The sequence below is a fragment of the Candidatus Microbacterium colombiense genome, from assembly GCA_029203165.1.
GTDB lineage: Bacteria > Actinomycetota > Actinomycetes > Actinomycetales > Microbacteriaceae > Microbacterium > Microbacterium colombiense.
The window spans coordinates 1,479,363-1,537,033 of record CP119308.1 but is presented as its reverse complement, the minus strand read 5'-3'; the positions used below and the strand labels follow the sequence as shown (position 1 = coordinate 1,537,033).

General features: G+C 68.7%; 47 protein-coding genes (1 of these 47 only partly in view). 20 read left to right on the top strand and 27 right to left on the bottom strand.

The window, feature by feature from the left end; all coding sequences use genetic code 11:
• Positions 1-15 precede the first annotated feature (15 nt).
• On the top strand, positions 16-1,383 hold the full coding sequence (gene gdhA / locus P0Y60_07395) for an NADP-specific glutamate dehydrogenase (protein WEK62558.1): 1,368 nt from the start codon (positions 16-18) through the stop codon (positions 1,381-1,383).
• An 89-nt stretch (positions 1,384-1,472) separates the two neighbouring features.
• Here the strand turns inward: gdhA and P0Y60_07390 are convergent, their stop codons facing one another.
• The 4 genes from P0Y60_07390 to mfd form a co-directional block, all read right to left on the bottom strand.
• A complete protein-coding gene (locus P0Y60_07390) occupies positions 1,473-2,900 on the bottom strand; it encodes an APC family permease (GenBank protein WEK62557.1) in 1,428 nt (475 codons plus the stop codon).
• 158 nt (positions 2,901-3,058) lie between these two features.
• Positions 3,059-6,025: an aminotransferase gene (locus tag P0Y60_07385; protein ID WEK62556.1), complete on the bottom strand. Its 2,967-nt coding sequence runs from the start codon at positions 6,023-6,025 to the stop codon at positions 3,059-3,061.
• Positions 6,026-6,032: 7 nt separating this feature from the next.
• Positions 6,033-6,647, bottom strand: a complete 615-nt coding sequence (locus P0Y60_07380; GenBank protein ID WEK62555.1) for a gamma carbonic anhydrase family protein — start codon at positions 6,645-6,647, stop codon at positions 6,033-6,035.
• A gap of 83 nt (positions 6,648-6,730) precedes the next feature.
• Positions 6,731-10,306, bottom strand: coding sequence for a transcription-repair coupling factor (gene mfd / locus P0Y60_07375; GenBank protein WEK62554.1), 3,576 nt, complete (start codon positions 10,304-10,306; stop codon positions 6,731-6,733).
• 100 nt (positions 10,307-10,406) lie between these two features.
• On the opposite strand from mfd, the gene P0Y60_07370 reads away from it, so the two are divergent.
• Positions 10,407-10,976 carry a GNAT family protein gene (locus P0Y60_07370; protein ID WEK62553.1) on the top strand — a complete coding sequence of 190 codons (570 nt, stop codon included), beginning with the start codon at positions 10,407-10,409 and terminating at the stop codon, positions 10,974-10,976.
• A 12-nt stretch (positions 10,977-10,988) separates the two neighbouring features.
• Here the strand turns inward: P0Y60_07370 and P0Y60_07365 are convergent, their stop codons facing one another.
• Genes P0Y60_07365 through P0Y60_07350 form a run of 4 tightly spaced genes read right to left on the bottom strand, consistent with a single transcriptional unit; the run spans position 10,989 to position 15,612 of the window.
• Positions 10,989-12,176: a lipid-transfer protein gene (locus P0Y60_07365; protein WEK62552.1), complete on the bottom strand. Its 1,188-nt coding sequence runs from the start codon at positions 12,174-12,176 to the stop codon at positions 10,989-10,991.
• Entirely contained in the window at positions 12,173-13,627 is a 1,455-nt protein-coding gene (locus P0Y60_07360; GenBank protein ID WEK62551.1) for an AMP-binding protein, read from the bottom strand. The genes P0Y60_07365 and P0Y60_07360 overlap by 4 nt, the downstream gene beginning before the upstream one ends.
• A 58-nt stretch (positions 13,628-13,685) precedes the next feature.
• Positions 13,686-14,804, bottom strand: coding sequence for a DUF5938 domain-containing protein (locus P0Y60_07355; protein WEK62550.1), 1,119 nt, complete (start codon positions 14,802-14,804; stop codon positions 13,686-13,688).
• Positions 14,805-14,811: 7 nt separating this feature from the next.
• Positions 14,812-15,612, bottom strand: a complete 801-nt coding sequence (locus P0Y60_07350) for an SDR family NAD(P)-dependent oxidoreductase (GenBank protein WEK62549.1) — start codon at positions 15,610-15,612, stop codon at positions 14,812-14,814.
• 153 nt (positions 15,613-15,765) lie between these two features.
• Between P0Y60_07350 and P0Y60_07345 the strand changes: the two genes are divergently transcribed.
• The 7 genes from P0Y60_07345 (at position 15,766) to P0Y60_07315 (ending at position 21,378) form a co-directional block, all read left to right on the top strand.
• Positions 15,766-16,380: a TetR/AcrR family transcriptional regulator gene (locus P0Y60_07345; GenBank protein ID WEK62548.1), complete on the top strand. Its 615-nt coding sequence runs from the start codon at positions 15,766-15,768 to the stop codon at positions 16,378-16,380.
• Between the two features lie 45 nt (positions 16,381-16,425).
• A complete protein-coding gene (locus P0Y60_07340) occupies positions 16,426-17,289 on the top strand; it encodes an Fpg/Nei family DNA glycosylase (protein WEK62547.1) in 864 nt (287 codons plus the stop codon).
• Between the two features lie 254 nt (positions 17,290-17,543).
• The gene (gene ribD, locus P0Y60_07335; GenBank protein WEK62546.1) at positions 17,544-18,575 is read left to right on the top strand and encodes a bifunctional diaminohydroxyphosphoribosylaminopyrimidine deaminase/5-amino-6-(5-phosphoribosylamino)uracil reductase RibD; all 1,032 of its coding nucleotides are present in this window, start codon (positions 17,544-17,546) and stop codon (positions 18,573-18,575) included.
• Positions 18,575-19,204, top strand: coding sequence for a riboflavin synthase (locus P0Y60_07330; GenBank protein WEK62545.1), 630 nt, complete (start codon positions 18,575-18,577; stop codon positions 19,202-19,204). Before ribD ends, P0Y60_07330 begins: the two co-directional genes overlap by 1 nt.
• Positions 19,201-20,463, top strand: coding sequence for a GTP cyclohydrolase II (gene ribA / locus P0Y60_07325; GenBank protein WEK62544.1), 1,263 nt, complete (start codon positions 19,201-19,203; stop codon positions 20,461-20,463). Before P0Y60_07330 ends, ribA begins: the two co-directional genes overlap by 4 nt.
• A complete protein-coding gene (gene ribH, locus P0Y60_07320) occupies positions 20,460-20,933 on the top strand; it encodes a 6,7-dimethyl-8-ribityllumazine synthase (protein ID WEK62543.1) in 474 nt (157 codons plus the stop codon). The genes ribA and ribH overlap by 4 nt, the downstream gene beginning before the upstream one ends.
• A gap of 91 nt (positions 20,934-21,024) precedes the next feature.
• Entirely contained in the window at positions 21,025-21,378 is a 354-nt protein-coding gene (locus tag P0Y60_07315) for a Fe-S protein (protein ID WEK62542.1), read from the top strand.
• Positions 21,379-21,510: 132 nt separating this feature from the next.
• On the opposite strand, the gene P0Y60_07310 is transcribed toward P0Y60_07315, so the two are convergent.
• The 10 genes from P0Y60_07310 to P0Y60_07265 all read right to left on the bottom strand — a co-directional run bounded on the left by P0Y60_07310 (position 21,511) and on the right by P0Y60_07265 (position 31,719).
• Positions 21,511-22,914 (bottom strand): FGGY family carbohydrate kinase, encoded by a 1,404-nt coding sequence (locus P0Y60_07310; protein WEK62541.1) that lies wholly within the window; start codon positions 22,912-22,914, stop codon positions 21,511-21,513.
• Positions 22,911-24,395 carry an FAD-binding oxidoreductase gene (locus P0Y60_07305; GenBank protein WEK62540.1) on the bottom strand — a complete coding sequence of 495 codons (1,485 nt, stop codon included), beginning with the start codon at positions 24,393-24,395 and terminating at the stop codon, positions 22,911-22,913. Before P0Y60_07305 ends, P0Y60_07310 begins: the two co-directional genes overlap by 4 nt.
• Positions 24,396-24,437: 42 nt before the next feature.
• The gene (locus tag P0Y60_07300; GenBank protein ID WEK62539.1) at positions 24,438-25,214 is read right to left on the bottom strand and encodes an SDR family oxidoreductase; all 777 of its coding nucleotides are present in this window, start codon (positions 25,212-25,214) and stop codon (positions 24,438-24,440) included.
• A gap of 30 nt (positions 25,215-25,244) precedes the next feature.
• Positions 25,245-26,717 (bottom strand): NAD-dependent succinate-semialdehyde dehydrogenase, encoded by a 1,473-nt coding sequence (locus P0Y60_07295; GenBank protein ID WEK62538.1) that lies wholly within the window; start codon positions 26,715-26,717, stop codon positions 25,245-25,247.
• The gene (locus P0Y60_07290) at positions 26,714-27,655 is read right to left on the bottom strand and encodes an NAD(P)-dependent oxidoreductase (protein WEK62537.1); all 942 of its coding nucleotides are present in this window, start codon (positions 27,653-27,655) and stop codon (positions 26,714-26,716) included. Before P0Y60_07290 ends, P0Y60_07295 begins: the two co-directional genes overlap by 4 nt.
• Positions 27,652-28,197: a formaldehyde-activating enzyme gene (gene fae, locus P0Y60_07285; protein WEK62536.1), complete on the bottom strand. Its 546-nt coding sequence runs from the start codon at positions 28,195-28,197 to the stop codon at positions 27,652-27,654. Before fae ends, P0Y60_07290 begins: the two co-directional genes overlap by 4 nt.
• Positions 28,197-29,138 (bottom strand): glycine betaine ABC transporter substrate-binding protein, encoded by a 942-nt coding sequence (locus tag P0Y60_07280; GenBank protein WEK62535.1) that lies wholly within the window; start codon positions 29,136-29,138, stop codon positions 28,197-28,199. The genes fae and P0Y60_07280 overlap by 1 nt, the downstream gene beginning before the upstream one ends.
• 91 nt (positions 29,139-29,229) lie before the next feature.
• Entirely contained in the window at positions 29,230-30,021 is a 792-nt protein-coding gene (locus P0Y60_07275) for an ABC transporter permease (GenBank protein WEK62534.1), read from the bottom strand.
• Positions 30,022-30,023: 2 nt separating this feature from the next.
• Positions 30,024-31,061 carry an ABC transporter ATP-binding protein gene (locus tag P0Y60_07270; protein WEK62533.1) on the bottom strand — a complete coding sequence of 346 codons (1,038 nt, stop codon included), beginning with the start codon at positions 31,059-31,061 and terminating at the stop codon, positions 30,024-30,026.
• Positions 31,054-31,719, bottom strand: a complete 666-nt coding sequence (locus tag P0Y60_07265) for an ABC transporter permease (protein ID WEK62532.1) — start codon at positions 31,717-31,719, stop codon at positions 31,054-31,056. The genes P0Y60_07270 and P0Y60_07265 overlap by 8 nt, the downstream gene beginning before the upstream one ends.
• Before the next feature lie 117 nt (positions 31,720-31,836).
• Between P0Y60_07265 and P0Y60_07260 the strand changes: the two genes are divergently transcribed.
• Positions 31,837-32,712, top strand: coding sequence for an IclR family transcriptional regulator (locus P0Y60_07260; GenBank protein WEK62531.1), 876 nt, complete (start codon positions 31,837-31,839; stop codon positions 32,710-32,712).
• A gap of 9 nt (positions 32,713-32,721) precedes the next feature.
• On the opposite strand, the gene P0Y60_07255 is transcribed toward P0Y60_07260, so the two are convergent.
• Positions 32,722-33,705, bottom strand: a complete 984-nt coding sequence (locus tag P0Y60_07255) for a LacI family DNA-binding transcriptional regulator (GenBank protein ID WEK62870.1) — start codon at positions 33,703-33,705, stop codon at positions 32,722-32,724.
• 159 nt (positions 33,706-33,864) lie between these two features.
• Between P0Y60_07255 and P0Y60_07250 the strand changes: the two genes are divergently transcribed.
• The 7 genes from P0Y60_07250 to P0Y60_07220 all read left to right on the top strand — a co-directional run bounded on the left by P0Y60_07250 (position 33,865) and on the right by P0Y60_07220 (position 42,726).
• Positions 33,865-34,782: a sugar ABC transporter permease gene (locus P0Y60_07250; GenBank protein WEK62530.1), complete on the top strand. Its 918-nt coding sequence runs from the start codon at positions 33,865-33,867 to the stop codon at positions 34,780-34,782.
• A gap of 46 nt (positions 34,783-34,828) precedes the next feature.
• Entirely contained in the window at positions 34,829-35,674 is an 846-nt protein-coding gene (locus P0Y60_07245; GenBank protein WEK62869.1) for a carbohydrate ABC transporter permease, read from the top strand.
• Between the two features lie 58 nt (positions 35,675-35,732).
• Positions 35,733-37,094, top strand: a complete 1,362-nt coding sequence (locus P0Y60_07240; protein WEK62529.1) for a sugar ABC transporter substrate-binding protein — start codon at positions 35,733-35,735, stop codon at positions 37,092-37,094.
• A 110-nt stretch (positions 37,095-37,204) separates the two neighbouring features.
• A complete protein-coding gene (locus P0Y60_07235) occupies positions 37,205-38,944 on the top strand; it encodes a beta-galactosidase (GenBank protein ID WEK62528.1) in 1,740 nt (579 codons plus the stop codon).
• Positions 38,945-39,022: 78 nt separating this feature from the next.
• Positions 39,023-40,483, top strand: coding sequence for an MFS transporter (locus P0Y60_07230; GenBank protein ID WEK62527.1), 1,461 nt, complete (start codon positions 39,023-39,025; stop codon positions 40,481-40,483).
• A gap of 72 nt (positions 40,484-40,555) precedes the next feature.
• Positions 40,556-40,762 (top strand): AsnC family protein, encoded by a 207-nt coding sequence (locus P0Y60_07225; GenBank protein WEK62526.1) that lies wholly within the window; start codon positions 40,556-40,558, stop codon positions 40,760-40,762.
• Positions 40,763-40,836: 74 nt separating this feature from the next.
• Positions 40,837-42,726, top strand: coding sequence for an ABC transporter ATP-binding protein (locus tag P0Y60_07220; GenBank protein ID WEK62525.1), 1,890 nt, complete (start codon positions 40,837-40,839; stop codon positions 42,724-42,726).
• A gap of 4 nt (positions 42,727-42,730) precedes the next feature.
• On the opposite strand, the gene P0Y60_07215 is transcribed toward P0Y60_07220, so the two are convergent.
• Together P0Y60_07215 and P0Y60_07210 are read right to left on the bottom strand one after the other, a co-directional pair.
• Positions 42,731-43,885 carry a DUF4232 domain-containing protein gene (locus P0Y60_07215; GenBank protein ID WEK62524.1) on the bottom strand — a complete coding sequence of 385 codons (1,155 nt, stop codon included), beginning with the start codon at positions 43,883-43,885 and terminating at the stop codon, positions 42,731-42,733.
• A 185-nt stretch (positions 43,886-44,070) separates the two neighbouring features.
• Complete coding sequence (locus tag P0Y60_07210; protein ID WEK62523.1) at positions 44,071-45,933, bottom strand: phosphoenolpyruvate carboxykinase (GTP); 1,863 nt, start codon at positions 45,931-45,933, stop codon at positions 44,071-44,073.
• Between the two features lie 109 nt (positions 45,934-46,042).
• On the opposite strand from P0Y60_07210, the gene P0Y60_07205 reads away from it, so the two are divergent.
• The 3 genes from P0Y60_07205 to P0Y60_07195 are packed head-to-tail and all read left to right on the top strand — an operon-like array spanning position 46,043 to position 50,427.
• On the top strand, positions 46,043-47,485 hold the full coding sequence (locus tag P0Y60_07205) for a helix-turn-helix domain-containing protein (protein ID WEK62522.1): 1,443 nt from the start codon (positions 46,043-46,045) through the stop codon (positions 47,483-47,485).
• Between the two features lie 43 nt (positions 47,486-47,528).
• A complete protein-coding gene (locus P0Y60_07200; GenBank protein ID WEK62521.1) occupies positions 47,529-49,007 on the top strand; it encodes a hypothetical protein in 1,479 nt (492 codons plus the stop codon).
• Positions 49,008-49,017: 10 nt separating this feature from the next.
• Positions 49,018-50,427: a hypothetical protein gene (locus P0Y60_07195; GenBank protein WEK62520.1), complete on the top strand. Its 1,410-nt coding sequence runs from the start codon at positions 49,018-49,020 to the stop codon at positions 50,425-50,427.
• A gap of 28 nt (positions 50,428-50,455) precedes the next feature.
• Here P0Y60_07195 and P0Y60_07190 read toward each other — a convergent pair whose 3' ends face one another.
• The 6 genes from P0Y60_07190 to P0Y60_07165 form a co-directional block, all read right to left on the bottom strand.
• Complete coding sequence (locus P0Y60_07190; protein WEK62519.1) at positions 50,456-51,640, bottom strand: M20 family metallopeptidase; 1,185 nt, start codon at positions 51,638-51,640, stop codon at positions 50,456-50,458.
• Entirely contained in the window at positions 51,641-52,444 is an 804-nt protein-coding gene (locus P0Y60_07185; GenBank protein ID WEK62518.1) for an ATP-binding cassette domain-containing protein, read from the bottom strand.
• On the bottom strand, positions 52,441-54,366 hold the full coding sequence (locus tag P0Y60_07180; protein ID WEK62517.1) for a dipeptide/oligopeptide/nickel ABC transporter permease/ATP-binding protein: 1,926 nt from the start codon (positions 54,364-54,366) through the stop codon (positions 52,441-52,443). Before P0Y60_07180 ends, P0Y60_07185 begins: the two co-directional genes overlap by 4 nt.
• The gene (locus P0Y60_07175) at positions 54,363-55,385 is read right to left on the bottom strand and encodes an ABC transporter permease (GenBank protein ID WEK62516.1); all 1,023 of its coding nucleotides are present in this window, start codon (positions 55,383-55,385) and stop codon (positions 54,363-54,365) included. The genes P0Y60_07180 and P0Y60_07175 overlap by 4 nt, the downstream gene beginning before the upstream one ends.
• Before the next feature lie 4 nt (positions 55,386-55,389).
• A complete protein-coding gene (locus P0Y60_07170) occupies positions 55,390-56,964 on the bottom strand; it encodes an ABC transporter substrate-binding protein (GenBank protein ID WEK62515.1) in 1,575 nt (524 codons plus the stop codon).
• A 103-nt stretch (positions 56,965-57,067) separates the two neighbouring features.
• On the bottom strand, positions 57,068-57,671 hold the 3' end of the coding sequence (locus P0Y60_07165) for an aldehyde dehydrogenase family protein (GenBank protein WEK62514.1). The gene runs 836 nt beyond the window's last position; only the last 604 of its 1,440 coding nucleotides appear in the window; its start codon lies off the right edge, out of view — the gene reads right to left on this strand; it ends in the stop codon at positions 57,068-57,070.

Here is a 57,671-nt window from a genome sequence, read left to right as displayed (position 1 = left end):
AGAAAGCTCCCCCGCGTGACCGCAACGACTCCTGCCTTCCATCCGCTCGCCACCTCCGTGCAGCCCGTGTTCGACACGGTGCTCTCGCGCAGCCCGCACGAGCCGGAGTTCCACCAAGCCGTGCACGAGGTGCTGCACTCGATCGCCCCGGTGCTCGAGCGGCACCCGGAGTATGTCGACGGCGGCATCCTCGAGCGCCTGGTCGAGCCGGAACGTCAGATCATGTTCCGCGTGCCATGGGTCGACGACTCGGGGCGCCTGCAGGTCAACCGCGGCTACCGCATCCAGTTCTCGTCGGTTCTCGGACCATACAAGGGCGGACTCCGTTTCCACCCCTCGGTGAACCTCTCGATCATCAAGTTCCTCGGGTTCGAGCAGATCTTCAAGAACGCGCTCACCGGCCAGGGCATCGGCGGCGGCAAGGGCGGGTCCGACTTCGACCCGCACGGCAAGTCCGACGCCGAGGTCATGCGCTTCTGCCAGTCGTTCATGAACGAGCTGTACCGCCACCTCGGCGAGCACACCGACGTCCCCGCGGGAGACATCGGTGTCGGCGGCCGCGAGATCGGCTACCTCTTCGGTCAGTACCGCAAGGTCACCAACCGCCACGAGTCCGGCATGTTCACCGGCAAGGGAACCGGCTGGGGTGGCGCCGAGGTGCGCACCGAGGCCACCGGCTACGGTGCGGTGTTCTTCGCGCAGGAGATGCTCGCGGTGCACAATGATTCCCTCGCGGGCAAGCGCGTCGGCATCTCGGGTTCCGGCAACGTCGCGATCTACGCGATCCAGAAGGCGACTCAGCTCGGCGCGACCGCCGTCACCGCTTCCGACTCCTCCGGCTACGTCGTCGACGACGCCGGCATCGACCTCGACCTGCTGCGTCAGCTCAAGGAGGTCGAGCGCGCCCGCATCGTCGAGTACGCCAACCGTCGCCCCGGTGCCCGATTCGTCGAGGGCGGCAGCGTCTGGGAGGTGCCGGTCGACATCGCCGTGCCGTCCGCCACGCAGAACGAGGTCAGCCTCGCCGATGCCGAAGCACTGATCGCGAACGGCGTGCGCGCCGTGTCGGAAGGCGCGAACATGCCCTGTGTGCCCGCAGCCGTCGACGCCTTCCAGAACGCCGGGGTGCTCTTCGCGCCCGGCAAGGCGGCCAACGCCGGCGGCGTCGCGACCTCTGCTCTGGAGATGAGCCAGAACGCCTCGCGTCAGCGTTGGACCTTCGGCGACAGCGAGAACAAGCTGCGCGAGATCATGGCCGACATCCACAGCGCCGCCTTCGACGCGGCCGAGCGTCACGACGTCGCGGGCGACTACGTGGCCGGTGCCAACATCGCCGGCTTCGAGCGCGTCGCCGCCGCGATGCTGGCGCAGGGCGTCATCTGATCCGCAACCCCCCGTTCCGGTCGCGATATGTCACGTGAATCGCCGATTTCGGCTGACATATCGCGACGGGAACGGGGCTGTGTGCGTCGTCAGCTCTCGTCGACGGGGACCTTGACCACCTTGTTGTAGCCCGTGACGGCCTGGTTCTCATCGAAGGCGACGACCTTCTTGCGGAAGCCCTTCGTGATGATCGCGAGGTAGACGAGCCCGATCGCCGTCCAGACCAGTCCGCCACGCAGGGCGTCTTCATGCAGGTTCGCCCAGAGGAGTCCGGTCAACAACATGCCGATACCGGGCATCACGATGAAGTTGAAGATATCGCCAGGGGTCTTGCGACGGCCCTTGCGGATCGCGAACCAGGCGATCACGGAGATGTTGACGAACGTGAACGCGATCAGTGCACCGAAGTTGATCCACGCCGCGATCAGCTCGAGGGTGAAGGGGATCGCGAGCAGCGAGATCGCCCCCACCAGCACGATGTTCAACGTCGGCGTGTGCGTGCGCGGGTTGATGTAGCCGAAGAACTTCTGCGGCAGCACGTTGTTGCGGCCCATCACCAGGAGCATGCGTGACACGGAGGCGTGCGACGCCAGGCCCGATGCGAGCGTTGCGCAGAATCCGGCCGCGGTCAGCACCGCCATCAGCACGGGGCCGCCGACCAGGTTGCCGATGATCGGCAGCGTGGAGTCTTCGACGAACTGCATGTCGCCGCCGGGGGCGAACTCGTTCCAGTCGGGGAAGCGCAGCTGCGTGAGATAACCGGCGATCAGGAAGATCGCGCCACCGAGGAGCACCGTCAGCAGGATCGCCTTGGGCATGATCTTCGGGTCCTTGGCCTCTTCCGCGTACATGGTGACCGCGTCGAACCCGATGAACGAGAAGCACACGATCGTGGCGCCGGTGAGAACGGCGCCCATCGTCGCGCCATCGTGGAAGAAGGGCGTCATGGAGGCGATCGTGCTGGCGCCCTCTCCGCGCATCAGCTGCGCGACCACGAGGACGACGAAGACGATCATGACGACGATCGAGAAGACCAGCAGGATCATGTTGAGGTTGGAGGTGCCGCGCATCGTCATGTAGATGATGCTTGTCACGAGGATGCAGTACAGCATCACCCAGATCCAACCGGGGATGTCGGGGAACATCGCCTCCAGGTAACTGCGGATGATGAGGCAGTTCACCATCGGGAGCAGCACGTAGTCGATGAGCGACGTCCACCCGACCATGAAGCCGAGGTTGGGGTGGATGGATTCGCGCACGTACGTGTACGCGGAACCGGCACTCGGGATGGCTGCCGAGATCTTGCCGTAGCTGATCGCGGTGAACACCATGACCACCAGCGCCACCAGGTACGCGGCCGGCACGACGTTGTCGGTGTCACGGGCGACCATGCCGAACGTGTCGAACACGACGGTGGGAGTCATGTACCCCAGGCCGAGGCCGACGATGGCCCACAATCCGAGGTTCCGCTTGAGCGATCCGCCTCCCTGGGCGAGCGGCTTGGTCTTCGTGGCCATGGGTACTCCTCGCGAACGGCGCAGGTGTCGGACATCGGGTCGTCTGACGTTGAGGATCACTATGTACCCCCGGTAAACCTCAGCGCAATCCCCAAAACAGGTACGAAATACGCATTTAACATTCCGAAACGGGACGGAATTCGAAGCTGAGGCACGGCTCACCAGCCGTCGTCGAGCACCCGCCCCAGCATCGCGACGACGTGGTCGGCGCTCTCCACCGTGAGGCACAACGGAGGCTTGATCTTCAGCACGTTCGAACGTTCCGAGGTCGTCAGCACGATCACCCCGAGCTCGCGCAGGCGCTCGCAGATCGCTGCGGCCTCCGCCGCCGCCGGCTCCATGGTCTCCGGATCGCGCACCAGCTCGACGCCGAGATACAGGCCCGCCCCGTGCACGACGCCGATCATCGGATGCCGCTCTGCCAGACCCTCCAGAGCGGCGATGAGGTGCGCTCCGACCTCGAGGGCGTTGCGCTGGAGATCGTCCTCGACCATCGCGTCGAGCACGGCCAGCCCTACAGCGCAGCTGAGCGTGCTCCCGCCGGCCGAGGAGAAGAACTGCCCCTGGCTCGACAGCGCGTCCGCGATGCGCTTCGAGGTGATCACACCACCGATCGGGTACCCGTTGCCCATCGGTTTCGCGATCGTCACGATGTCGGGGATCGCCCCGGACTGCTCGAACCCCCAGAAGGACGACCCCATGCGCCCGAACCCGACCTGTACCTCGTCGGCGATGCACAGACCGCCCGCCGCCCGCACGTGGTCATAGACGGCGGCGAGGTACCCGTCGGGCAGCAGCACACCACCGGCGTTGCCCAGGATCGACTCGCACAGGAACGCCGCCACGTCGCGGCCGTCGCGCTGCAGCTCGTCGAGGTCGCCGGCCAGATCGGCGACGTAGCGTTCGGCCGTGCCCTCGCCGCGGTAGGTGCCGCGGAACCGGTTCGGCACATCGGCGACGTGCACCCAGTCCGGGCGCGTCTGCAGTGCGAACGGATTGTCGTAGGCGCTCGTGGTCACCGCATCGCTCGCCATCGTCCAGCCGTGATAGGCCTCGCGCAGCGCCACGACGGTGCGGCGCCCGGTGGCGGCCTGCGCGAGACGGATGGCGAGATCGACCGCCTCCGAGCCGCTGTTCACCAGCAGCACGGTGTCGAGGTCGCTGCCATCGGGCATGAGCGCCAGCAGCGCCTCGCTGTACTCCGCGAGCTCGCGGAACAGAAAGCGCGAGTTCGTCGCGAGGGTGTGCAGCTGACGGTTCGCGGCGGCAGCGACCTTCGGGTGGCCGTGTCCGAGTCCGGCGACGTTGTTGACCATGTCGATGTGGGAGCGACCGGTCGTGTCGATCAGGTGGTGGCGCCAGCCGCGCTGGATCTGGGGTGGACGCTCGTAGTAGCGCTCCTGCGCATCGGCGAAGATGCGGCTGCGGCGTTCGAGCTCCTCTGCAGAGTCGTCGCGCTCCGCGAAGGAGTGGATCCCGAGCAGCGGGGCGGGGTCGGCGGTGAGGCGGCTCCAGGCGGGAACGCGCTCCGGCGTCACCAGCGCCGCGCCTGTCTCTGGGCGGGACAACTCCGGCGCGTCCGCTCGACGGATGCCGATGATGAGCGTGCGCGACTGGTCCGACGCGGCCAGGACGCCGATCGTGTCGCCGGCACGCACGCGGGTCGCCTGCGTCGTACCCGGCTGCGCGCCGCGGATCTCCAGGATCCATCCGCCGGCGAACCGAATGCGCATCGTGTCGCCGTCGACGCCCAGTTCCCCCTCGATCGGGGCGGTGAGGCGCAACGGCTGTCCGGGGGTGACGTGGATCTCGGTGTCGACCGGCCAGGTCTCTGCCGCATCGGCCGTATCGATCACGGTGCGCGTCAGTCGGAACATCCCGTACGGCACCACGACGGTGTCTCCGCGGTCGAGGTGTCCGGCGATCAGCGCCGTCTCGACATCCGGATCGAGCCAGCGGCCTGCGTCGAGAGCACCGGACTCCACATCCAGATCCACCGCGACGACCGCTCCGTCGAGATCCGGGAGCAATGGCGCGAGCGAGCGGAACTCCTGCCGCTCCCTCTTCTCCTCAATCGCGAGGAGCGACCCCTCGAACCCCGGCACCTCGACGCCGATCCGCTCGAGCACGTGCTCGGTCATCTCCCCCAGGGGCAACAGGGTCGCGGCGTCGAAGATCGCCTGCTCCCCCGCGATCCTCTCCCGCGCATACTCGTTCGCTCCGTCGATCTCGAGCTGTCGCCATCCACTGGCCACCAGCAGAGACGCCCTGAGCACGACGAGCGGCCACACCGCTCTCGCTTCGATCACGCTGAGAGGTGCCCCGGCGTGGAACGAGCCGACCGTCTCGAGCGTGCGCAACGGCCTGTCCGCCTCGTGATGCAGCATCGAGGAGACGCACACCGCGAGCTCGGCCACCCGCCAGCCGAGCGCCAGATCGCCGAGGTCGAGCACCGCATGCGGGTGCAAACGGGAGTCCGGCCCGCGGCGTCCCATCACGTTGTCGTCGGTGAGGTCGCCGTGGATCGGTTGCACCGGGAGCTCTGAGACGAGCGGGGCCAGTGCCGCGGCCGCCTCTGTGGCGGCCTGCTCCACGCGATCGCGGAGTGCCCCGTCGGTGATCGCCGGCAGCAGCGCCACGGTCTGTTCGTGGGCGACCCGCATGTCCCACATGTGCGCACGATCGAGCCCCGGATGCCGCAGCTCGGCGAGCGCGTTGACGGAGGCCGCCGCGAGCGCGCCGAACTCCGCCAGCACGACGGGCGCCAGGTAGCCGGCGTCGACCAGCTCCTCCCCCTCGGCGAACTGACTGCGCCGCACCGCGAACCCCCGCCACTGTTGCGTGAGGGCACCGTCGAGCCCGGCCAACACGGCCGGCACGGCCACCCCGGAGCGGCGATACGCGTCCAGGGCCGCATGCTGCGCCTCGCGGGCGTCATCGCCGAACACAGGGTTGTCGATGCGGAGCACGCTGCGCGTACCGTCCGGCTCGATCAGCAGGAAGTTCCGATCCTGGTTGCTGCCCAGCTCGCTCGCGGTCGCGACCAGCCCGTAGCACTCGCGCGCGATGGTCGCAGCGTCCGTCTCATCGACATCCGGGCGCACCAGGCCCGCACCATCCGTCATCCGACCCTCACCGCGCTCCGTGGTCGTCGAGGCGCACGTCGCCCGCGTGCCGCGCCAGCGAGCTGCCGTAGCGCTCGGTGAGCTGCACCATCAGGTCGGGAGTGTCGCGGTCGACGCCGAACACGTGCCCGGGGAAGTCGAGGTCGGGCTGCGCGGCCGCGATCTCGGCCTCGCGGTCCGGGGAGAGCAGCTGCACGGGATCGCCGACGGCCACCCATCCGATCGGCACGACCGTGCCCTCCGGGAGCACCGCTCGACGATGCACGATCGCGTTCACCCGCACCTCGCATCGCGGCCCCACCAGCGCGCCGTTGAAGATACGGGCGCCCGACGCGAAGAACACCTCGTCGCCCACCGTCGCGCCGGCGATGCTCGTGAGGGTGCCGATCAGGGTGTGTGAGCCGATGTGCACCGCGTTCGCAGCGGTCGCGCGGATCAGCGCGTTCTCCATCACGATCACGTGCTCACCGAGCGTGATCGGGCCACCCTCCGCCGTGATCACGGCGCCGTGCAGGATCTGGCAGCCCGCGCCGATCTCGACATCGCCGGAGATCACGGCCGTGGGAGCGACGACGGCGGTGTCATGGATCCGGGGCCGAGCCCCGAGGTGCTCGTACAACATGTCGTCAGCGTAGTGCCGACAGGGCTCCTCGCATCAGTGCCCGGTGCGGCTGACGCCGCCGAACCCCCACTTCTCGGTGCGGGTCACTCGACCTTCGCCGGTTCGGGGAAGATCGCGGTGAAGAGCTGCCCGACCCACTCCAGCAGGGCCGCATCGGGAACCGGCTCCAGCCCCACGCCGACCTCGGCGGCGATCGTCGGCAGCGGCAGAACCAGGGCCTCCCCGCTCGCCACGAGCTTGGCCTTGGGATACAGGCGTTGCAGCCGCACCTTGATGGAGTCCTCGAGATGCGCGGGCACGATGCGCAGATTCGACCCCATGACGACGACGTCCGTGAGCCCGACGCGTGCCGCGCGCCGCCGCAACCGCGCGATCGCGAGCAGACCCTCGACCTCGGGCGGCGGAGAGCCGTAACGGTCGGTGAGCTCCTCGATCACGAGATCGATCGCGTCGTCCTTCGCGGTCGCCGCCGAGGCCGCGGACAGCTTCTGATACGCCTCGAGACGCAGTCGCTCACTGTCGATGTAGTCCTCGGGGATGCGGGCGTCCAGCGGCAGCTCGAGCCGCAGCTCCTGACCGGTCTCGACCTCCTCGCCGCGGAACGTCGCCACGGCCTCGCCGATCATGCGCAGGTACAGGTCGAAGCCGACACCGGCGATGTGGCCCGCCTGTTCGGCGCCGAGCATGTTGCCCGCGCCTCGCAGTTCCAGGTCCTTGAGCGCGACCTGCATACCGGAGCCGAGCTCGTTGTTCACCGCGATCGTCTGCAGCCGATCGGCCGCGGTCTCGCTCAGAGGCTTCATCTCGTCGTAGAGGAAGTACGCGTACGCGCGCTCGCGACCTCGTCCCACGCGTCCGCGCAGTTGGTGCAGCTGCGAGAGACCGTACTTGTCGGCCCGGTCGATGATGATCGTGTTGGCGTTGGAGATGTCGAGACCGGTCTCGATGATGGTCGTCGAGACCAGCACGTCGAACTTGCGCTCCCAGAAGTCGTCGACGACCTGCTCCAGCTGATGCTCGCCCATCTGACCGTGCGCCACGGCGATCCGCGCCTCGGGTACGAGCTCGGCGAGCTCGCTCGCGATGCGCTGGATCGACTGCACACGGTTGTGCACGAAGAAGATCTGCCCCTCGCGCAGGATCTCGCGCCGGATGGCCGCGGCGATCTGCTTGTCGCTGCGCGGACCGACGAACGACAGGATCGGATGCCGATCCTCGGGCGGGGTGGCCAGCGTCGACATCTCGCGGATGCCGGTGACGGCCATCTCGAGGGTGCGCGGGATCGGTGTCGCACTCATCGCGAGGATGTCGACGTTCGTCTTCATCTTCTTCAACGCGTCTTTGTGCTCGACGCCGAACCGCTGCTCCTCGTCGATGATCATGAGCCCCAGGTCTTTGAACATGACCTGGTCGGTGAGGATGCGGTGGGTGCCGATGACCATGTCGACGGAACCTTCGAGCAGCCCCTGCAGCGTGAGTCGCGCTTCTTTGTCGGTCTGGAACCGCGACAGCGGTCGCACCTTGACCGGGAAACCCGCGAACCGCTCGGTGAAGGTCTCGAGGTGCTGCTTGACCAGCAGCGTCGTGGGCACCAGCATGGCGACCTGCTTGCCGTCCTGGATCGCCTTGAACGCCGCGCGGACGGCGACCTCGGTCTTGCCGAAGCCCACGTCGCCGGAGAGCAGGCGGTCCATCGGGATCGGCCGCTCCATGTCGGCCTTGATCTCGTCGATGGTCTGCAGCTGGTCCGGCGTCTCCGCGAACGGGAACGCCTCTTCGAGCTCGCGCTGCCAGGGTGTGTCCGGGCCGAACGCGTGCCCCTTGGCACCCATGCGCGCCGAATACAGCTTCACGAGTTCGACGGCGATGTCGCGGACCGCCTTGCGCGCCTTCCCCTTCGCCTGCGACCAGTCGCTCCCGCCCATCTTCGACAGGGTCGGAGCCTCGCCGCCGACGTACTTCGAGAGCAGATCGAGCTGGTCGGTGGGCACGAAGAGCTTGTCGCCGGGGTACCCGCGCTTGGACGGCGCATATTCGAGGACGAGGTAGTCGCGCGTCGTCTTCGTGGCGTTGCGGCCCCCGGTCGAGACCTCTCGCTTGGTCATCTCGACGAACCGGCCGATGCCGTGCGTCGCGTGCACGACGAAGTCTCCCGGCTTGAGTTGCAGCGGATCGACGACGTTCTTGCGACGCGAGGCGAGCTTCTTCACGACGCGCTGATCGCCGCCGATCGTGCGTCCGTAGAACTCGTTGTCGGTGAGCACCGCCAGCCGGGCCTCAGCCGACTGGAACCCGGACTCGACCGATCCGGCGATCAGAGTGGCGACGCCGCCCTCGGGAGCGTCGGTGAGCGATTCGACGATCCGCGCCGCGATCCCGCGATCGGCGAGCACATCGCGGGCACGATCGACGAGTCCGTGGCCGGTGGCGATGACGACCACGCGCCAGCCCTCCGACACCTTCGCTTCGACGAACGAGATCGCCCCGTCGACGTTGCCGTGGAACGACGGGATCACGGCGGCGCCGAGGTTGGCGGCCTCCGCGTCGTCCTCGCCGAGGCCGGCGCCGAACGGGCTCAGGCGCCACCACACGCCACCGCGGTCGCGGACGACCTCGCGCAGCTCGGCGATCGTGAGGAAGTCGCCGGCACCGAGATCGATCGGTGCGGATGCCCCTGACGTCGCCGCGCTCCAGGCGGCGTCGAGGAACTCGCGGTTCGTGTCTCCGAGGATGATCGCGCGCGCCGACGACCGCTCCGGATCGACCACCGCGGTGGCGCTTCCGGCAGGCAGGTACTCGGCGAGGGACTTGAGCGGGCCCGCGACGGCCGGAAGAAGGGATTCCATGCCCTCGACAGGGATGCCCTCCGCCATCTTCTCGAGCATGCCCGCGATGGCCGGGAATCCGCCGATGAGCGCCCGGGCCTTCTCGCGCACGTCGGCGGTGAGCAGGAGCTCGCGGCTCGGAGGGAGATCGACGCTCGGGACGTCGCCCGGGAGCGAGCGCTGGTCGGCGACGGAGAACGCACGGATCTGATCGATCTCGTCGCCGAAGAACTCGACCCGGTACGGATGCTCGGAGATCGGCGGGAAGACGTCGAGGATGCCGCCGCGCACCGCGAACTCACCGCGGCGAGACACCATGTCGACGCGCGAGTACGCACGCTCGACCAGGTGCTCGGCGACGAGGTCGAGGTCGTTCCCTCTGCTCCCGATGCGCAGCTCGAGAGGCACGATCTCACCCAGGTTGCCGGCGATCGGCTGCAGAGCCGCGCGCACGGAGGCCACGACGACCAGCGGCTGCTCACCGGACCAGCCGGCGATGCGGCGCAGGGTCTGCAACCGCAGTCCGACCGTGTCGGGGCTCGGACTCAACCGTTCGTGCGGCAGGGTCTCCCACGCAGGGAAGGTGAGCACGTCGGCCGACGGAAGGTAGGCCTGCACGGCCTGCGCGACGGACTCGGCCCGCCGACCGGTCGGCACGACCACCAGGAGCGCGGCCGGATGCCCCGCGGCGACCCGCTTCTCGAGCAGGCCGGCGAGCACGGGCGCGTCGAGCCCGTCGACCAGGCCGAGGTCGGCATCGGTCTGCGCCCAGCTGAGGGCGTCTCGGTACAGAGTCGCCTCTTCCAAGGCGCGCAGAATCCCCGGAACAGTCACCGGAACAGCCTAGCCGCGGCATCGGACATCGCGGCGCGCGCCGTCATCGATCGAGGGGCCGAGGGATCGAGCGACCTCTGAGCGTCGATAGCCTGTCCTGATGCAGCAGGCCACCCTCACCACCGAACGGCTCGTCCTGAGCGCCCCGACCACCCACGACATCGATGCGATCACGGATGCGTGCCAGGATCCTGAGATCGTGCGCTGGACGACCGTTCCGAGCCCGTACGCGCGGGAGGACGCCGCAGACTTCGTGCGCCTCGTCGGCGAGTGGTGGGCGGACGGTTCGCAGACGGTGTGGGCCGTGCGCGCGGGCGGCGAGCTCGTCGGCATGATCGGCCTGCATCACATCATCGAGCACCCGGCCGGCGGCCAGGCCGAACTCGGCTACTGGGTCACCGCATCCGCCCGAGGGAAGGGCTACGTCGGCGAGGCGACCCGAGCCGTCGTCGACTGGGGCTTCGGAGAGTTGGGGCTTGCCCGCCTGCACTGGCAGGCCGTGGTCGGCAACATCCCGTCGGCACGCACGGCGCGGGCGCTCGGATTCCACTATGAGGGGTCGCAGCGCCAGTCCCTCACCAGCAGCCGCGGACGCGATGACGCCTGGATCGCCGGCCTGCTCCGCACCGACGACCGCAGTCCGGTGGAGTGGTCGGTGCTCACCGGCTGATGCCGGCGCCGATCATGCGGTGTGTGCGCCGACGCGCTCATAGAGCGTCACGACGCAGGCGCTGCCCAGACCGAGATTGTGCTGCAGCGCGAGAGTGACACCGTCGACCTGCCGGTCCGCCGCGCGTCCCCGCAGTTGCCAGACGAGCTCGGCGCACTGCGCGAGCCCGGTCGCTCCCAGGGGATGACCCTTCGAGAGCAGCCCGCCGGACGGATTCGTCACCACCCGGCCGCCGTAGGTGTTGTCGCCGTCGAGGACGAAGCGCGCGCTGGTCCCCTCCGGCGTCAGCCGCAGTGCCTCGTAGGCGATGACCTCGTTCGTGGTGAAGCAGTCGTGCAGCTCCACCACGCGCAGATCGCGGGGGTCGATGCCACCGGCCTCGTACACGGCATCGGCCGCCCGCCGAGCGATGGTCGACCCGACCAGCGCCATCGCGTCGCCCTCGAACGTGTCCTCCCGATCGCTCGTCAGCGCCTGCGCACGGATGCGCACGGAGGAGTCCACACCGTGAGCGCGGGCGAAGTCCTCGGTGCACAGCACCGCGGCGGCCGCGCCGCACGTGGGCGGGCAGCACTGCAGACGCGTCAGTTCTCCATACACGCGAGGAGAGGCGAGCACCTCTTCCACCGTCACCGGATCGCGGAAGACCGCGTATGGATTCGCCGCCGCATGCCGACGGGATTTCACCGCGACGTGCGCGAACACGGCGGGGTCCATGTCGTAGCGCCGCGCGTATTCCGCACCGGCGTCGCCGAAGAACTGTGCCGCGGGCGGAGCATCCGAGTGCGGACGATGCGCGTCCCGCGCCTGGGTGAATCGCCACAGCGTGTCGGGACGGTCGGCGTAGATGCTGCCGATCGCTCCCCTCGCCATCTGCTCGAAGCCCACCACGAGCACGCAGTCCGCGGCGCCTGCGAGGATCGCCTGGCGGCCGAGCCAGAGCGCGCTCGATCCGCTCGCGCAGTAGTTGTTCACGTTGATCACGGGGATGCCGGTCGCGCCGACGCCGTAGAGAGCGGTCTGACCGGCCGCCGAATCGGCGTAGACATACCCCGCGAACGCGCTCTGCACATCGCCGATCGTCAGCCCCGCGTCGGTGAGAGCCGCGCGGATCGCCGCCTCCCCCATCACGTCGTAGGTCGCGCTCCGCGAGGGCGTGGCGAAGGGGATCATCCCGACGCCGGCGACCACCACGCTCACGATGCCACCGGCAGTGAGCGGCGCAATGCGGGCTTGTCGATCTTGCCCACGGGGTTCTTGGGCAGTTCGTCCAGGAGCGTGATGCGCACCGGACACTTGAACGCCGAGAGGATCCCGCGCACGTGCACCCCGAGCGTGTCACCGGTCGCCGTGGCTCCGGGTCGCAGCGCAACGAAGGCCACGGGGATCTCGCCCAGCACGGGGTCGGGTGCGCCGACCACCGCCGCTTCGCTCACGTCGTCGTGCGCATAGAGGGCGTTCTCGATCTCCTTGGGGTAGATGTTCTCTCCCCCGCGGATGATCATGTCCTTGATCCGGTCGACGATCTGAAGGTAGCCGTCCGCATCGAACCGCCCGAGATCGCCTGTGCGCAGCCACCCGTCCACGATGGTCCGCTCCGTCTCCTCGGGACGCCCCAGGTATCCGGCCATCACGACCGGGCCGGAGATCACGACCTCCCCCACCTCGCCGGAGGGCAGCGCCGCTCCGTCCTCTCCGACGACCGCCACGGCCTGCCCGGGCAACGGCAACCCCACCGTGCCGGGCTTGCGCACGCCGTGGAGCGGGTTGATCGTCGATGCGCACGTCGTCTCGGACAGCCCGTACCCCTCGACGATGGTCACATCGAATCGGCGTTCGAAGCGCTCGATCGACTCGGCGGGCATGGGCGCCGCCCCGCACACGGCGAACCGCAACGATGAGGTGTCGGGTCTCACGTCCTCGGGGAGGGAGGAGAGCAGCGCGTAGATCGCGGGCACGGCGGAGAAGTAGGTCGGCCGCAGGCGCTCGACGTCGGCGAAGAAGCGATCACGGGAGAACCGCCCCGTGATGCTGACCTGACCACCCGCCCGCAACGGAGTCAGGGTGCCCAACACGATGCCGTTCGCGTGGAAGAGCGGGAGCACGAGCAGGCTGTGGTCATCAGCGCCGAGTTCGAACCACTGCGCGAAGGAGTCCGTCATCGCATCGAGGTTCGCATGCGTGAGCATCACCCCTTTCGGGCTGCCCGTCGTGCCGCTCGTGTAGATCAACAGCGCGGTGTCGCTCGCCGACAGCGTCGCCGACGGGGTGTCCTCCCCGGACACTGCGGCGAGCGCGGCGACGGGGAGCCGGGGCACACCGAGGTCTCGGTCGTCATCCGAGACGACGAGCACCGCCCCGGCATCCGCCACCTGATAGGCGGCCTCCTTCTCGCCCAGCACCGGATTGATCGGAGTGACCGCGGCGCCCAGACGCCAGGCGGCGAAGAGCGCGACGATCAACTCGACGCGGTTCGGCAACGCCACGGCGATCACCCCGCCCGGCCCCACCCCCGCCCTGTGGAGAGCCACGGCGGCGGCGTCGACACGCGCGCGGAGATCGGCGTTGCTCAGCTCCAGGGAGTCGTCGCGCAGGCTCGGCGCGTCGGGCGCTTCGGCGGCGCGGGCATGCGGAAGGGTCGCGAAATGCATGGGGCCTCCAGCCCGAGAAGCGGGGTGCCGCGCTGGGGACGCGGCACCCCCTGGGGAATCAGATACGGGTGACGACCGGCTCGGCGACGAGCCCGAATGCACGCAACTGTCCGAGCAGTTCCCGATGCCCGAACGCCTGGCAGGCCGATGCGAATCCCACGCGGTGCGGTCGCTGCTGCACGAGCGAGAAGGCCGCGAACGCCTGAAGCAGCCCGGTCTGCTTGTAGTTGCTGTTCCCGTGGATCACCACGTGCGATCGCCCGAGCGGACCCGAGGCGTGCACCGAGTCGACCGACCGGTTGAGCCGCGGGTTCTCCCGCGGCGGCATGCTCGCCTGCAAGCCGGCCGCGATGTCGGCCAGGGCCTTCTCCTGCGCCTCCGGCTCGAGGGGGCGGATCTGCTCCTCGAACATCTGCACCGTCTGACCGACGTTCTCCATGATCGCGCGGTTGAGCACACCGCCGATCGCTCGGACGCTCGAGACCCGCGGGTCGTTCTGGAACCAGATCGGATGCGACATCCCGCCCCATGGCACCGCGACGGCCTGCTCGTGATACCCGGGCACGGTCACATCGAACGCCGACAGGTGATCCCACGGCACGAGCTTGTTCTCCTCCAACGAGAACCAGTCGGCCTTGAGGATCGTGAAGATCGTCTGCGTCGAGGCGAACGTCGGCAGCCCCTTCCAGAACACGAGGATGTCGAGCGTGTCGTATCCGCCGGGCTCGAGTGCGATGTTCGCCGCGATCTCGCTGGTCGTGTACATATGGGCGATGCCGGGCGAGAGCAGGATGTTCTTCTCCGCGAAGGCCTGCCCCCAGCGCTCCCGGGCGGAGAGCACCCAGTCCTGCTCCCCCGTCGTGTCGGTGTAGTCGGCGCCGATCCGCAGCGCGGCCTCGACCACGTCGGGACCGTACTTGATGAACGGCCCCACGGTGTTGCAGATGACCTTCGCTCCTGCGAACGCCTCGGCGAGCGCGTCCGCCGTGTGCTCGACCTCGACGATCTCGTAGTCGGCGGTCTCGATCCCCGGGATCTTCTCGACGACCTCGCGCACGCGCTCCGCATCGCGCCCGGCCGCCACGAAGGGCACGCCCAGCTCGCGCAGGTACTCGCAGATCAGTCGGCCGGTGTATCCGCTGACGCCGTAGACGACGACGGGCTTGTCCGTGCTCATCAGTTCCTCACATCCCCATCGCGCCGTCGATGGACAGCGTCGTTCCGTTGACGAAATCGGCATCCGACGACACCAGGAAGGCGATCCCGCTGGCGATGTCGTCCTCGGTCGCCAGGCGACCGGACGGTGTGAGACCCACGACCGCCACGACCGCGTCCTGCGCGGAGGGGAACAACCCGAGCTTCTCCATGTCGTCGGCGAGCTGGGCGCCCATCGCGTTCGGTACGAGACCCGGGCACACCGTGTTGACGCGCACACCGTAGCCGAGCCGCCCGGACTCGGCGGCAGCGACCTTGCTCAGTCGCTCCACCGCGGACTTCGAGGCCGAGTACGCCGCGATCCCCGGGAAGGCGATCGTCGCGGCGACCGAGGCGATGTTCACGATCGCGCCACCGGTGCCCGTGCCGTCGTCCTTGCGCATGGTGCGGAACGCGTGCTTCACGCCGAGGGCGGTGCCGACCACGTTGACGTCGAGGATGCGCCGTACGTTGGCGGCGTCGAGATCGACGAAGAGGTCGGAGATCTCGATCCCCGCGTTGTTCACGAGGGCGTCGAGGCCGCCGAGGTCGGCCTTCACCTGCTCCATGGCTCGCGTCCAGGACGCGTCATCGGTCACGTCGAGGGCGACGAAGGTCGCGGTGCGGCCCTGTTCCGTGAGCGCGGCGGCGGCAACGGACCCTGCGGACTCGTCGACGTCGGCGAGCACGACGGACGCGCCCCGTTCTGCGAGCACCTGCGCCGTGCGCAGGCCGAGACCCTTCGCACCTCCGGTGATCAGGGCACGTGTCCCGGTGAGATCAGTGGTCATGTCGATCTGTTCCTTTCGTCGTTGAAAGCGATGGACACAGCACACCAGAATTTTGGACAGTTGACAAGGAAATTCTGGACAGGTGTCCAAATCTATCGATCGAACCGCCGCCCAGGGCGTATGATCGCTGGACATCCGAACGGAGGAGGAGCGATGGGCGACGTATCGGTGCGGGCGGACAAAGCGGGGACCGACAAGTTCTCGGCACGCCGCCGCGAGCTCGCCGACGCCGCACTCGCTGCGATCGCCGCCCGTGGATTCGCGAACACCGGTCTGCGCGACGTCGCCGCGCACAGCGAACTGTCACACGGACTACTGCACTACTACTTCGACGACAAGGACGATCTGATCGGCCAGGCCATCTGGCAGTACAAGTCGGAGTGCGCGCGTCGCTACGACCCGATCGTGGCCACGTCGACGTCGGGAATGGAACTCGCCGAGCGCTTCGGCGCCGAGATGGCCGCCACGCTGCGCGACGAGGCCGACATGCATCGGCTCTGGTACGACCTGCGCAACCAGGCCCTGTTCGACGCCGGATTCCGCGACACGATCGTCGCGATCGACGCCCTGCTCAGCGACATGGTCTGGGCCGTGGTGGAACGCTTCGCCGAGCTCGAAGGACGCCCGCCGGCCGTCGATGCGACGTCAGCGTACGCGCTGTTCGACGGCGTGTTCCTCAACGCGTTGATCGCCTATCTGCGGGGAGATCTCGACGCGGTCGATCGTGTGCGGGTCGCCAGCATCCGCCTGCTCACCGGCGCGGTCTGAGCACATCCCCCTGACGACGTCGGATGGCGGTGGCATGATGTCACCATGCCGGAGATGCCAGAGGTGCAGGGGCTCACGATGTTCCTCGGCGAGCGCGCCGTCGGGCGCACGATCACGCGGACGAGCGTGGCCGCGATCGCCGCGCTCAAGACCTACGACCCGCAGATCACCGCGCTCCACGGGGCCGCGATCACCGGTTCCGCCCGACGGGGCAAGTTCATCGTGCTCTCGTGCGGGAGCGAGCTGCACCTCGTCTTCCACCTCGCCAAGGCGGGCTGGCTTCGCTGGTACGACGCCCTGCCCACCACGCTGATCAAGCCGGGCAAGACGCCCATCGCTTTGCGCGTCGCGCTCGATGACGACAGCGGGTTCGACCTGACCGAGGCGGGCACGAAGAAGTCGCTCGCGGTCTACGTGGTGCGCGATCCGGACGACGTGCCGGGGATCGCGCGGCTCGGACCCGATCCGCTCGATCCGGCCTTCGACAGGGAGACCTTCGCGGGGCTGCTCGACGGTCGGCGTACACAGATCAAGGGCCTGCTGCGCGATCAGGCGGTGATCGCCGGGATCGGCAACGCCTACTCCGATGAGATCCTGCACGCCGCCCGGATGTCGCCCTACGCGATCGCCGCGACCCTCACCCCGGACGACGTCGATCGGCTGTACGCGGCGATGCAGCAGACGCTCTCCGATGCCGTCTCCGAGGCCTCCGGTAAACCGCCGGCCGATCTCAAAGACGCCAAACGACGCGGGATGCAGGTGCACGCCCGTCGCGGCGAGAGCTGCCCCGTGTGCGGCGACACCGTGCGCAGCGTGTTCTTCGCCGACCGCTCGCTCGAGTACTGCCCCACCTGCCAGACCGGCGGCAAGCCGCTCGCCGATCGTCGCCTGTCGCGCCTGTTGAAGTGAGTTATATGACGCGGAATGAATCTCCCCCAGGCGCGTTGAGTACACTCAGAGCATCAACGTGCTCCGGGGTCGGTGAGAATCCGAACCGGCGGTGACAGTCCGCGAGCGCCGAGGGAGACCTCGGTGCCGATCCGGTGGAAATCCGGGACCGACGGTGGTGCGAGGGAGACCTCGCTAGTCCGGAAGGGAGGCAGCACGAGGCGCCGCCGTGCGCGCGTTCTGCATCCCCCGGAGCCTCACCAGAAGGACGACGGATGGCAGTGAACGAGACCGAGCGCCGGGCGATGACCCGTGCACTGGAGCTCGCCGCACAGGGACCGCGGGGCGTGAACCCGCAGGTCGGTGCCGTCATCCTCTCCCCCGCGGGCGATGTGCTCGCAGAAGGATGGCACCACGGCGCCGGCACTCCGCACGCCGAGGTCGATGCACTGTCGAAGCTCGCTCCGGGCGCGGCACGCGGCGCGACCGCCGTCGTGACGCTCGAGCCCTGCAACCACACCGGACGCACCGGGCCGTGCGCCCTCGCGCTGATCGAGGCGGGCGTGGCACGGGTGGTCTACGCCCTCGACGATCCGGGAGTCGTGCAGGGCGGAGGCGCCGAGCGTCTGCGCGCAGCCGGCGTGAGCGTCGAATCCGGCGAGCAGTCGGACGCCGCGCACGCCCTGATCGACGGCTGGCTCACCGCCCAGCGGCTGGGCCGACCGCACGTGACCGTGAAGTGGGCGCAGAGCCTCGACGGCCGCGCCGCCGCCGATGACGGATCGAGCCAGTGGATCACCGGGCGCGCCGCCCGCGCCGACGTGCACCGCCGGCGCGCCGACGCCGACGCGATCGTGGTGGGCACAGGCACCGTGCTCTCCGACGACCCCGCTCTCACCGCCCGCGACGGCGACACGCTGCTCCCGCACCAGCCCGTACCCGTGGTGATCGGTTCGCGACCGGTGCCCGAGGGCGCGGCGCTGCGCCGGCACCCGCACTCGCCCCTGATCTACGACACCCGTGATCTCCCGGCCGTGCTCGCCGACCTGCACGAGCGAGGCGTGCAGAGCGTCTTCGTCGAGGGCGGCCCCACGCTCGCCAGCGCCTTCCTCGCCGCCGGACTCGCCGACCGCGTGCTCGCGTACATCGCGCCCGTGCTGCTCGGCGGCGGCCGCGTCGCGCTGGGCGACATCGGTGTCTCGTCGATCGCCGAGGCGCGCAGGCTCACCATCGACGAATGGGTGCCGCTGGGCGCCGACCTGCTGGCGATCGCGCATCCCGCGATCGAGAACGAAGGAGCCATCTGATGTTCACCGGAATCATCGAGGAGATCGGCGAGATCACCGCGATCGCTCCCGCCGGAGACGGATGGCGACTCACGGTGCGCGCGCCCCGCGCCTCCGCGGACGCCGTACACGGCGAGTCGATCGCGGTATCGGGCGTCTGCCTGACCGTGGTGGGTTCGACGCCCGACACGTTCGACGCAGACGTCATGAAGCAGACCCTCGACGTCGCCGCGCTCGGCAGCGCGTCGGTGGGCACCCGCGTGAACATCGAGAAGGCGATGCCCGTGGGCGCACGGCTCGGCGGACACATCGTGCAGGGTCACGTCGACGGCACCGGAGAGGTGCTCGAGGTGCGCCCGGGCGCACAGTGGAGCGTGCTCCGCGTCAGCCTGCCGGCCGACCTCGCCCCTCTCGTGGTCGACAAGGGATCCATCTCGGTCGACGGCACATCGCTGACGGTGAGCGCCGTGAGCGCGCCGGACGCGGCATCCGCGTGGTTCGAGATCTCGCTCATCCCCGAGACGCTCGCCGCGACCACGCTCGGCGCACGCACGGTCGGCGACCGCGTGAACCTGGAGACAGACATCCTCGCCCGTCACGTCGAGCGGCTGCTCGCGTTCCGGGCCGCACCGGAAGGAGGCTCGCGATGAGCCTTTCCACCATCCCCGAAGCGCTGGACGCGCTGCGCGCCGGCCGCCCCGTGCTGGTCGCCGACGATGAGAACCGCGAGAACGAGGGCGACGTCATCCTCTCCGCCGAACTCGCGACGCCTGAATGGGTTGCATGGACGGTGCGCTGGTCGTCGGGGTTCATCTGCGCTCCGATGCCGACCGACCTCGCCGACTCGCTCAACCTGCAGCCCATGGTCGCCGCGAGCGAGGATGCGCGTTCCACCGCGTACACCGTCAGCGTGGATGCGGCCGAAGGCGTCACGACCGGCATCAGCGCGCACGACCGGGCGCACACCCTCAACGTGCTCGCGAACCCGGAGTCCACCGCTCGCAGTCTCATCCGCCCGGGGCACGTGCTGCCGCTGCGCGCGGTCGACGGGGGCGTGCGCGAGCGCAGCGGTCACACCGAGGCGGCGGTCGAGCTGATGCAGCTCGCCGGGCTGCGCCCCGTCGGCGCGATCGCGGAGGTCGTCGCGGAAGACGGCAGCATGATGCGCCTTCCCGGACTCCTCGAGCTCGGAGAGCGCGACGGCGTGCCCGTCATCACGATCGAGCAGCTCATCGCCCACCTGAACGAGGTCGACCCGCGCGAGGCCTCTGCCCACGCCGGTCGCCGCGTGAGCCTGCGCGCCGATGCGACCGTTCCGACCACGCACGGCACATTCCGCTTCCTCGCCTACAAGGACCGCGTCACCGGCACCGACCACATCGCCGTCGTCTCGGGAGAGCCCGGCGAGACGGCGCTGGTGCGCGTGCACTCCGAGTGCCTCACCGGTGAGGCCTTCGGTTCGCTCAAGTGCGAGTGCGGTCCGCAGCTCGACGCCGCTCTCGACGCGATCGAGCAGGAGGGCGGCATCGTGATCTACATGCGTGGCCACGAAGGACGAGGAATCGGACTGATCAACAAGCTGCGGGCGTACAGCCTGCAGGAGGAGGGCCTCGACACGGTCGACGCCAACCTCGCGCTCGGCCTCCCCGCCGATGCCCGCGAATACGCGGCAGCCGCCGGGATCCTGAACGACCTCGGCGTCAGCCGCGTGCGCCTGCTCACCAACAACACCGACAAGGTGAACCAGTTGCGCGAGCTCGGACTCGACGTGATCGAGCAGGTGCCGCTGATCGTCGGCGTCGGACCCAACAACCACCAGTACCTCGAGACCAAGCGTGACCGGATGGGTCACATCATCGGCGCGGACGACCTCGCAGAGGCCCTCGCCGAAGGAAAGGACGACGCATGAGCGGCGCAGGAGCACCCCGGACAGGCGACATCAACGGACGCGGTCTGAACGTCGTGATCATCGCCGGCACCTGGCACGACACGATCACGGACGGCCTGATCGCGGGCGCGGAGCGCGTACTGAACGACGCCCAGGCCTCGCACCGGCTCGTGCGGGTTCCCGGTTCGTTCGAGCTGGCGCTGGCCGCCCAGGCCGCATTCGCCGGCGGTGCCGATGCAGTCGTCGCCCTCGGCGTGATCATCCGCGGCGGAACCCCGCACTTCGAGTACGTGTCGGCGGCCACGACCGACGGCCTCACGCGCGTGGCGCTGGATGCCGGCAAGCCCGTCGGCTTCGGCGTGCTCACCCTCGACGACGAGCAGCAGGGCCTCGACCGCGCGGGCCTCGAAGGGTCGAAGGAGGACAAGGGCGCCGAGGCGGCCGATGCCGCCCTGCGCACCGCGCTGCTCGTCCGCGAACTGCGCGGCTGAGGCCACACGGATCGGCTGAGTCGACACGGCGCAGCTGAGGCGAGCCTGCCCTTGCTGGCGAAGCGGACGGCCGAAATCGTAGCGTGAGGGCATGGAGACCCTGCGCCACATCGTGCTGTTCGTCCACCTGATCGGCTTCGCCGTGCTCTTCGGAGCGTGGGCGGTGCAGGCCTTCGGCGGCAAGCGGGAGTTCACCCGGCTGATGAGCATCGGCATGGCCATCGCCGCCGTGGCCGGCCTCGCCCTCGCGGCTCCGTGGGGCATCACCTACGAGCTCAACTACGTCAAGATCGGCGTGAAGCTGGTCCTGCTGCTGATCATCGGCGCCCTGCTCGGTATCGGCACCGCTCGGCAGAAGCGCGGAGCATCCCTGCCGTCGGCGATGTTCTGGCTCGTCGGCATCCTGACGGCCGCCAACGCCGCGATCGCCGCGATCTGGCGCTGAGCCCACGCTCCGCCCGAGTCACACCTGCACGACGCGTGCGCGCCTGCACGACGGAATGGGCGGATGCTCCGTGCAGCTGTGACCACGTCGTGCATGTGTACACGCATAGTGGCGAGTACACGACGACGGGCCTCAGCCGGGAGGGGCGAAGAGTGCGCGGATGCCGGGAACGACGCGCGCGTAGGTCGTGACGACATCCCGGTATGCCGCCTGAAGGCCGTCCGGCACATCCACCTGCTCGCCGACGCCGACCATCGCGGAGACCGCCTCGTCGAACCCCGCGTGCATCCCGGTGCCGACCGCGGCGCAGATCGCCGCGCCCATCCCGGCCGCATCACGCACGATCGGTGTGCGCACGGGCACGCCGTAGACGGCGGCGAGAATCTGCAGCATCGGTCCTGATCCGCTGCCGCCGCCGGTGACGATGAGCGACGTGCGTGGCACCGCGAGCGCGCGACGTGCGCGGGCGTCAGCCGCCTCGGTCTCGATCGCGAGAGCCTCGAGGATCGCCCGGTAGATGTGGAAACGCCCCTGGGTGCCGTCGAATCCGACGAGCGCCCCGCGGCGCCAGGGCTCGTCGGCAGGCGCGAGCCAGTCCAGCGCCACGACGAGCCCTCCGGCTCCGGGCGGTACGTTCTGCGCCCCGTGGTTCAGCTCGTCCTCGGTCACCGGCCCCGACGCCGACAGGAGGTCGCGGAACCAGCTGACCGTCCACATCCCCCGGCGCACGCCCGAACTCTCGAGAAGGTACCGCCCCGGTTCGGCGGCGAAGTTCGTCCACACGTCGGGGTGCGGCTCGACCGGCGGGGTGCCCGGCGTCATCGTCGCGACATAGGTGCCCAGCGAGAGCAGCACGTCGCCTTCGGCACGGAGTCCCGCGCCCAGCGCCTCGACCGCCTTGTCGTTCGACGTGGCGATCACGGGGATGCCCGCGGGAAGGCCCGTCACTGCTGCGGCCTCGGCGCTCAGAATGCCGAGCTGCTCCCCCGGTCCGACCAGCTCGAACAGCATCCGCGGATCCATGCTGGTGCGGGCATATTCGGCATCGTCATCGCTCCACTGCCACCGCTCGGCGTCGATCGGCCACATCCCCTGGTAGTTTCCCGCCGCATCCCGACGTTCGCCGGTGAGCCGATGCGCGATGTATCCCGAAGACGTGGTGACATACGCGGCGTCGGCGCTCTCCGACTCGTACGCCCGGGAGACGCGCTCGTCCATCCAGCTCATCACCGGCTGGGCGAGCGTGCCGTCGGCCCGCAGCACCGCCCGGCAGAACCGGATCGTGCACAGACCGATCCCCCGGACCTCCGCGAGATCGCCGTCGAAGGCGCTGACCGCCTCGCGCACCGCGAAGACGATCGAGTCCCACAGGTCGTCGTCCGGATGCTCCCACCGTCCCGGCGCCGGCGACTCGTAGGCGCGCAGCGCGACCTTCGCACTCGCGTGCACCGTGCCGGCGCCGTCGACGATCAGCACCTTGGTGCTCTGCGACCCGTTGTCGATCGCGACGACGTATCCGTGCGACGCTGTGGTCACGCCCGGGTCGCCGTCTCCGCCGCATCCAGCGGGTAGATCGTGCCTCTGTTCATGATGCCGTTCGGGTCGAGCCCGTCCTTGAGCACACGGAGCAGTTCGAACGCGGTGCCGTGCTCCTCGTGCGTCCACGCCGTGCGGTACTTGCCGATGCCGTGGTGGTGCACCATCGACCCCCCGAGGCGCAGGGCCTCCTCGACCACGATCGCGTTGAGCGGCACGTGGTACTCGGTGATCTCCTCGCGCGGCTCGCACGAGATGTCATAGTCGTACACGAAGTACAGGTTCGTGCCGGTCTGGTAGCTGTGCGAGGAGTGCGCGCCGAGCATGGTCAGATCGGCGGCATGCGGGAACTCGGTGCGCGCGCGCCGCATCACCGATTCGAAGAGCTCGGCGACGCCCGACCAGTCGATCGAGACCTCCGTCGTGTAGCCGAGGTGCGAGCTCTCGAGCATCTCCCGCTTCTCGGCGTCGATCTTGTCCTGACCCCAGTTCAGATTGTCGAACCACGCCTCGATCAGCGCGGAGTCGACCTTCTCGTGCGGAATGCCGGCGAAGATCGCCTCCACGCCGTCGGCGGTCGCATGCGCGATCCCCTGCGGCCCCTCGGCGACGACGACCACGACAGCTCGACCCTCGGCGAAGTGCGAGAAGTGCTGAGCGGCGTCCTCCTCCGAGTACGCCCGGGCGACCGACGGGTGATAGCCCGCGACGATGATCTCGCGCAGACCCGCCACTCCGGCCGGGAGCGAGTCGACCAGGTAGCCGAGGAAGCGGTTGTTCTCGGGCTGGTAGCGGAAGACCTTCACCGTGACCTCGGTGATCACGCACAGCGCGCCCTCGTTGCCGATCACCACGTGCCGGATGTCCGGGCCGGCGGCTCGGCGCGGCACGTTCTTCACCCGCGTCACCTGCCCACCTGGAAGCACGGCCTCCAGACCCACGACCATGTCCTCGATCCCGCCGTACAGCGTCGAGAACTGACCGATCGAGCGGGTGGCCACGAGGCCGCCCATCTGCGCGAGCGGCTTGGACTGCGGCGAGTGACCGGTCGTCAGGCCCTGCGCACGCAGCGTGTCTTCCAGCACCTGCAGCGGCACACCGCACTGCGCCGTGACCATCATGTCGACCGGGTCGATCTCGAGGATCGCGTTCATGCGCGAACCGTCGAGCACGATCGTGTCGTCGACGATGGTCTCAAGCCCCCCCTCCGTCGCAGTGCGGCCGGTGCGAGGCACGACGTTGATGAGATGCGCATCCGCGAAGGCGAGCACGGACGAGACCTCCTCGGTGGACCGCACATAGGCGATCGCCGCGGGGATCGGGCCCTCGAAGATGCCATGCACCGCCGTGTACTTCTTGAAGCGGTCGACACTGGCTTCGCGCAACTCCTGCGCGTCGGTGTCGACCTGGTCTGCGCCGAGGATGTCGCGCAGCCCGGCGACGATTTCATCGCGCGTGAGGTCGGATCGTGAAGCAATCATGGGGAGAATGTCCTGTTCGTTCGTGAGGGGGAGAGCTGCGGGTCAGCGCACGAGATAGCCGCCGTCGACGGTCAGCACGTGCCCGTTGACGAAGTCGGATGCGCGGCTGGCGAGGAATACCGTCGCCCCCATGAGGTCGGCGACGTCACCCCATCGCCCGGCCGGGGTGTGGTCGATGATGCGGGCGGCCACGGTCGGGTCGGCGCGCGACTCCTCGGTGATCCGGGTGGTGAAGTATCCGGGCGCGATGGCGTTGACCTGGATGCCGTGTCCGCCGAGCTCGTCGGCGTAGGCGCGGGTCAGACCGACGATCCCGTGCTTCGTCGCCGCGTAGGCGGGGGACCCGAGGCCGCCGAGGAACGAGAAGAGGGAGGCGATGTTGATGATCTTCCCGGAGCCCTGCGGGATCATCCGCAGGGCGGCCTCGTGGGCCATGTCGAACGCCGCGGTGAGGTTCACCGCGACCATCGGATCCCACTCGGCGCGCCCGAATTCGGTCACATCGGCGATGCGGCTGATACCGGCGGAGTTCACGAGGATGTCGACGGCGCCGAGGCTCGTGATGCAGGCCTCGACCGCCTCGGCGGATGCGCCGGGGGTGGTGATGTCGATCGTGCGCTCCTCGTAGCGACGACCTTCCGCCCTCACGAGCGCGGCGGTCTCTCCGCCGTCGTCGAACAGGGTCGGCACGAACACGTCGGCTCCCGCTTTCGCGAGGGCCAACGTGAACGCCTGACCGAGTCCGGTGTTCCCGCCCGTGACGATCGCTGCACTCCCGTTCAGGGAGAAGTGATCCAGGGAGAAATCGGTGATGTGCAAAGCAGGCTCCTTCAGAACGTGCGGGGGGATTCAGGCGAAGGGATCGGAGATGCCGATGTAGGTGGTCTCGAGGTATTCATCGATCCCCTCGAAACCTCCTTCGCGGCCGATGCCGGACTGCTTCACGCCGCCGAACGGCGCAGCCGGGTTCGAGACGAGACCGGTGTTCAGGCCGAACATGCCGGTCTCCAGACGCTCCGCGAGACGGAACGCACGGTTCAGATCGCGCGTATACGCGAAGCAGACGAGACCGTACTCGCTCGCATTGGCGAGCCGCACCGCTTCGTCCTCATCGCGGAACGTGGTGATCGGCGCGACGGGTCCGAAGATCTCCTGCTGGAGGATGCGGGCGTCGGCGGGGACATCGACCAGCACCGTGGCGGGATAGAAGTATCCGGCGCCGGACGGCACCCGTCCGCCCAGTGCGATGCGCGCCCCGTCCTCCACGGCTCCTTCCACGAGCTCGGCGACCTTCCCGCGGGTCGCGTCGTCGACCAGCGGACCGAGCGTGGATGCCGGATCGGTCCCGGGCGCGTTGACGTAGCCGCCCATGCGCTCGACCAGCTTCGCGGTGAACTCCTCGGCCACGCTCTCGTGCACGAGGAACCGGTTGGCCGCGACACAGGCCTCCCCGCCGTTGCGGAGCTTCGCGAGCAGTGCGCCTTCCACCGCAGCATCGACATCGGCGTCGTCGAAGACGAGGAACGGGGCGTTGCCGCCGAGCTCCATCGACACCCGGAGCACCTGGTGCGCGGCATCCGCGATCAATCGGCGTCCGACCTCGGTCGACCCGGTGAACGACAGCTTGCGCAGTCGCGGATCGGTGATGAGCGGTCCGGTGACGGCGCCGGCGCGACTGGTCGGGATGACGTTGACGACACCGTCCGGCACGCCGGCCTCACGCAGCACCTCGGCGAAGAGCAGTGCGGTGAGCGGTGTCAGTGCGGCGGGCTTGAGCACGGAGGTGCACCCCGCCGCGAGCGCCGGCGCGATCTTGCGGGTGGCCATCGCGAGGGGGAAGTTCCAGGGGGTGATCAGCAGGCTCGGGCCCACCGGCCGCTTGGCGACGAGAAGCCGGTTGCGCCCGTCGGGTGCGGTGGCGAAACGCCCCGAGATGCGCGGTGCCTCTTCGGAGAACCAGCGGAGGAACTCGGCGCCGTAGCCGACTTCGGCGCGGGACTCGGCGAGGGGCTTGCCCATCTCGAGGGTCATCACGAGCGCGAAGTCCTCGGCGCGCGCGGTCAGGAGCTCGAAGGCGCGGCGCAGGATCTCCCCGCGTTCCCGCGGTGCGGTCGCCGCCCACGACGCCTGGGCTGCGGCGGCGGCGTCGAGGGCGGCCATCCCGTCCTCGGGCGTCGCATCGGCGACCTGCAGGAGCACCTCTCCGGTGGCCGGATCGTGCACCGGGAACGTCGCGCCGGAGTGCGATGCCCGCCATTCCCCGCCGATCAGCAGTCCGGTCGGCACCGAGGCGAGCAGCTCCGCCTGCCGTGCGGCGGTCATGCCGCGACCTCCCGACGCAGCTCGCGTCCGAGGAGCTCCTCGTACAGCTGGACGGGCGTCATCTCGCCGGCGCGGTCGCCGTACTTCGCCCGAGCGCGGCGGAAGATCTGCTCGACGAGCGAGGACAGCTCCACCGGAATCCCGACCGAGCGCGCCAGATCGACCGAGAGCCCGAGGTCCTTGCAGGCCAACGCGATCGCGAACCCCTCGTCGTAGTCGCCGTGGTCGAGGATCGAGAGCACGTCGCGGGAGACGAACGTGCTGTTCGCCGGGCTCGCCACGAGAGCATCGCGGAGCACGCCGAGATCGACACCGGCGGCGACGCCGACCGAGAGCACCTCGGCCGTCGCGACGAGGTGTGAGAACCACAGCTGGTTGATCATGAGCTTGACCGCGTAGCCGGCCCCGTGCCCGCCCACGTGGAGGATCCGCTCGGGATCGCCCATCGCCTCGAACACCGGTCGCAGCCGAGCGACATCCTCGGCCTCGCCGCCGATGAAGATCTGCAGCATGCCGTTCGCGGCACCCACCGACATTCCGCTGACGGGCGCGTCGAGCAGGTGCAGTCCGCGCCCGGCCTGCGCGGCGCGGACGCCGTCGAGGACGTCGGGTACGGAGGTCGACATGTCGATCCAGGTGCCGCCGTCGGGCAACCCCGCCACCAGGCCGTCAGCGCCACTCGCGACGTCGGCCACGTGCTTCGGTGTCGGGAGCATCGTGATCACCACGTCGCTTGCGGCCGCGACCTCACGAGGCGTGGCGGCCCAGCGGGCACCGCCGGCGAGAAGCTCTTCGGCCGACTCGCGGCGCAGGTCGGTCACCACCAGCGGGAATCCAGCGGCCTGCAGGTTGCGGGTCATGCCCGATCCCATGTTGCCGAGTCCGATGAAGCCGACGGTGGGCAGAGCGCCGTCGAGCGGAGGGGTGGGGTAACTCATTGGTCGTGCGCGTCCTTCGGGGTGGAGAGCGGAGTGGTCTGCGGAGTGAAGAAGGGGTTGGTGGGCTGATGGCGTGCGGCCAGCACGTCATCGATGAGCGGAAGCGAGGCGGCACCGTTCGCGAGCGCGGTGCGGGTGGCCTCGCGATTGTTGCGGTAGACGGTCTCTGCGTCGTCGGCGCCCGGGTTGACCCAGACCGCCGCGATGAGCGCGTGCGTGTCGGTGGCGTCGAGCGGGATCACCCCGTCGGCCACGGCATCCGCGACGCCTGCTGCGACACCCGCCTGTGCGGGGCCCCAGATCAGGAGCCCGTGCTCATCGTTCGCGGGGGCGGCCTTCGTGACGAACAGCGTCATCGGCTTGACCGGGAGCGAGGGACGCAGCACCGCGACGAAGGGTACGTGCCCCTGGCTGGGGCCGGCGAGGGCCGTGGCCCACGCCGTCCCCGCCGGACCCTCGCGGTCGCCGAGCACCGTGTTGATGTGCGCTGCGTTCACGCCGTCACCGACGAAGCTCTCGCCGAGCTGGAGGGCGGAGGTCATCAGATGAGTCCCTGCTCCTCGAGCCAGTCGATCGCCACGTCTTCGGGGTCTTCGCCGTCGACGTCGACCTTGGCGTTGAGCGTCTGCATGACCTCGGTGGTCAGCAGCGGGCTCAGCTCGTCCATGACGTCGGCGATCCCGGGGTAGTCGTCCAGCGTGCTCTGCTTGAGCGTGAAGCCGCCCTGGTAGCTGGGGAAGAACTCCTTGTCGTCTTCCATCACGACCAGGTCGAGCGCGGGGATGCGGCCGTCGGTCTGGAACACCTCGCCGAAGTTGCAGTCGTCGCCCTTCTGCGTCGCGGTGTAGATGACACCCGTGTCGAGCATCGTGACGTTGGCGTCGGGGGCGTCGAAGCCGTACGCGGCCTTGAGCCCCGGCCAGCCGTCGTCGCGGGTCGAGAACTCGCTCTCGATGCAGAACGTCTGGTCGGCACTGGGCAGCTTCGCCACATCGCTGAGCGTCTTGACGCCGAGCTTGTCGGCCTCGCTCTTTCGGATCGCGAACGCGTACGTGTTGTTGAACGGGGCAGGGTCGAGCCAGGCGATGCCGCTCTCGGCGTCGGCCTTCTTGACAGCGTCGAACTGGGCGTCTGCGCCCTGCACCGGGGCGGTGTTCCCGTTGTACGTGATCCAGGAGGTGCCGGTGTACTCCCAGTAGCCCAGGAACTGGTCGTTCTCGAGCGCCTGACGCACATTGGCCGAACCGACGAGCTTGGTGTTCGCCTTCACGTCGGCGCCATGGGCGTTGAGGAGCTCGGCGGTCATGTAGGCGAGGATGTACTGCTCGGAGAAGTCCTTCGAGCCGATCTCGCCGGTGAGACCGTCCAGTTCGTCGCCCTGGGCTCCGGCGCCGCCGCCGGATCCGGAGGTGCAGCCGGTGAGGAGAAGTGCACCGGCGGCGAGTGCCGCGAGCGATGCGGAGGCGATGGTACGCGTTTTCATTGCAGGTTCCTTTCGGGAGGGAGTGCGGTGTTGTCTCGGTGAGGAAGGGTGAGGAGTGATGCGGAAGGGTGTCGCGAGCGAGGCCGAGGACTCAGAGGCCCTTCGGACGCACGATGTCCTCCACGACACCGGCAGCCCAGTCGATGAGCACGGCGATCGCGGCGACCAGCACCGCGCCGACCACGAGCACGGGATAGCGCTGCAGCTTGAGACCGTTGATGATCATGTCGCCGAGACCTCCGGCGTTGATGAAGGTGGCGACGGTCGCGACGCCCACCGCGAAGACCAGCGCGGTGCGGAGCCCTGCGAGGATCACGGGCGAGGCGAGCGGCAGCTCCACGCGGCGCAGCACCTGCGCCGACGTCATACCCATGCCCCGCGCCGATTCGCGGATGTTCGGATCGACCTGGGCGAGCCCGGTGATCGTGTTCTGGAGCACCGGCAGGAACGAGTAGACGACGAGCGCCACGAGAGCCGTGGTGAAACCGGTCTGCCACACGATCGCGAGCAGGATCACCACACCGATCGCCGGAGTGGCCTGACCGATGTTCGCGATCCCGATCACGATCGAGCGGAAGATGCGGGAGCGTGAGCGGCTGACCGCGATGCCCGCGGGGATCGCGAGCACCGCGACGAGGACCGCGGCGCTGATCGACAACACGAGGTGTTCACGGATGCGGGCGACGATGTAGTCACCGTTGAGGGTGCGCTGCTCGATCGAGTCGAGCTCGAGGCTGGAGATCCACAGGAACGTGACCAGCAGCACGACGGCGACGACGATCAGGGGCATCAGGCGACGCAGCAGTACGGGCATCCCGCGCTTCGGTGCGCGCTGCGTCTGCAGGAGGGTGGTCGCCGAGGGCACGACCGGGGTGCTCGGCATGCTCACGCCTCCTCGGAGCCGCGTGCGGGCACCTCGCCGCCGAGGGCGGCGGAGATCGATGACTGATCGATCGAGCCGACGACCCTGCCATCACGCGAGATGTTGATGCGCGGAGCACCGGTGAGCACGAGCAGATCGAGTGCCTGCCGCAGCGACGAGCTCTCCTCGACGGTGGCGGCCGGGGCGCCGGCATCTGCGGCACCCACCGTGGCGCCCGAGACCGGGATCAGCGCCAGCCGCTTGAGCGCGGCGCCCTCGCCGATGAACGAACGGACATAATCGTTCGCCGGCTGGGCGAGGATACGCGCCGGGGTGTCGAACTGTTCGATCCGGCTGCGGTCGCTGAGAACCGCGATGCGGTCGCCCATCCGGATCGCCTCTTCGAAGTCGTGCGTGACGAAGATGATGGTCTTGCCGATGTCGGCCTGGAGCCGGAGGAACTCCGCCTGCAGCTTCTCCCGGGTGATCGGGTCGGTCGCGCCGAACGGCTCGTCCATCAGCATGACGGGAGGGTCGGCGGCCAGCGCCCGAGCCACCCCGACGCGCTGCTGCTGACCGCCCGACAGCTGCCGAGGGTAACGGTTCGCGAAGATACCGGGATCGAGCTGCACCGTGTTCAGCAGTTCGTCGACGCGCGCCGCGATCCGCGCCTTCGTCCAGCCCAGCAGCTTGGGCACGATCGCGATGTTCTCGGCGATCGTGAAGTGCGGGAAGAGGCCGATCTGCTGGATCACGTAGCCGATGTGCCGGCGCAGCTCGTTGCCGTCGAGCGAGAGCACGTCGTCGCCGTTGATGCGGATCGATCCTGAGCTCGGCTCGATGATGCGGTTGATCATCTTCATGGTCGTCGTCTTGCCGCAGCCGCTGGGTCCGACGAACATCACGAGCTCGCCGGGCTCGATGCGCATCGAGAAGTCCTCGACGGCGGGGGCCGTCTGCCCCGGGTACTGCTTGGTGATGTGGTCGAGCACGATGTCGACGCCGCCCTGCTGGGCTGCGAGAGAGGAGAGAACGCCGGTGTTCGTGGAGATGTCAGGCACGGAGACCCCTTGAGGTGGTGAGGCGGGCGATGAGCACGAGGATGCCGTCGAGGACGAGCGCGAGGATGATCACGGCGACGGTGCCGGTCAGCGCGTAGTTGAGGGCGTTCTTCGAACCGAGCGAGGAGAGTCCCTTGAAGATGTACTCGCCGAGACCGGGGCCGGCGACGTATGCCGCGATGGCCGCGATGCCGACGGTGAGCTGCGCGGCGACGCGGATGCCGGTCATGATCACCGGCCACGCGATCGGCAGCTGCACGGTGAAGAGCACCCGGGCCGGGCTGAGTCCCATTCCGCGCGCCGATTCGAGCACCGACACGGGGACTTCGCGGAGACCGACGACCGTGTTGCGGACGACCGGCAGCAGCGAGTAGAAGACGAGTGCGACGACGGTCGGGAGCCAGCCGAGCCCGAGAACGGGACTGAGCAGCGCCAGCAGTGCGAGCGAAGGGATGGTGATCGCGACGGCGGCGGCGGTCAGGACGCTGGTGCGGGCGATCTGGTTGTTGCGCACGAGCATGCCGAGGCCGATGCCGATGATCGCCGCGAGCACCAGCGAGATCAGCACGACCACGAGGTGATCGCGGGTGAGCTCGAGGATGTCGTCGAAGCGACGTGTGAGGAAGGCCATGAGGTCTTCCCAGTTGAATCCGGTCAAGAGGGCTCCTGTCTCGTCGTTGAGGCCGGTACCGGGATGTGATTTACCGTAGCTCGTGTATCCATTTTGTCAAAGGGTGTTGTGTCTATGGCAACAGGGCGAGCTAGAATCAGCAGCGTGACCCCCACGACCACGCCTTCTGCTCCTCGCCGCAACTCCTCCGGCCTCGGCCGGGACATCGAGATCCTCGAGCTCCTCGGCACCGACGAGGCGCTGCGCTCCGGCGGGCTCGGCGTCTCCCAGGTCGCCCAGGCGACCGGCCGTGACAAGGCGGTGGTCTCGCGCACGCTCGCGACGATGGCGGAGAGCGGTCTCGTCGAACGTGACGACGACACGCTGCGCTACCTGCTCGGCCACCGCCTGTACGCCCTCGCGGCCCACACGGCGAGCACCACTCTCGTTCACGCGTCGCGGAGCATCCTGCGCAGACTCGTGCAGTCCACGCGGGAGACGAGCCACCTGTGCGTCCTGCGCGGCGGCAACGTGCTGACCCTGCTGAGCGAGCTGAGCCCCCACGATGTGCGCACGACCGGGTGGGCGGGCACCACCACCGCCGCGTGGCGCACCCCGTCCGGTCGATCACTGCTCAGCGATTGGGACGACGAATCATTGGCCCGCTGGTACGAGGACCACGGCAAGGACCAGCCCCTCGTCGGGCGGTTCGATCAAGCCGACCCGTCGGTGTTCCCGGTCCTGGACGCCCCGCCAGCCGGGAACGCCCCCGTGACGGATCTCGACAGCCTTCTCACCGAGCTCGCGCGCATCAGGGAACAGGGATACGCACTGTCCGACGAGGAGCTCGAGTTCGGGGTCGTCGCGGCATCCGCCCCCATCACCGACTTCACCGGGCGCGTGGTCGCGGCCATCAACGTCAGCGCCCCCAAGGCGCGGATCGGGCATCGGCTCGACGCGCTCGGGGCGTTCGTGTCACGGGCGGCTCGCGAGCTGTCATCGCGACTCGGGTCGACAGGATCGAGCTCCACCGGAGCCTGATCCGAGACCTCAGCCGCGGGGCGGTGCCGTACTCCCCCGCACCACGAGCTCGGTCTGCACGAGGGGCGTGCGCGGCGGCTCCCCTCCATCGAGCTCGACCAGCAGCGCATCGACGGCGAGCGCGCCGACGCGCTCCGGATGCTGCTGCACGGTGGTGAGCGGCGGCCACAGCTGAGCGGCATCCGGCAAGCCGTCGAAGCCGACGACGCTGACATCGCCCGGGATGTCGCGGCCGACCTCGCGGAAGGCGCGCACCACCCCGATGGCCATCTGGTCGTTCGCAGCGAACACCGCCGTCACGTCGTCGCGCTCCCGCAGCGTGGTGCCGGCGAGGTATCCCGACTCCGCGCTCCAGTCCCCCGGCAGCACCTCGGGCACCCGCTTGCCCCTGGCCTCGAGGGTCGAGCTCCAGGCCTCACGACGTCGCTCAGCCGAGTACGACTTCGCCGGCCCGGTCACGTGCCACACGGTCTCATGCCCGAGGTCGAGCAGGTGTTCCGTCGCCAGTCGGGCGCCCTGGCCCTGATCGGTGTCGACGAAGGGATGCGTGGTGCCGCGGTTCGAGTCGACGAGCACGACCGGCAGCCCCTCGGGGATCTCGACCTCCGCCTCGTCGAGCTGATGCGCCTCGATCACGATGATGATGCCGTCGACCGCGTGCTCCTCGATGCGGCGGAAGGCTCCGGCGACAGTCTCGATCGCACTCGACTCGACCGGGATCAGGGTGAGGGCGTAGCCCATCTGCGAGGCACGCACGGCGATCGCGTCGAGCGTGCGCTGGTTGCCGTAGGAGCTGAACGAGAACATGATCACGCCGATGGCCCGGAAGCGGCCGGAGCGCAGGGCGCGGGCGGCACTGTTGGGACGGTACCCGAGGTGCTGCATGGCCTGCTCGACGCGCTCCCGAGTCGCCGCTCCCACGTATCCGCGGGCGTTCACGACCCGCGACACCGTCTGGCCCGACACACCCGCTTCGCGCGCCACATCCTCCATCGAGGGATCTCTGCGGCGCTGCGACTGCTCTGTCGAAGGTTCCAAGGTCACGGGAATTCATCCATTCATGTGTTGACGTTGACACACTAGCAGCGGATCACATATGTTGACGTTGACACACGGCGCAGTGAGCGCCTGGACTTGGAGAAGGTCTCGTCGATGACGACTGAAATCATTGCGGCCCCTGGCGCCGCCGGCATCCGCCGCCGGGAGAAGCGCGACTGGCGCGGATGGGCCTTCGTCGGCCCGTTCATGATCGTGTTCGCCCTGGTGTTCCTGACGCCGCTCGCCTACGCCCTGTACCTCAGCTTCTTCCAGGAGAAGCTGATCGGAGGCACGTCGTTCGTCGGCTTCGACAACTACGTGCGCGCACTCAGCGACGGACAGTTCTGGGAGGCCTTCGGGCGCGTGATCCTGTTCCTGGTCGTGCAGGTCCCGATCATGCTCGTCCTCGCCCTGGGCGCTGCGCTCGCGCTCGACAGCGCGCGGCTCCGCGGCGCGTCGTTCTTCCGCATCCTGATCTTCCTCCCCTATGCGGTGCCCGCCGTCGTCGCGGTGCTCATGTGGGGCTACATCTACGGGGACCAGTTCGGGCTCACCTCGAACGTGAACGACTTCCTCGGCAGCGACCTGATCACGCCGTTCGCCAAGGAGTGGATCCTCGCCTCGATCGGCAACATCGTCACCTGGCAGTTCGTCGGCTACAACATGCTGATCTTCTACTCGTCACTCAAGACGATCCCGACCGACATGTACGAGGCGGCCTCCCTCGACGGCGCCGGTGCCTGGCGCACGATCTTCTCCATCAAGATCCCCTCCGTGCGCGGAGCCCTCGTGATCGCCACGATCTTCTCGATCATCGGCAGCTTCCAGCTGTTCAACGAGCCCAACATCCTGCGACCCCTGGCACCGAACGTGATCACGACGTACTTCACCCCGAACATGTACGCCTACAACCTCTCGTTCGCCGGACAGCAGTTCAACTACGCCGCCACGATCGCCATCATCATGGGCGTCATCACGGCCGTGATCGCCTACGTCGTGCAGCTGCGCGGCTCCAAGTCGGAGGTGCGCTGACATGGCACTCCCCCTCGCCCGTTCCTCCCGCACCCGCAACGACCCGATGAACCCGCGGTCGTCGAAGACGCTGCTCATCGTCATGATCGTGTACGCGCTGTACACGCTCGTGCCGCTGCTGTGGCTGCTCTTCAGCTCGACCAAGACGCAGTCGGGCCTGTTCAGCTCGTTCGGCCTCTGGTTCGCCGACGACTTCGCGTTCTTCGACAACCTGACGGCGACGTTCGCCTACCGCGACGGCATCTTCCTGCGCTGGCTGGGCAACACCCTGCTCTACGTCGTCGTGGGCGCCGGCGGCGCGACATTGCTGGCGACCATGGCCGGCTACGGCCTGGCGAAGTACCGCTTCCCCGGGCGCCCCGCGGTGTTCGCGATCGTGCTGGGCGCGGTCGCGGTTCCGGGCACGGCGCTCGCGGTGCCGACGTTCCTGCTGTTCAGCGAGCTCGGACTCACGAACACCCCGTGGGCGGTGATCATCCCCTCGCTGATCAGTCCGTTCGGGCTGTACCTGATCTGGGTCTTCGCCTCGGAGTCGGTGCCGACCGAGCTGCTGGAGGCCGCCCGCATCGACGGGGCCGGCGAGTTCCGCACGTTCTTCACGATCTCGATGCGTCTGCTCGCGCCGGGAATCGTCACCGTCGCCCTGTTCACGGTCGTCGCCACGTGGAACAACTACTTCCTGCCGCTGATCATGCTGTCCGATCCGGCCTGGTATCCGCTCACGGTCGGTCTGAACCAGTGGAGCTCGCAGGCCATCGGTGCCGGATCCCAGCCGATCTACAACCTCGTGATCATGGGCTCGCTGCTCACGATCATCCCGATCGTCATCGCCTTCCTGCTGCTCCAGCGCTTCTGGCAGTCAGGTCTCACCGCGGGAAGCGTCAAGCAGTAGTCGCCTCCCACCATCCACGTCGATCCGATGCGGGATCGCACCCCGAAAGGACACAGCAATGAAGCACCTTCCTCACCCCGCTGCGCGCCGCACCCTGACGGTGCTCGCAGCCGGAACCGTCGCAGCCCTCGCGCTGGCCGGATGCAGCACCGGCACCACCGATGACGGTGGCAGCGCAGGCGCCGGCGACGGCTCGTTCGACTCGGTCCAGGCCGCGCTCGAGAAGGGCGGCGAGATCACGTACTGGTCGTGGACCCCCTCCGCCGAGGCTCAGGCCGAGGCGTTCATGAAGGAGTACCCGAACGTCAAGGTCAACGTCGTCAACGCCGGGACCAACAACGACGAGTACACGAAGCTGCAGAACGCCATCAAGGCAGGATCCGGCGCACCCGACGTCGTGCAGATCGAGTACTACGCCTTCCCGCAGTTCGCCCTCACCGACGCGTTCGCCGACCTCTCGCAGTACGGTTTCGCCGACTTCGAGGACGACTACACCGCGTCGACCTGGAACTCCGTCACCGACGGCGACGCCATCTACGGCCTGCCGCAGGACTCGGGCCCCATGGCGCTGTTCTACAACAAGGCCGTCTTCGACGCCGCCGGCCTCGACGTGCCGACCACGTGGGACGAGTACTACGAGGCGGCCAAGGCGATCCACGCCGCGAACCCCTCCGCGTACATCACGAACGACACCGGCGACGCCGGCTTCGCGACCTCGATGATCTGGCAGGCGGGCGGCAAGCCGTTCAGCACCTCGGGCACCGACGTCACGATCGACCTGCAGGACGAGGGGTCGAAGAAGTGGACGGAGAACTGGAACCGCCTCGTCGACGAGGATCTGATCGCCCCGGTCAGCAGCTGGAGCGACGAGTGGTTCCGTGCCCTCGGCGACGGCAGCATCGCGACTCTCGTGATCGGTGCCTGGATGCCCGGGAACCTGATCTCCGGGGCCCCCGACGGCGCCGGCGACTGGCGCGTCGCGCCGATGCCGACGTACGACGGCTCGCCCGCGAGCGCCGAGAACGGTGGCGGCGGCCAGGCCGTGACGAAGCAGAGCAAGAACCCGGAGCTCTCGGCCGGATTCCTGTGGTGGCTGAACAACTCTGAGGACAGCATCTCGCTGTTCCTGGAGAGCGGCGGGTTCCCGTCGACCACCGCCGAGCTCGCGAGCGACGACTTCCTCGCCGACGCCCCCGAGTACTTCGGCGGCCAGAAGATCAACGAGGTGCTCGCGGCCGCTGCCGGCGATGTCGTCGAGGGCTGGAACTACCTGCCCTACCAGGTGTACGGCAACAGCATCTTCGGTGACACCGTCGGACAGGCGTACCAGAACGGCACCGATCTGAACGACGGTCTCGTCGACTGGCAGGACGCGCTTGTCGAGTACGGCAACGCCCAGGGCTTCACCGTCAACAAGTGATCGCGTCGGGGTCGGACGGGTGCGATGCCCGTCCGGCCCCGATTCCCCGTACCACTGCTCCCGCTTCACCGCTCCCTGCTTCACGGCTCCCCACAGAAAGCACTTCCCCTGTGACCTCGTTCTCCATCGGCGACACCGATTTCCTCCGCGACGGCCAGCCGCACCAGGTGATCTCCGGTGCCCTGCACTACTTCCGCGTGCACCCCGACCAGTGGCAGGACCGCATCCGCAAGGGGCGCCTGATGGGCCTCAACACGATCGAGACCTACGTCGCCTGGAACGCACACGAGCCGCGGCGGGGCGAGTGGGACGCGACCGGCGGGAACGACCTCGGCCGCTTCCTCGATCTCGTGCACGAGGAGGGGATGGATGCGATCGTGCGTCCGGGACCCTACATCTGCGCCGAATGGCACAACGGGGGCCTGCCGACCTGGCTCACCGCGGGTGAGCGCGCCCTGCGATCGTCGGATCCGGAGTTCCTCGCCGACATCAGCGCGTACCTGCGTCGCGTGTACGAGATCGTCGCTCCGCGGCAGATCGACCGCGGCGGCCCGGTCGTGCTCATGCAGATCGAGAACGAATACGGCGCCTACGGTGCCGACAAGGCCTACCTCGAGGCCCTCGTGGCCCTCACGAAGGATGCCGGAATCACGGTGCCGCTCACGACGGTCGACCAACCCGTCGATCAGATGCTCGCCGACGGAAGCCTGCCTGCACTGCACAAGACCGGCTCCTTCGGCTCACGCACCACGGAGCGCCTCGCAACGCTACGCGCCCACCAGAGCACCGGTCCTCTCATGTGCTCCGAATTCTGGGACGGCTGGTTCGACTGGTGGGGCGGGGTGCATCACACGACCGAGGTGGATGCCGCAGCCGCCGAGCTTGATGCCCTGCTGTCGGCCGGCGCCTCGGTGAACATCTACATGTTCCACGGGGGTACGAACTTCGGTCTGACGAACGGCGCCAACCACAAGGGTCGCTACCTCCCGATCGTCACCTCGTACGACTACGACGCCCCGCTGGACGAGGCGGGCAACCCCACGGAGAAGTTCTTCGCCTTCCGTGACGTGATCTCGCGCTACGCCCCCGTGCCAGAAGCCCTTCCCGCCCCCGCGGTCGCTTCGCCGACGCTGTCGGTGCCGCTCGTGCCCGCGGGCACGTGGACGGATGCCGCGGCATCCGGCTCCCCCACCGACCGCCCCGAGACCTTCGATGCCCTCGGCCACCTGAGCGCGCTCGTGCGGTACGACGTCGAGCTGCCCGACACCGACGGTCCCGGACTCCTGTCGTTCGACGAGGTGCGAGACCTCGCCTGGGTGCGCGTCGACGGACAGCCGATCGGCACGCTCTCGCGCACGCGTCACGACCGCACGCTGCGCATCCCGGCCGGTCGCACCCTCAGCATCCTGGCGGAGGATCAGGGCCGCGTGAACTACGACCACCGGTTGGGCGAGGAGAAGGGGCTGATCGGCGCCCCCGCGCTCGACGGCGTCCCCCTCACCGGCTGGCTCTCGACCCCGCTGGAGGTCGCAGAGATCGCGCGCTCCGTCGCGGCGCGGGCGGATGCCGCAGAGGCCGGGGCGGCACCCGGCGCCTGGACCGGGGACTTCCGCCTCGACGCGCCCGCCGATCTGTTCCTCGACACCGCGTCGTGGAGCAAGGGCTACGCGTTCGTCAACGGCTTCTTCCTCGGGCGCTACTGGCGCAACGGCCCGCAGCGCACGCTCTTCGTACCCGCCCCCGCGACCCGTGCCGGCGACAACCGCCTCGTCGTGCTCGAACTCGAAGACCTGCTCGACCCGCGCGCGGAACTCGTGCCCGGGCTGCTCCTCGGCGACACCGAGGAGTGACGCGTCCAGGCAATACTCAGGAAGGCGTAAACTCGCCCGAGTGTTCCGGTATACCAGAGCACTGATCGGAGAGACATCTTGAGTACGTCCACCGCGCCGGCGAACCCTCGCTCGCGCGTCATCACTGCCAGCCTGGTCGGCACGACCATCGAGTTCTACGACTTCTACGCCTATGCCACGGCTGCGGTCCTCGTGTTCCCCGTGCTGTTCTTCCCGACCGGAAACGACACCACGTCACTGCTCGCCTCGTTCGGCGTGTTCGGCGCCGCCATGGTCGCGCGTCCGATCGGAGCCGTCGTCTTCGGACACTTCGGCGACAAGTACGGTCGCAAGGCGACGCTCGTCGCCTCCCTGCTCACCATGGGCATCGCGACGTTCGTGATCGGACTGCTCCCGACGTTCCAGGACATCGGGTGGGTGGCAGCCCTTCTGCTGCTCTTCCTCCGTCTCGCCCAGGGATTCGCGCTCGGCGGCGAGTGGTCGGGGGCCGCGCTGGTCGCCACCGAGAACGCGCCGAAGGGCAAGCGCGCCTGGTACGGAACGTTCCCGCAGCTGGGCGCGCCGCTCGGCTTCATCATCGCCAACTTCCTGTTCCTCGGCATCAACTGGCTGCTGCCGCACTCCGACGACCCCGCCCTCAAGTCCGAGGCGTTCCTCTCGTGGGGGTGGCGCATCCCGTTCCTGTTCTCGGCCGTGATGGTCATCATCGGCCTGTGGGTGCGGCTCAAGCTCGTCGAATCCGACACGTTCAAGAAGGCCGAGACGAAGGGCGCGATCCGCAAGCTGCCGATCGCGACCGTGTTCCGGCACCACTGGAAGCAGCTCATCCTCGGCACGTTCATCATGCTGGCGACGTACGTGCTGTTCTACCTGATGACGAACTTCACCCTCGCCTACGGCACCAAGGCCGCCTCGCTCGAGACGGCATCCGCCGCAGCACAGGCCGCCGCCGAGGCCGCGGGCAAGCCGTTCGACCCCGCGGTGTTCGCCGCGCAGTTCTATCCCGGCCTCGGTTTCGGATACACCGACTTCGTGCTGATGCAGATCATCGGCGTGGTGTTCTTCGGCATCTTCACGCTGCTCTCCGGCCCGATCGCCGACAAGGTCGGTCGCCGCAAGCTGCTGCTCTGGGTCACCGGGATCATCATCGTGTTCGGCCTGACCTTCAACACCTTCCTGCTGCCGACCGTGGACCCCAAGTTCAGCGGCGCGCTGGTGCAGGCGTTCCTCGTGTTCGGCTTCATGCTCATGGGCGCGACGTTCGGTCCGATGGGCGCCCTGCTGCCGGAGCTGTTCCCCACGAACGTGCGCTACTCGGGCTCCGCCATCTCGTACAACGTGTCGTCGATCCTCGGTGCGGCGGTCGCTCCCCTCATCGCCGTGCAGCTGTGGCAGTGGGGCGGCGGCGCTCCGTGGCTCGTCGGCCTCTACCTCTCGGCGATGGGTGTGCTCACTTTCGTGGCACTGCTCTTCACGCCCGAGACCAAGGACCACGACTACGACGACGACCTCGGCGTCGCGGCCCCCGCCCAGCGCTAGCCCCGCGCGGCTACGTCAACATGAGTTGACGTAGCCCGCGGCGTCAATGTAGGTTGACGAACGGAGGTCATCATGAACATGCGCACCGCATCCGCCGTCGACCCGGAGGGCGAGCCGATCGCCGAGCTGACGAGACTCGCGCGGGTACGGATCGACATCGCCCGCGCCGAGGAGGTCCAGGTGCGCCGCGCCCGGAACGCCGGCTACTCCTGGCAGGCGATCGCCAGCGCTCTCGGGGTGTCGAAGCAGGCCGCGCATCGGAGATTCGGCCGCCACTGAGCGCCCTCGTGAAGCCGCACCTTCCGCGCAGGAAGTACGGTCGTACTAAGCCCTTTTCCAGAACGAGGTTCTCCATGTCTCGCACGGCGTCTCCCCGCCGACGCGGACGCGGCGCGCAGCAGGATGGCCCGCGCGCCACGTTCCGCCAGCTCCTCCCCTTCCTCTTCGAGCACAAGCGCACGCTGATGGTCGTGGCGGTGCTCAGCATCTTCGGCGCCGCGGCCTCGCTCGCGCAACCGCTGCTGGTCGGGCAGGTCATCGAGGCCGTGCAGTCCGACGGTGCACTCGGCATCCTCGTGTGGTTGCTGGTCGGATTCGTGATCCTCTCGTCGGTCATCTCGGGCTTCCAGCACTACCTGCTGCAGCGCACGGGCACCGCGGTCGTCTACTCCAGCCGCCGCAAGCTGATCGCCCGCATCCTGCATCTGCCCACGTCGGAGTTCGACGCCCGCCGCACCGGCGACCTCGTCTCACGCGTCGGCACCGACACCACGCTGCTCTACGCCGTGCTCACCCAGGGCCTCGCGGATGCCGTGGGCAACATCGTGCTGTTCCTCGGAGCGCTCATCGCGATGCTCGTGATCGACCCCGTGCTGCTGCTTCTCATCGTGCTCGTGATCGGCGTCTCGGTCGTCGTGGTCGTCGCCCTGAGCGGCCGCATCCGCACCGCCTCGACCGAGCAGCAGGAGAAGGTCGGCGCTCTCGCATCCGGCGTCGAGCGCGCCGTCGGCTCGATCCGCACGATCCGCGCATCGGGCGCGGCCGAACGCGAGACGGCCGCGGTGTCGGAGCTCGCGTCGGACGCGTACGGCATCGGCGTGCGCATCGCCAAGATCTCGTCCCTCGTCGTGCCGATCGCGGGCATCGCCCTGCAACTCTCGCTGCTCGTGGTGCTGGGGGTCGGCGGCTTCCGTGTCGCCGCAGGCACCATCACGATCGCCTCGCTGATCTCGTTCATCATGTTCCTGTTCCTCCTGGTGATGCCGCTCGCCTCGACGTTCGGTGCCATCACCTCGGTCAACCAGGCCCTCGGCGCGCTGGGTCGCATCCAGGAGGTGCTCGATCTGCCCACTGAGACCCAGGATGACGAGGCGATCGCCGCGGCCCTGACGCGTGACGAGCCCGACGCCCAGGCGCCGGCGCTGGAGTTCCGCGATGTGCACTTCCGGTACCCGGAAAACGTGGTGGCCGCACGCCGCGCCGCCGCGAAGGCCGCGCAGGAACTGCTCGCCGACGCGCACCTGGAGAAGCCCGAGACCGGCGACGTTCCCACACCCACCGCGCACGAGGTGCTGCGCGGCGTGTCGTTCGCGGTGCCTCGTGGTGCACGGGTCGCTCTGGTCGGGCCGAGCGGCGCGGGCAAGAGCACGATCCTCTCGCTCGTCGAGCGCTTCTACGACCCCACAGGCGGCTCGATCCGCCTCTACGGTCATGACGCTCGCACCTACGCACGCGAGGAGCTGCGCGCGCAGTTCGGGTACGTCGAGCAGGATGCGCCGACGCTCGCCGGCACGCTCGCCGACAACCTGCGCCTCGCTGCCCCCGATGCCTCCGACGCCGCGTGCGAGCAGGTGCTGCGCGCGGTGAACCTCGGCGATGTGCTCGAGCGCAATCCCCTCGGGCTGGAGGCACCCGTCGGCGAGGACGGCGTGATGCTCTCGGGCGGTGAGCGCCAGCGCCTCGCGATCGCCCGTGCACTGCTGACCGACGCACCGATCCTGCTGCTCGACGAGTCGACGTCGTCACTCGACGGCGTGAATGAGCAGAAGATGCGCGAGGCGATCGACGCCGTCTCCACCGACCGCACTCTCGTCGTGATCGCGCACCGGTTGTCGACCGTCGTCGACAGCGACCTGATCATCGTGCTGCAGGACGGCACGGTGGTGGGTCAGGGCACGCACGCCGAGCTCGTGGAGTCGACGCCGTTGTATCGCGACCTCGCCCGCCATCAGCTCCTGGCCTGAGCCGTCACCCTGCCGGAGGCGCCGCGGGCTGCCAGGCCGTCACGTGCACGGTCGCCCCGGGGATGATGTCGAGCGGCATGTCCCACGAGAGGCGTTGCTGACCGGGTAGGACGGCGACCCAGATGCTGCGTGCCGCGAGTTGTCCCTGCACGGAGTTGGCATCCCATCCGATCACTGCCATCGCCGATTCTCCCGGCTGAAGAGTGATCGACGACGGACCGGGATCCTCCGCCATGAAGGAGCGGCCGTGCTCGACCGTCACGTCGAGCACGTGCCCGTTCTGATCGCCGTACGCGACGTCCGGATACCCGCTCAGGGTGCACGGCTGCTCCGCCACATTCACGAGCTGCAGCATTTGCCCTCGATGCCCCGTCGCACCATCCGGCGGAGGAGTCATGATCGTGGTGTTCTCTGCCGTGCAGGCCCCGTCGGCGATCGCGCCGTCGGAAGGACCTGCCGTCGGCACCGACTCCCCCTCCGCGGAGGGATCGGGAGCCGCCGCTCCGCTCGGATCAGCCTCGCCCTGCGCCGTCGCCTGTTCCTCGCGCAACTGCTGCTGTGTGGCGTTGTGGCCGCCCTCTGACGCGAAGGGAAGAGCGAGCACGGCGACCACCGCGACCACGCAGGCGACGGTGAGCGCCCTCGTCGCGCCGGGCTCGCGGGGCTCGCGCGCGGGTGACGGCTCGACCCCCGCTGCCCGCCCGGAACGCATCCAGAGGAGTGCCGGAATCCAGCCCACCATGACGGCCCACCAGGTGGTTCCCGCGGCGGCACCCATCGTGCCGGCAGCGCCACCGATGCCGAACGGCCCCACCCATGCGACGAAACTCCCGATGTCGAGAGCGGCGCCGATCGCGAAGGCCGTCAGGATCGCCGCGAGCCAGCCGGCGGCGAAAGCCGCGCGCGCCCGAGAGAGCCGGTCGGCGAGCACCGCGAACCCGGCCACGAGCACGACCGCCATCAGCACCTGCACGAGGACCGCCCACAGCACCGGACTGCCGAAGACGCCACGGTTCATCGGCGACGGGATGAGCCCGGCCAACGTCGCCAGGCTCCCGCCGGCGGAGTACAAGAGGGAGGGAACCCAGCCGCACAGGAACCACAACGCGGCGAGCACCGCTCCGCCGATCAGACCCTGCTTCATCGCACCGTGACGCATCGCGTTCCCCCCGGACAGCACCGCAGACGCGCGGATGCTCCGACCCTATCGCCGCATGCTGCGTATCCGGCGAAGGGCAACGCGAAGGCGAGATGCCGGAGACCACTCAGCCATGGGTTCGTCTCCGACATCCCGCCTTCGCGGGATGGTGGCACCGGCTCCCCCGAGCCGGTGCCGGTCTGGGGCTACGCGTTCGCGAGACGGTAGCGCAGCGACGCGAGCTCGGCGCGCAGAGCGGCCGGGACCCTGTCGCCGAAGGTGTCGTAGAACTCCTCGGTCAGATCGGCTTCGGTCTTCCATGCCTGGGCGTCGACGGAGAAGAGCTCCTCGAGGTCGGCGGCGGGAAGGTCGAGCCCGTCGAGGTTCAGGTCTTCCGTGCGGGGCAGGCGGCCGATGGGGCTGTCGACCGCGGACACATCGCCCGCGACGCGGCGGATGATCCAGTCGACGACCCGCGAGTTGTCGCCGAATCCGGGCCACAGGAACCGGCCGTCGTCGCCACGACGGAACCAGTTCACCTGGAAGATGCGCGGGGCCCGGTCGAAACGCAGACCGCGACCGACCTTCAGCCAGTGGCCGAAGTAGTCCGCCATGTTGTAGCCGCAGAACGGGAGCATCGCGAACGGGTCGCGGCGCAGCTCGCCCAGCGTGCCCTCGGCGGCCGCCGTGCGCTCGGACGAGATGTTCGAGCCGAGGAAGACGCCGTGCGTCCAGTCGGTCGCCTCGACCACGAGGGGCACGTTGCTCGCGCGTCGACCGCCGAACAGGATCACGTCGAGCGGAACGGCCTGCTCCCAGTCCTCGGAGATCTGCGGGCACTGCGCCGCCGACACCGTGAAGCGCGAGTTGGGGTGCGCGGCAGGGCGTCCGGAGTCGGGCGTCCAGTCGTTGCCCTCCCAGTCGATCAGGTTCGCGGGCGCCTGATCGGTCAGGCCCTCCCACCACACGTCGCCGTCGGGACGGAGCGCGACGTTCGTGAAGATCGTGTTGCCCCACAGGGTCTCGACCGCGGTGACGTTGGTGGATTCGCCGGTGCCGGGGGCGACACCGAAGAAGCCGGCCTCCGGGTTGATCGCCCACATGCGACCGTCTTCGCCCGGACGGATCCAGGCGATGTCATCGCCGAGGGTCTCGACCCTCCACCCGGGGATCGTCGGGCGCAGCATCGCGAGGTTCGTCTTGCCGCAGGCCGACGGGAACGCGGCGGCCACGTGGTACGCCTTGCCCTGCGGGTCGATCACGCGGATGAGCAGCATGTGCTCGGCGAGCCATCCCTCATCGCGGGCGATCACCGAGGCGATGCGCAGCGCGAAGCACTTCTTGGCGAGGATCGCGTTGCCGCCGTATCCGGAGCCGAAGGAGTAGACCTCGAGCGTCTCGGGGAAGTGCACGATGTACTTCTCGTCGTTGCAAGGCCACTCGACGTCCTGCTCACCCTCCGCGAGCGGAGCACCGACCGTGTGGACCGTCTTGACCCACGGGGCGCCCTCGGCGATGCGACGCGTCACGGCGTCGCCCACGCGGGTCATGATGCCGATCGAGGCGACCGCGTAGGCGCTGTCGGTGACCTGCACGCCGATGTGCGACAGCGGACCACCGACCGGGCCCATCGAGAAGGGGACGACGTACATCGTGCGTCCGCGCATGGAGCCCTCGAAGATCTCGGTCATCTTGGCGTGCATCTCGGCGGGAGCGGCCCAGTTGTTGGTGGGGCCTGCATCTTCCTCGCGCTCGGAGGCGATGTAGGTGCGTCCCTCGGTGCGGGCGACGTCGCTGGGGTGCGAGCGGGCGAGGTAGGAACCCGGGCGCCATTCGGGGTTGAGCTTGATGAGCTTGCCCTCGTCGACGAGGCCGCGCAGCAGCCAGTCGTTCTCGGCCCGCGATCCGTCGACCCAGTGCACGGAGTCCGGCTGGGTGAGCGCGCGGATCTCTTCGACCCAGGCGGCCAGCTCAGCCATCGCGGGGGTGTCGTAGCTCGGCGCAGCACCGAACGTACGCGCGGCGGCGACGGGGGATGTGCGAGGGGCGAAGACTTCAGCGATGGCCATGACAGCTCCTTAGATGTGTGGGGCGTTGCATCCATCTTCTTCTGGGTTCGGAGCGTCTTTCAGCCATTTTGACCGATAAGAAACGAGATTCTTTCGCTAGGATCAAGGAATGGCGACCTCCGGCATCCACCTCACGACACTCGGCCACCGCATTCGGCACCACCGACTCGAGAACGGCTTCACCCTCGACGAGCTCGGCGCACTGGTGGGGGTCGCGGGATCCCAGCTGAGCCTGATCGAGAACGGCAAGCGCGAACCCAAGCTGTCGCTGCTGCAGGCGATCGCGCACGCGACGAGCACCGAGGTCACCGATCTGATCTCGGGCGAGCCGCCGAACCGTCGTGCCGCACTGGAGATAGCGCTCGAGCGAGCACAGGAGAGTCCGGTGTTCCGCCAGCTCGGCGTCGCCCCCGTGCGCGTCACCAAGGGGATGAGCGACGAGACGATCGAGTCGCTGCTGGGCCTGCACCACGAGCTGCAACGACGCGAACGCGAGGCGATCGCGACTCCCGAGGAAGCCCGTCGAGCGAACACCGAGCTGCGGCTGCGCATGCGCGAGCAGAACAACTACCTCGGTGACATCGAGAAACTCGCCGAGAAGCACCTGCGCGCCGCAGGTCACGTGCAGGGCGCGCTCACGCACCGCACCGTGAGCATCATGGCCGAGAAGATCGGCTTCGAGCTGATCTACGTCAACGATCTCCCCCACTCCACGCGTTCGGTGACCGACCTCGAGAACGGACGCATCTACCTGCCGCCGGCCTCGATCCCCGGCGGGCACGGTCTGCGCTCGATGGCCCTGCAGGCCATGGCGCACCGGCTGCTCGGTCACACTCCTCCGACGGACTACGCGGACTTCCTGCAGCAGCGCCTCGAGATCAACTACTTCGCAGCGGCCTGCCTGATGCCCGAGGCCGCATCCGTGGCCTTCCTTCAGCAGGCCAAGAAGGACCGCAACCTGGCCGTCGAGGACTTCCGCGATGCCTTCGGTGTCACGCACGAGGCTGCGGGGATGCGCATGACGAACCTCATCACCGAGCACCTGGGCATGTCACTGCACTTTCTGAGAGTGGATGCCACGGGCGCCATCACGCGCGTCTACGAGAATGACGATCTGCCGCTGCCGATGGATGTGACCGGGGCGGTGGAAGGGCAGCGGGTATGCCGCAAGTTCCAGGCACGCGGCGCGTTCACCCAGCAGAACCGCACGACCGAGCACCACCAGTACACCGATACGCCATCGGGCACGTTCTGGTGTTCGACCCAGACCGGATCGTCGAGCGACGGGGAGTTCTCGGTCACGGTCGGCGTGCCGTTCGACGATGCCCGCTGGTGGCGAGGGCGCGAGACGGCCGACCGTGCGGTGTCGACCTGCCCCGACGAGGCGTGCTGCCGTCGGCCGTCCACCGAGCTGACCGATCGCTGGAGCGGCAGGGCGTGGCCGAGCGCCCGCGTGCACACCCATATGTTCTCACCGCTCCCCCGCGGCGCCTTCCCCGGTGTCGACGACAACGAGGTCTACAACTTCCTCGGGCGCCACGCCAGCGAGTGATTAAGATATATTCAATTCACTCATTCATTTTCTAGGGAGACCCGTGACCGAGCCGACCCCTGCCGACCAGACCGCCTCAGAGACGCTCAGCCCCGAGACGTTCACCTCCCGTCGCCACCAGCTCGCGGCCGGCGGACGCACGCTCGACTACACGGCAGGCGCCGGCACGGTCATCGTGCGCGACGACGAGAACCGCCCGCTCGCGAGCGTGTTCTACACCTCCTACGTGGCCGACCGCGCAGACGGCGCCCCCGAGCGGCCGGTGACCTTCCTGTTCAACGGCGGCCCCGGGTCGGCGAGTCTCTGGCTCAACATCGGCGGCTTCGGCCCGAAGCGCACCCCCACGAACACCCCGCTGGCCACGCCACCCGCGCCGTACACATCCGGCGACAACCCGCACACGCTGCTGACCGAGTCCGATCTGGTCTTCATCGACGCCCCGGGCACCGGATACTCCCGCCTGCTGGGCGACACGAAGCCCGGCCAGGTGTGGGGCGTCGACCAGGATGTCGATGCCTTCGCGAAGGCGGTCACACGCTGGCTGACGATCACGAACAACTGGAACGCCCCGCGCTTCCTGTTCGGCGAGTCCTATGGCACGACCCGCGCCGCCGCCCTCGTGCACCGCCTGCAGAACCAGGGTCTGGACTTCAACGGCGTGGTGCTGCTGTCGACCGTGCTGAACTGGGGCGAGAGCAACATCGGAGGTCCGCGGGAGTACATCAACCTCCTGCCCTCGTTCGCCGCCACCGCGTGGTACCACGGCAAGGCGCGCACAGCTCACAGCGAACTCGTGCCGTTCCTCGCCGAGGCTCGTGAGTTCGCTCAGGGCCCCTTCGCCGCCGCACTGCTGCGCGGTGACCAGCTGCCGAGCGACATCGAGAACGACGTCGCCGAGCAGATGAGCGCGCTGGTCGGCCTCGACGCCGACACCCTGAAGAAGAACCACTTCCGCATCGGCATGGAGCAGTACCGCTACGCGCTTCTGGCCGACGAAGGCCGCGTGATCGGTCGCTTCGACACCCGTTTCACCGCCGAGCACCAGTATGTGCGCGGCAATGGATCGCACGACCCCGCCACCGACGACGCGGCGACGGCGGGCGTGAACAGCGCCCATCTGTCGACCTACCGCGCCCACCTCGTCGACGACATCGGCTACACCAGCGAGCTGCACTACCGGCACCTGTACAACATGCCGATCTCACGCGCCTGGGACTGGACGCACAAGGCACCGGGAATCGATGCGCCGCAGCTCGTCCCCGACGTCTCGCTCGATCTCTCGGCCGCCGTCCGCCGCAACCCGAACCTCAAGGTCTACGTGATGGGCGGGTACTACGACCTCGCCACGCCGTTCTTCGGTCCGGAGCTCGACGTCGCGCACCTGTACCTCGCCCCCGCGCTGCGCCAGAACATCCGCTTCACCTTCTACGAGTCCGGGCACATGACGTTCGTCGATGAGCTGGCGGCGACGCACATGAAGCGCGACCTCGACGTGTTCTACCGCGACGCCACCGCGCGCTGAGGCGAGCGTGATGCACGAGCTGACCGACGATCGTCGGATCGCGGGCCGCGTGGGGTCTGTGACATACGTCGCCCGGCAGGAAGAGCTGCCGCTGCGCCGTTCCGACGGCGCGCGACAGGGCCGCATCTCAGCCTTCAGCTACATGATCGATGACGGCCCGCCCGGTCGTCCGGTGCTGTTCCTGACCAACGGAGGCCCAGGGGTCTCCTCCGTATACCTGCACCTGAGCGGCATCGGCCCGTGGCGAGCCCGGATTCCCCGCGACCCCCAGGCCGACGGCGGTCCGCCCTACGGCATCGAGGAGAGTCCCTCCACGATCCTCGACGTCGCGGACCTCGTCTTCCTCGACGCTCCCGGCACCGGATTCGGAACCATCGACGACGGCACGGATGCAGGAGCCTTCCGCTCCGTCGAAGGAGATGCGGATGCGATCGCGGTGGCGATCTCGGAGTGGGTGAACCGGCACGGGCGCTGGGATGCGCCGAAGTTCTTCCTCGGCGAGAGCTACGGCACCCAGCGCGCCGCGTTCCTGGCGACCTCGGCGCACAACATGGACACGGCTCCGCTCAGCGGCATCGCGCTACTGGGGCAGGCCGTGAACATCCAGGAGACGCTCGACCGTCCGGGCAACATCGTCGGGGCGCTCGCGAATCTGCCGTACAAGGCAGCGACCGCCTGGTTCCACGGCGCCGGTTCGCGCGAGCACGCGACGGTCGACGGTGCGATCGACGCCGCACTGGACTTCGCCCGCACCGACCTGGCGCTCGCGATGCTGCAGGGCGACGCGCTACCGCCTTCCGAGCGCGCCGCCGTCGCGGCCCGACTGTCGTCGATGATCGGGATCCCCTCGCAGGAGCTGATCGACGCCCGCCTGTGGATCAGCAAGCAGGACTTCCGCGCCCGCCTGCTCCCCGGCCGCGCCCTCGGAGTGACCGACAGCCGCTACCACCTGCCGAGTGCCGATCGCTCGTTCGGCGAGCTCGGGCTGGATCCGTCGGATGTCGCGCTCTCCCCTCGGTACGCGTCGGGGATCGCGCAGCTGCTGCCACGGGTGTTCGGCGCTTCTCCCGACCGCCCCTATCGGGTCGTCGATCAGGAGGCCGGACGCGACTGGCTCTGGGAGGACGAGGGCAGCGCCGGATTCATCTCGATGGGACGGCCTTCCCCGTTCCACACCTACCCCTACCCGGCACGCCTGTCGCAATGGATGAAGCAGATGCCGCACGCGCGGCTCTTCGTCGGCACCGGGATCTACGACTCGCTGACCACGGTGGGCGCGGCAGATCATCTGCTGCGCCACTGGGATCTCCCCCGCGTGCGCACCGAGTCCCACCGGTACGCCGCGGGGCACATGATGTACAGCGACCCCGATGTCGCGGTTCAGCTGAACGCCGACCTGCGCGCCTTCCTGACGCGCTGAACGAGCGGCGGACGGCCCCACGCGCCCCTCAGCCCTGGAGCCGCTCCAGGGCGAACGCGGCCAAGGCGGCTGCCTGATCCGCCAGCACCGCGTCGTCGAACACCACGTGCGGCGAATGGTTCGGCGCCGCGGTCTCGAGGTCGACGTCGGCGGGGGTCGCGCGCAGGAACAGGAATGCCCCTGGCACCTGTTCGAGCACGTAGGAGAAGTCCTCCGAGCCCATGACCGGGTTCGGGGTCTCGCGCACCCGGTCTTCGCCGAAGAGCCCGGTGAGGGTCTCGCGCACAGCGGCGACAGCCGCGGCGTCGTTCACGGTGGGCGGGCACAGCACGACCGTGTCGACTTCGGCCGTGCAGCCGTGCGCGGCGGCGATCTCGCGCGCGATCACCGGGAGCTCTGCCTGCACGCGGGCACTGGTCTCGTGCGAGAGCACGCGCACCGAGGCGACCAGCGTGGCAGTGTCGGAGATGATGTTGCGGGCCGGGCCACCGGCGTGCAGCTGGGTGACGCTGAGCACGACGGGGTCGAACACGTCGAAGCGCCGCGTCACGAAGGACTGCAGGGCGGTCACGAGCTCCGCGACCGCCGGCACCGGGTCGCGCGTGAGGTGCGGAGCGGAGGCATGGCCACCGTGCCCGGTGATGGTCACCTCGACCTCGATCGCGCCGGCCATCAGCGCTCCGACGCGGGTGGAGAAGATCCCGTACTCCCCCGGCACGACATGGATGCCGTACGCGGCGACCGGGCGGGATCCGGTGAGATGGAGCAGCCCCTCGTCGATCATGCGGCGCGCGCCGTCGCCGATCTCCTCAGCGGGCTGGAACATCAGCAGCACGTCGCCGTGCAGTTCCTCTCGGCGCGCGGCGAGCAGGTGCGCGGCGCCTACGAGACCCGCCACGTGCAGGTCATGACCGCACGCGTGCATACGCTCTCCCGTGGCGGCGTAGTCGAGGCCGGTGTCCTCGGTGAGCGGCAGCGCGTCCATATCGGCACGCAGCAGCACTGTGGGTCCGGGGTGGGCGCCGCGCACGATCGCCGCGACCGAGCTCAGGCCCGTACCGCAGTGTGTCTCCAACTCCCAGGGCTCGAGCGCATCGAGGACCCGCTGCTGGGTGCGCGGCAGGGCGAGGCCGAGCTCTGGATCGGCGTGGATGGCGCGGCGCAGGGCCACGAGCTCGGGCAGCAGACCCTGAGCGTCGTCGAGAAGGGTCATTCAGGATCCGATCGAGTGGAGGAGGCTGTCTGTGCCGGCGTTCTGGATGCGCGGGATCGCGGCCACCAGTGCCTGCGTGTACGGGTGCACAGGGTTCGAGACGATCGCATCGGCATCGCCGTGCTCGACGATCTCGCCGTTGCGCATGACCGCCGTGGTGTCGGCGATGTACCGCACCGCGGCCAGGTTGTGCGTGATGAAGAGCACCGAGAGCTCGAGCTCCCGCTGCAGCTCGCGCATCAGATTCAGCACCGCGCCCTGCACCGAGGCATCGAGCGCCGAGGTGATCTCGTCGGCGATGATCAGGCGCGGCTTCACGGCGAGGCACCGCGCGATCGCGACGCGCTGGCGCATTCCGCCCGACAGGCTCGACGGGTGCAGCTCCGAGACGCCGGGCTTCAGGCGCACGAGCTCGAGCAGCTCCTTGACGCCAGCCGCACGGGCCTTCGCGTTGCCGGCGCCGTGCGTCGCCAATGCCTCGTCCAGTGTCTCCCCCACCGACATCCGAGGGTTCAGCGAGGAGTAAGGATCCTGGAAGATCATCTGCACGTCGCGCGCGTGCGCTCTGCGGTCGTGACGACCGACGGCGAGGTTCTTGCCGTCGAGCAGGATGCGTCCGGAGGTGGGCTTCTGCAGCCCGGCGACCGTGCGAGCCACCGTGGACTTACCCGAACCGGACTCTCCCACCAAGCCCACGGTCGTCCCGTGAGGCACCGTGAGAGACACGTCGTCGACGGCGTTCACCGCGTGGTGTCCTCGACCGAACGTGACCACCAGATTCTCGATGACGAGATCGGCCATCATGCACCCGCCTTCTCGAACTCGTCTTCGTGCACACCGATGTCCTGCGGATGCCAGCAGGCGACGCGACCCGAGCCATGGGCGATCAGCTGCGGGGTCTCGGTGCGGCAGAGGTCAGTCGCGAATGCACAGCGGGGTGCGAAGGCGCAGCCGACGACCGGAACGGAGAGATCGGGCGGCTCGCCGGGGATCGTGGCAAGCGGTTCCGTGCGGTCGGTGTCGAGGTCCGGCAGCGACTCGGCCAGCGCCCGCGTGTACGGGTGCGCCAGTCGCTCCGGCTCGGCGAGGTGACGAACGTCCACGTCCTCGACGATCCGCCCGCCGTACATCACGAGGATGCGCTGGCACAGTTCGGCGAGCACAGCGATGTCGTGCGACACCACGATGGCCGCGGCACCGGTCTCCTCGCACTCGCGCCGGAGCAGGGCGAGCACGCGCTGCTGCACCGTGACGTCGAGTGCCGTGGTGGGTTCGTCGGCGATGATCAAACGCGGCTTGCCGATCTGCGACATCGCGATCAGTGCACGCTGCCGCATGCCGCCCGAGAACTCGTGCGGGAACTGCTTCGCTCGGCGCGCAGGGTCGGTGATCGACACCGCGGCGAGTGCGTCGACGGCGGCGGCATCGGCATCGCGCCTGGTCGCCTTCTGGTGCACGCGCGGCACTTCGGCCAGCTGCGTACCGACGCGGAGGGCGGGGTTGAGCGCCGTGAGCGAATCCTGGAACACGACGCCGACGCGGGTGCCGAGCTTCTTGGCGGCCCGCTCGCCCGACAGGCCCGCGAGCTCCTCGCCCGCGAAGCGGAGGTGCTGCGCACTCACGGCGGCGCCTGCGGGGGCGAGCTGCGCGATCGCCATCATCGTGACGCTCTTGCCGCTGCCGGATTCGCCGACCACCCCGACGATCTCCCCCGGTGCGATGCGGAAGGATACGTCCTGCACCGGGCGCACCCAGCCGTGCTCGCCGGGGAACGAGACGCTGAGTCCTGCGACCTCGAGCAGCGGCTCGACCTCGTCGGCAGTCTCCTCCTCGAGATCCGCCGTCGTCACGCGAGCAGGGTCGCCGAGCTCGCGGGCGCTGAGTGTGCGGGCACGTCCTCGGCCGCGCATGTGCGAGGCCAGGGCCTCACCGAACATCCCGAACATGATCCCGGCGAGAACCACCATGACGCCGGGCCCGACGATCGCGGTGGGCTGGCTGTACACCTGCTCGAAGCCTTCGCTGAGCAGTCGACCCCAGTCGTATTCGGGCGGCTGCACGCCGACGCCGAGGAAGCTGAGGCTCGACAGGGCGAGCAGTCCGCCGCCGATCGAGATCGTGACGTTCACGATCACGGGCTCTGCGATGTTGGGGATGATGTACCGCGTGAACTGACGCGTCTTCGACACCCCGAGCAAGCGCGCGGCGGCAAGGTACTCCGAGCCGCCGACGCGGGAGGAGAGCGTCTGGGCGAGACGCGCGAACGAGGGAGTCATGGTGAGCGCGAGTGCGATCACGGCCGTCGTCGACCCGGTGCCGAGCAGGATGACGGTGAGCATCGCGACCAGCAGCACGGGGAACGCCAGCCACGTGTTGATGACCGAGCCGAACAGTCGCTGCACGCGGGGCCCGGCGACCACCGGCAGTGCGCCCAGGATCAGTCCAGCCACGGCGCCGATCGCGGTGGCCGCCAGTGCCATCACGAGCGAGAGCCGGGTGGCGACGAGTGTGCGCAGCAGCAGATCGCGACCGAGCGCGTCGGTGCCGAGAGGGTGCTCGGCGCTCGGCGGCTGCAACAGGTCGGCCGGAGACGGGGTCTCGGCCTGCGTGCCCCAGATGAGCGGGGCGAACACGGCGAGGAGCGCGAAGAGCGTGATGAAGGCCAGCGAGATCATCGCCATCGGTGACTGGAGCAGCCAGGAGCGGCGCCGGCGTGCGGAGGTCATGCGGTCTCCAGAATGGTCGTACGACGGTCGAGGAGGGCGAGCACCACGTCCACCAGCAGGTTCACGATGAGGATGATCGCCGCATAGACGATTGCCAGGCCCTGCACGATGCCGTAGTCCTTCGTGATGATCGCCTGCACGAACGCGCTGCCCATGCCCGGCCAGTTGAAGACCCGCTCGACCAGCACACTGCCGGCGATCATCGTCGCGAGCAGGGCACCGCCGAGGGTCAGAGTGGCGGTGAGCATGTTCGGCAGGGCGTGGCGGAAGTAGATCATGGCGGCGGGGAGCCGCTTGGAACGGGCGGTGCGGATGTAGTCGTCGCTGAGGACGTTGAGCGCTTCGACCCTGGCGATGCGCGAGAGGGATGCGGAGGCGCCGAGTGCGAGGGCGAGCACGGGGAGGATGTAGGACTGCGGTCCGCTGATCCCCGCCACCGGGAGCAGCGGGATCGTGATGGCGAAGAGCATCAGCAACGCGACGCCGATCAGGTACTCCGGGACAGCAGCGAAGAAGCCCGTGATCGACGTGAAGGCGAGCTCGACGGGGCGACGCCGGTTTCCCGCCGTCAGGATCGCGATAGCGAGACCCAGCGGGATCGCGATGATGAGGATCACGATGAACGCGATGCCGGCGAGCTGGACGGTGGCGGGGAGCCGGAACTCCACCAGCTCGTTCACCGATCGTCCGGTGATGAGGGAGACGCCGAGATCGCCGTGCAGCACGATGCCGGTCAGATAGTTCCAGAACTGCACGATGAGCGGATCATCGAGCCCGAGCTGTGCCCGGCGTTCCGCCACGACGGATGCCGGAGCGGTCGGCCCGAGAGCCGCACGGACCGGGTCTCCGCCCGCGGCGCGCAGCACCACGAACGCGGCTGTCACGATCACGAGCATCGCGATGAACATCCGACCGATGCGGCGGAGGAGGAAGGGGACCCAGCGTCCGCCGCCGTGGCGGCCACCCCGAGGGATGGCCACCACGACGGTCTTCGGCCGCGTCACGATCTGCGACGTCATACGGTCACTCTGTCACGCGGATCGTGGTGGGAGCGAGGATGCTCTTGGACATCCCGAACTCCGCACCGGCACCGTAGAACGTCGACGTCGACGAGTACACCGGCAGCACCTCGAGGTTGCTGAACAGGGAGTCCTGCGCCGCCTGCCAGGCATCGCACGAGTCTGCTCCGGCCAGTGCCTGCGCCTCGCCGACCAGGTCGAAGTATTCCTGGTTGGCGTTGTAGGTCCAGTTGCCGCCGTTCGGCGGGAACTCCCCGCCCAGGATGCCGGCCCAGTCGCTCGGCAGGCTCGTGAAGATCGGCGCCCACACGATGTCCCAGTCGCCACCGGAGAAGATGACGTCGGTGTACGACGCGGACGGGGTGGGAACAGCATCCACACCGATCTTCTTGAACTCCGTCTGCAGGAGTTCGATGGCGGCGGTGACGCCCTGGCTCTCGGAGGCCGGGTAGAGCATGAGGATGCTCAGCGGCTTGCCGTCCTTGGCGCGGATGCCGTCGGCACCCTCCACCCAGCCGGCGTCGTCGAGCGCGGCGGCTGCCGCATCGACGTCGTACGACGGGATCGCCGAGGAGCTGTCCATGGCGGTGCACGCTGCCCCGAACTCCGACACCAGCGTCGTGATCTGCTCGCCGCGTCCCGCCGAGGCGACGGGGCCGACCGACTCGCGGTCGACGGCCTGAGCGAGGGCCTGACGCACGGCCAGGTCATGTCCGACGCGGCCTTCCGCCTGGTTGAAGAAGATCAGACCGGGGCGCAGCGGCACCTCGAGCTCCTGTGCGAACTCGGTGGACTTCAGGCGGTCGCGTTCGCTGCCACCGACCTGCGCGATGTTGGCCTCGCCGGTCTGCAGAAGGTTGGCCGCCGTGGAATCGCTCTCGATGATCGAGATCTCGACCGTGCCCGGCAGGCCGGCGGTCTTGCTCGTCGTGTCGTCGACACCCCAGGTGTAGTCGTCGCGCAGCGTGAACGTGTAGCTCTGTCCGGGCGAGGAGGACTCCAGCGCATAGGCGCCGGTGCCGTGGAACTCGGTGTCGAGCACCGCCGGGTCATCGAGTCCGGAGGCGCACACGATCGGCAGCGCGCCGATCGTCTCGGCGAGGAAGCTCTGCGCCGCCTCGCTCGTGAACGTCACGGTGCCGGCATCGTCGTCGGCCTCGATCGTGAGTCCCTGCGCGGGGAAGTACACGCCCTTGTACGGGGAGCCCGTCTCATCCGCTGCCGCGTACTCGAACGTGGACTTCACGTCGGTCGCGGTGAGCGGCGTGCCGTCGACGCAGAGCACGCCGTCCTTGAGGGTGAACTCGACGCTCGTCGTGGTGGACTCCCACGACTCGGCGAGCAGGCCCTGGGGCTCCTCACCGGTGGGGTAGAACAGGAGCGACTCGTATCCGAAGGTGGATACCGACTCGCTGGCGTTGGTCGCGTTCGTGATGGGGTTGAGTGTTCCGGGGTCCGACTGCACGGCGATCTTGATCGTCTGCGCTTCTCCTCCCCCGGGCTCCGCCGTTCCGGCGCAGCCGGACAGGGCAAGGGCCGTCACGCCGACGGCGGCCGCGGCGACAATGCTGCGTCTCATGGTGTCCTCTCTCACGGGTTCCGCACGGTGCGGGTCAACCCAATTGAATGTTATGAATTGCTCTTTATGTGCTCGTGACGGCGGTGTTTCGGGTTTGTTGCCGTCACGAAGGGTCGTCGAGAAGGGCAACGGCGCCCATCACCGACTTGAGCTCGAGGAACTCCTCGAACCCGTGCACGCCGCATTCCCGGCCGATGCCCGACTGCTTGTACCCCCCGAAGGGAGCACCCACATCGAGACCTGCGCCGTTGATGCCGACGGTGCCCGTGCGCATGCGCAGAGCCACGTCGAGGGCACGTCGAGGGTCGCTCGACCATACGCCTCCCGACAGTCCGTACACGCTGTCATTCGCCAGGTCGACAGCCTCATCGACCGTGGCGTAGGGAGTGATCGTGAGCACCGGCCCGAAGACCTCCTCGTGGAAGATCTGCATCTCCGGCGTCACATCCGTGAAGATCGTGGGCTGCACATAGGCCCCGCCTGCCGTCGGTTCGACGATATCGAGACCGCCGGTCAGCACACGCGCCCCCTGTGAGATCGCGGTGGCGATGTGCGCGAGCACCCGCTCCTGCTGGAGGGCCGAGGCCACAGGGCCCGTGGCCGTCGCCTCGTCACCCGGATCGCCGGGCGCCCAACCCGCCGCGACAGCGATCGCGGCATCCTGCCACGCGTCGAGCATGTCCGATGGGACAAGCACCCTGGTCTGG

Bases quoted from the DNA above. Each gene is read 5' to 3' on its own strand.
- P0Y60_07390 (WEK62557.1), bottom strand. From the start codon at position 2,900: ATGGCCACGAAGACCAAGCCGCTCGCCCAGGGAGGCGGATCGCTCAAG.
- P0Y60_07385 (WEK62556.1), bottom strand. From the start codon at position 6,025: ATGACGGATGGTGCGGGCCTGGTGCGCCCGGATGTCGATGAGACGGAC.
- P0Y60_07380 (WEK62555.1), bottom strand. From the start codon at position 6,647: ATGTTGTACGAGCACCTCGGGGCTCGGCCCCGGATCCATGACACCGCC.
- P0Y60_07370 (WEK62553.1), top strand. From the start codon at position 10,407: ATGCAGCAGGCCACCCTCACCACCGAACGGCTCGTCCTGAGCGCCCCG.
- P0Y60_07360 (WEK62551.1), bottom strand. From the start codon at position 13,627: ATGCATTTCGCGACCCTTCCGCATGCCCGCGCCGCCGAAGCGCCCGAC.
- P0Y60_07355 (WEK62550.1), bottom strand. From the start codon at position 14,804: ATGAGCACGGACAAGCCCGTCGTCGTCTACGGCGTCAGCGGATACACC.
- P0Y60_07350 (WEK62549.1), bottom strand. From the start codon at position 15,612: ATGACCACTGATCTCACCGGGACACGTGCCCTGATCACCGGAGGTGCG.
- P0Y60_07345 (WEK62548.1), top strand. From the start codon at position 15,766: ATGGGCGACGTATCGGTGCGGGCGGACAAAGCGGGGACCGACAAGTTC.
- P0Y60_07340 (WEK62547.1), top strand. From the start codon at position 16,426: ATGCCGGAGATGCCAGAGGTGCAGGGGCTCACGATGTTCCTCGGCGAG.
- ribD (WEK62546.1), top strand. From the start codon at position 17,544: ATGGCAGTGAACGAGACCGAGCGCCGGGCGATGACCCGTGCACTGGAG.
- P0Y60_07330 (WEK62545.1), top strand. From the start codon at position 18,575: ATGTTCACCGGAATCATCGAGGAGATCGGCGAGATCACCGCGATCGCT.
- ribA (WEK62544.1), top strand. From the start codon at position 19,201: ATGAGCCTTTCCACCATCCCCGAAGCGCTGGACGCGCTGCGCGCCGGC.
- ribH (WEK62543.1), top strand. From the start codon at position 20,460: ATGAGCGGCGCAGGAGCACCCCGGACAGGCGACATCAACGGACGCGGT.
- P0Y60_07315 (WEK62542.1), top strand. From the start codon at position 21,025: ATGGAGACCCTGCGCCACATCGTGCTGTTCGTCCACCTGATCGGCTTC.
- P0Y60_07305 (WEK62540.1), bottom strand. From the start codon at position 24,395: ATGATTGCTTCACGATCCGACCTCACGCGCGATGAAATCGTCGCCGGG.
- P0Y60_07295 (WEK62538.1), bottom strand. From the start codon at position 26,717: ATGACCGCCGCACGGCAGGCGGAGCTGCTCGCCTCGGTGCCGACCGGA.
- P0Y60_07290 (WEK62537.1), bottom strand. From the start codon at position 27,655: ATGAGTTACCCCACCCCTCCGCTCGACGGCGCTCTGCCCACCGTCGGC.
- fae (WEK62536.1), bottom strand. From the start codon at position 28,197: ATGACCTCCGCCCTCCAGCTCGGCGAGAGCTTCGTCGGTGACGGCGTG.
- P0Y60_07280 (WEK62535.1), bottom strand. From the start codon at position 29,138: ATGAAAACGCGTACCATCGCCTCCGCATCGCTCGCGGCACTCGCCGCC.
- P0Y60_07275 (WEK62534.1), bottom strand. From the start codon at position 30,021: ATGCCGAGCACCCCGGTCGTGCCCTCGGCGACCACCCTCCTGCAGACG.
- P0Y60_07255 (WEK62870.1), bottom strand. From the start codon at position 33,705: ATGGAGGATGTGGCGCGCGAAGCGGGTGTGTCGGGCCAGACGGTGTCG.
- P0Y60_07250 (WEK62530.1), top strand. From the start codon at position 33,865: ATGACGACTGAAATCATTGCGGCCCCTGGCGCCGCCGGCATCCGCCGC.
- P0Y60_07245 (WEK62869.1), top strand. From the start codon at position 34,829: ATGAACCCGCGGTCGTCGAAGACGCTGCTCATCGTCATGATCGTGTAC.
- P0Y60_07240 (WEK62529.1), top strand. From the start codon at position 35,733: ATGAAGCACCTTCCTCACCCCGCTGCGCGCCGCACCCTGACGGTGCTC.
- P0Y60_07225 (WEK62526.1), top strand. From the start codon at position 40,556: ATGAACATGCGCACCGCATCCGCCGTCGACCCGGAGGGCGAGCCGATC.
- P0Y60_07220 (WEK62525.1), top strand. From the start codon at position 40,837: ATGTCTCGCACGGCGTCTCCCCGCCGACGCGGACGCGGCGCGCAGCAG.
- P0Y60_07215 (WEK62524.1), bottom strand. From the start codon at position 43,885: ATGCGTCACGGTGCGATGAAGCAGGGTCTGATCGGCGGAGCGGTGCTC.
- P0Y60_07210 (WEK62523.1), bottom strand. From the start codon at position 45,933: ATGGCCATCGCTGAAGTCTTCGCCCCTCGCACATCCCCCGTCGCCGCC.
- P0Y60_07205 (WEK62522.1), top strand. From the start codon at position 46,043: ATGGCGACCTCCGGCATCCACCTCACGACACTCGGCCACCGCATTCGG.
- P0Y60_07195 (WEK62520.1), top strand. From the start codon at position 49,018: ATGCACGAGCTGACCGACGATCGTCGGATCGCGGGCCGCGTGGGGTCT.
- P0Y60_07190 (WEK62519.1), bottom strand. From the start codon at position 51,640: ATGACCCTTCTCGACGACGCTCAGGGTCTGCTGCCCGAGCTCGTGGCC.
- P0Y60_07185 (WEK62518.1), bottom strand. From the start codon at position 52,444: ATGATGGCCGATCTCGTCATCGAGAATCTGGTGGTCACGTTCGGTCGA.
- P0Y60_07180 (WEK62517.1), bottom strand. From the start codon at position 54,366: ATGACCTCCGCACGCCGGCGCCGCTCCTGGCTGCTCCAGTCACCGATG.
- P0Y60_07175 (WEK62516.1), bottom strand. From the start codon at position 55,385: ATGACGTCGCAGATCGTGACGCGGCCGAAGACCGTCGTGGTGGCCATC.
- P0Y60_07170 (WEK62515.1), bottom strand. From the start codon at position 56,964: ATGAGACGCAGCATTGTCGCCGCGGCCGCCGTCGGCGTGACGGCCCTT.